Origin of the sequence: Kitasatospora sp. CB01950, assembly GCF_001905465.1 — a bacterium.
Classification (GTDB): domain Bacteria; phylum Actinomycetota; class Actinomycetes; order Streptomycetales; family Streptomycetaceae; genus Kitasatospora.
Map to the genome: position 1 here is coordinate 1 of NZ_LISX01000006.1, position 56848 is coordinate 56848.

Here is a 56848-nt window from a genome sequence, read left to right on the forward strand (position 1 = left end):
CCCCCCCCACCAGCCACCACCAACGCCTCCTCACCCGACCCACCTCGTCCCGCGCATTCTGACACCCCCCACTGCCACCCCGACCTGCCCTCCTCCAGCCTGGTGAGCCGCACCCGCATGCAGTTCAGCGCGAGGTCGGCAAGATGCGCGAAGGAACTTGTCGGTGCACGAGGAGTGGAGCCCGCTTACGCGCAGTACGCTCACGGTTACCGTCGATGGCGGGATTGGCCCGTGGCACCGGCAAGGCCCCGCTGGCTGCCCGGCCAGGACCAGCCGGCGCCGCTCGGATCGGCGTTCACCGTCCACGCACTTCGAGACGCACAGAGAGCCGCAATGGACCATCGCCGCCGCACCTTCATGACCTTCAGCGCGCTCGCACTGGCCGGGCTTTCAGCCCAGTGGGCCGCCCTCGAACCCGACCGGCTCACCGCGGCCATGCACGGCAGACACGTCGACGGGGAACTGGTCGACTGGATGGAGGACACCAGCGCCAAGCTCGTCGCCCTGCCCACCGAACAGCGGCAGCACACCGCGAAGTTGATGGACGCCCAACTGGAGACGGTCACCGACCTGCTGGAACAGGGCCGGTACTCCGAACCCGTCGGCCGGCGGCTCCACCTGCTGGCCGCGTCCCTGGCCGGCACCTGCGGCTGGCACCGCTTCGACCAGGGCCGACACTACGCGGCCGGCAAGCTCTGGAACGCGGCCCTCACCAACGCGCACGCCGCCCGCGACCGCGACCTCGGCGCCGGCGTCCTCTCCGACTTCGCCTACCAGTCGATCTGGCTCGCCCAGCCGGACGCCGCCGTCGAACCGCTCAGCCAGGCACTCGTCCACACCCGGCACCCCACCGCCCGCTCCCTGCTCCACCTCCGCCGCGCCCGCGCGCACGCCGCCCTCGGAGTCGCCGCCGACTGCCACCGTGACCTGGCCGCCGCCGAGACCGCCCTGCTGACCGACAGCCCGGACCCGGCCCCGGCCTGGTGTCAGTGGATGAGCACCGCGGACCTGGCCGTCGACTCCGGTCAGTGCATGCTCGACCTGGGCCGCACCGACGAGGCACACGCCCGGATCGACGAGGGCATGAGCCTGCTGCCCCGCTCCCGCGACAAGACCCGAGGGATCTTCCTGACCTACGAAGCCCGCAGCCTCCTGCATGCCCGCGAGGTCGAACAGGCCGTCACGGTCGCGAACCGGTCACTCGACCTCGCCACCCGGATCGGCGCCGAACGCTGCGTCACCCTGGTACGCGAGCTCGCGCCGGCGTTCAAGCCCTACCGCCGGGTCGACGGCGTCGCCGGTCTCATGGACCGCCTGAAGTCGGGCTGACCCGCGATCCGGTCGGTGCCTCCTGCCGTGGGGCGACGGGAATCTTGGGGTGACGATGGTGGTCGCCGCGGTCGACACCACCGAGGGCCTGCTGAGCAATTGGTCGCGGGGAATCGCCTCCCGTCCGGTGACGCCCGTGCCGTCCCAGATCGCGGCCGTCCACCACGGCTGGGCCTCGCACATGATCTTCTCCCCGTCCGGCGTGAAGAAGCTGGGGCTCGGCGGGCAGCCGTGACCTCGCGTCACCTCGCCGGCCAGGCGGAGCAGAACCGCGTCAGGCCAGTTCGAGGACGTCCGACAGGCCGGCGGCCGCGAACGCGGTGAGGAGCGCGTCGCGGCCCTCGGTGAAGTGGGCCCAACTGTCGAAGTGGACGGGGACGACGCGGCGGGCGCCGAGGATGCGGGTGGCTTCGGCGGCGCGGGTGCTGTCGAGGGTGAGGAGGTCGTTGTCGAACAGGCCGGTGCGGGCCGCGCCGGCGAAGAGGACGGCGGTGTCGACGGGGGCGAAGCGTTCGGCGATCCCGGAGACGACGTCGAGGGACGCGTTGTCGCCGGAGACGTAGACGACGGGCAGGCCGGGGGCGGTCAGGACGAAGCCGATGACCTCGCCGGTGACGGGCTCGCAGCCGTCGGGACCGTGCTGGGCGGGGACGGCGGTGATGGTGACCTGGTCGCCGGCGGGGCCGGTCAACTCGACGCTCTGCCAAGGGGCGAGGCCCTTCGCGGTGCCGCCCAGGCGTTCCGCGCCGCCGACCGTGGTGAGGGTGAGCGGGACGTCGGCGAGGAACGTGCGGCCGCTGCGGTCGAGGTTGTCGGGGTGCTCGTCGTGGGAGAGCAGGACGGCGTCGATCGGGCCGAGGGTGGCCGGGTCGGCGCTGCCGGGGTGGGTCTTGACCAGGGCGCCGCCGCGCGGGAGCGGGTACTCGCCGGGGGCGTCGAAGGTGGGGTCGGTGAGCAGGCGCAGGCCGGCGTACTCGATCAGCGCGGTGGGGCCTCCGAAAACCTGAACGGCAGGAACGGCAGGAACGGCAGCAGTCATGGCAGGACACCTCACGGAAGAGTGGAAGTTTTACCGTGAGATGAATCTAACGGGCCATCATGGAAAATCGCAAGCTTTCCCGTGAGAGAGAGGGGGCGGGGGAAGGGGATTGTCGACTCGGGGACAGGGGGACAGCGCGACAGATCTCCTCACGCGCAACGCCGCCCTTTAGCATGAGGACCATGAGTCAGCGCCCCACCACCCCCCACACCCCCGCCCCGGGCGCCGAGCAGCATCCGGCACTCGACTTCGCCAACTCGCTGCTCAGCCTGCCCACCGGCCCGCTCGACCTGCTCGGCACGCCGGAGGAGGCCACCGCCTGGCTGCTCGGCCACGACCTCGCCCCGGTCGGCGGCCGGCTGTACCGCCCCTGCACCGACCGCCTGCACCGACTGAGGGGCGCGGTAAGGGAGTTGATCGGGGCGAGGACGGCCGACGCGCCCGCCCCGCCCGAGGCCCTCGCGGCCGTCAACGCCGCCCTCACCGCCACCCCGTCCGCGCCCCTCCTGCACTGGGACGCCGAGCGCGGCCTGCACCGCGCGCTCCCCCACCCGGCGGACCGGATCGCCGACCGGGCGATGGCCCAACTCGCCGCCGACGCCGCCGAGTTGCTCACCGGCCCGGATGCCGGGCGGCTCGCGGCCTGCGGCGGCGCCCCGTGCACCCGGTTCTTCGTCCGCACCCACGCCGCCCGGCACTGGTGCTCGACCCGCTGCGGCGACCGGGTCCGCGCCGCCCGCGCCTACGCCAAGAAGCGTGCCGCGAACCCGAGTTGAAAAAACGGACCCCGCCCGTACTTGAAAAAACGGACCCCGCCCGGACCCAAAAAACAGACCCCGCCCGGCCACAGGGGCCGGACGGGGTCCGCAAGCACACCGGGCAGGCGTTACGCAGCCGGCCGCGGGAAGGTCGGGTACTCGACGCCGGAGACGTGCTGGACGACCCGGACGACCTGGCAGGAGTAGCCGAACTCGTTGTCGTACCACAGGTAGAGGATCGCGTTGTCACCCTCGACCTTGGTCGCGCCCGCGTCCACGATGGAGGCGTGGCGGGAGCCGATGAAGTCGCTGGAGACCGCGTCGGGCGAGTCGATGAAGTCGATCTGTCGCTTCAGCGGGGAGGTCAGCGACACCTCGCGCAGGTGGTCGAGGACGTCCTCGCGGGTCGTCTCGCGGGCCAGCTGCAGGTTGAGGATGGCGATCGAGACGTCCGGCACGGGGACGCGGATCGAGCTGCCGGTGATCTTCGCCTTGAGGTCGGGCAGGGCCTTCGCGACGGCGGAGGCGGCACCGGTCTCGGTGATGACCATGTTGAGCGGCGCGGAACGACCGCGACGGTCGGCCTTGTGGTAATTGTCCAGCAGGTTCTGGTCGTTGGTGAACGAGTGGACGGTCTCCACGTGGCCGCGCAGCACGCCGTACTCGTCCTCCATCGCCTTCAGCGGCGGGACGATCGCGTTGGTGGTGCAGGACGCGCAGGAGATGATCTGCTCGTCGGGCTTGATGGTGTCGTGGTTGACGCCGTGCACGATGTTCGGGACGTCGCCCTTGCCGGGGGCGGTCAGCACGACCTTGGCGATGCCGGGGCGCAGGTGCTTGGACAGGCCCTCGCGGTCGCGCCAGCGGCCGGTGTTGTCGATCAGGATCGCGTTGTCGATCCCGTGCGCGGTGTAGTCCACCTCGCTGGGGTCGTTCGAGTAGATCACCTGGATCGCGTTGCCGTTGGCAACGATCGTGTTGGTGTCCTCGTCGACGGTGATGGTGCCCTGGAACTGGCCGTGGATGGAGTCGCGCCGCAGCAGCGAGGCGCGCTTGACCAGGTCGTCGGGGCCGCCGCTGCGGACCACGATGGCGCGCAGGCGCAGGCCGCCGGTCTTCTCGACCAGCAGGCGGGCCAGCAGGCGGCCGATGCGGCCGAAGCCGTACAGGACCACGTCGCGGGGGGCCTGGCGCTCCAGCTTGTTGTCGCCGGTGGCGCCGGCGACCGCCTCGGCGGTGAAGTCGGCGACGCTCAGGCCGCGGTCGTCGGCGCGGTAGGCGGCGGCGAGCAGGCCCAGGTCGATCTGGGACGGGCCGAGGTCGAGGGCGGCGAGCGCCTGCAGGAACGGGAAGGTCTCGGTGATCGAGAGCTCCTCGCCGGCTATCTGGCGGGCGAAGCGGTGGGTCTTCAGGATGCTGACCACCGACTTGTTCACCAGGGAACGGCTGTGCAGCAGGACGGTCACGTCCCGCTCGCGGTGCAGCCTCCCGATGATCGGGATCATCGACTCCGCGAGCTCCTCGCGGTTCTTCCAGTCCGTGAACACGTCGTCGTTGACAGTCACAATTCAACTTTCGAGGGTAGGCCGAGCTAGGCGCCCCCATGCTAGCTTCGGCGGCACCCTCGGCGGCGGGGTGGTCCCCCCGCTGACCAGCGGTGGTATCCCGCCGGGAGGCCGCCGGGACGTGATCGCGGCCACACCGCCGGCACTCCTCGCCCGCTCCGGTGCAGCTCGGTACCGAATCTGACGCCGCATCAGCTCAATTTCGGCCTTCACGGCGCGTGACCAAGGTCACCCACGTCGAATTCGTCACCCCACGGGGTGATGTCTCGTCATTTTCGGCCACTTGGGGTTTGTGGATGGAGGAGAGTGGGAGCCCCGGCCGGGCGGCCGCCCGTGACCGGGGTGCAGGTCCGGCCGTCCGAGGCCGGGCCGCCGCGAGGAAGGGACGGCCGTCCATGCCACACCTGGCCTACCAGCGGGCCGCGCTGGTGTTCACCCTGTTCGACGCCAACGGCAACGGGGTGCTCGACGCCGAGGACTTCGCTCTGATGAGCGAGCGCGTCCTGGACGTCGCGGAGGACTCTGCGGAGGCCGACCGGCAGGCGCTGGCCGACAGCATCGACAACTACTGGGAGGTGATGGCCAAGACGCTGGACGTCAACGGTGACGGGTTGGTCACCCCCACCGAGTTCCGCGGCTTCGTCCTCAACCCGGAGCTGTTCGGCGCCACCGCCGCCGTGTTCGCCGACGCGTTGGCCAAGCTCGGCGATCCGGACGGCGACGGCCTGATCGAACGGCCGCGCTTCCTTGCCCTGATGACCGCCATCGGCTTCGAGAAGCCCAATATCGAGGCCCTGTTCGACGCCTTCGCCCCGGACGCCACCGATCGGATCACGGTCGGGGTATGGGCCCAGGGCATTCGCGACTACTACTCGCCCGAGAAGGTCGGCATCGCCGGCGACCGCCTGGTCGCGAACCCGGTCTGACCTCTCCACCCGTTGTGAAGGAGCCCGTTTTGACCGCACCGCTCATTGCCCTGGCCGTAGGCCGCGGCACCGGACCCGACCTCGCCCCCGTCTTCGAGCGGGTGCTCCGCCGGATCACCCGACTGCACGGTGTGGAGGCCGAGTTGGTGCGGTCACCTCGGCTCTACCACTCGTACGTCTCGCTGCGCGCCGAGTGCGCCGACACCGCCGAGATCGCCCGCCTGACCGCGCTGGACGCCGAGCACTACGAGCGGTTCTGCCGCGAACAGGCGGCGGCCGGCGTCCGGGCGGTGTTCCGCACCGCGATCAACGCCCAGTCGCTGTACTTGGTGCGCCGGCGGCTGGCCGCCGTCAAGGTCGAACCGCTGTCCGCGAACGGCGCCCGGCTGCTGCTGGTCCGCGACCAGGCGCAGGGCTTCTACACCGGCGAGAACCAGCACACCCCCGGCACGGTGGTGCGGACCATGGAGTTCAGCCGCGAGGTCACCGGGCAGGTGGTGCGCTACGCGCTCCGCCGGGCCCGCGACCTGTGGCCGGAGGGCCCCGCCCGGGTGCAGATGGCGTACAAGTTCCACCTGCTGGACGGCGCGCTGGACGACTGGCGCGCCGAGCTGTCCGCCGAACTCGGCATCGAGATCGCGCTGTTCCAGCCCGACACCGTCAACCGCAACCTGATCACCCACGGCCCCGAGGACCGCACCGTGCTGGTCGCGGGCAACGAGTGGGCCGACATCATGCACGTGGTGCTGCTCGACCGGTACGGCTCGGAGCGGCAGGAGAATCGTTGCACCGAGAACGTGCACCTCCATCCGGAGCTGCACGGGCTCACCGAGTACCAGACCGTGCACGGCTCCGCCGACGACCTGGCCGGCCTCGACACGGTCAACCCGGTCGCCACGATCCGGGCCGCCGCCCGGATCGCCGAACGCCACGCGAACTGCCCCGGCGCGGAGGCCGCCGTGGAGACGGCGCTGGCCGCCGCGCAGGCCCGCGGGGTGCGCACGCCCGACCTCGGCGGCACCACCGGCACCACCGAGACGGTGGACGCGGTGCTCAAGGAGCTCAGCGTCGCGTTAAAGCCCTTCGTACCCGCCGCCAGGTCGGGTGCGAGCCGCATCACCGCCGCCTCGGGCACCGACCGGGCGGGCGCCCGATGAGCCCCGACACCACCCCGACCACCACCCCGATCGCCTCGACAACCACCTCGATGACAGCAACGCCGACGATGAACCTCCCCACCGGCACGGCCCTGGTGGTCGTCGACCTTCAGAACGACTTCTGCGCGGGCCCGGTCGCCGCCGCCCGCTTCCCCGGAGACCCGGCCCGGCTGGCCCGCGTCGCCGCCCGTACCGCCACCGCCGTCGACCGGGCCCGCGCGCTCGGCGTCGAGGTGCTGTTCGTCCGCTTCCTCGGGGACGTCGCCCTCCAGGGGCCGGCCTGGCGGCGGCGCGACGCGGCGCTCGGCAAGCGCCCCAAGTGCCTGGAGGGCAGCTGGGGCGCCGAGTTCCACGCCGCCGTGCCGCGGCCCGGCGAGGCGGTGTTCACCAAGCAGGCCTGCTTCGACGCCTTCCTCGACCCGGCGTTCGAGCCGCACCTGCGCGCCCGCGGCATCCAGCACCTGGTGCTGACCGGCCTGTTCGCGGACGTGTGCGTGGACTCCACCGCCCGCACCGCCTTCCAGCGCGGCTTCCACCTCACGGTGCTCCGCGACTGCACGGCCGCACTGCACCTCACCGACCAGGACGTCCTGCGCTTCATGGCGCGGGTGTACGGCGCCCGGATCACCGACCTCGACGACGGGCAGCCCTTCACCCTGCCCGAGCTGCCGGAGCTGCCCGAGGACGCCACGATGCCGGGGTCGTCGGATTTTCCGGAGTCGGCCGACGCGAGCGCCGGGGCGGGCCAGTCGTGACGATGACCGCCACCGTCCTGGACGACCCGGGCGTCACCGCCGGCGTCGGCCGCACCGCCCTGCTGGTCGCGCACGCCCGCGCGTTGGAGGCCCGCCGGCCCGACGCACTGGCCGTCGACCGCTTCGCCGAGCACTTCGTCCGCGCCGACCAGGGCTGCGCCGACTGGCCGCTGCACCCGGACGAGGTCGCCCCGGGCGACCCGCTGTGGGGCCGGCTGGCGAGCTACTTCGCGCTGCGCACCCGGGTGTTGGACGCGCACCTGCTGACGGCCGTCCGGGCCGGGGTGCGCCAGGTGGTGCTGCTCGGCGCGGGGCTGGACTCGCGGGCGTACCGCCTGCCGTGGCCGCCCGGCACCACGGTGTGGGAACTGGACCGGCCGGAGGTGCTGGCGTTCAAGCAGCGGGTGCTGGACGATCTGACGGCCGTCCCGTCGGCCTGCCGTCGCACGGTGCCGGTGGATCTGCGCGAGCCGTGGCCGGAGGCGTTGACGGAGGCGGGGCTCGATCCGCGGCTGCCGGTCGCGTGGCTCGCGGAGGGCCTGTTCCTGTACCTGCCGGCGGAGGCCGAGCAGCAGGTGGTGGAGGCGTTGGACACGCTCAGCGCGCCGGGTTCGACGCTGGCGTACGAGGTCAAGCTCGGCCTGGAGGCGGCGACGGTGCGGGCCAGTCCGGTGTACTCGGCGGCCCGGAACCGGATCGGCGTGGACCTGCTGGCGCTGTTCGCGCCCGGGCGGCGTCCGGACACCGCGGCGCGCCTGGGCTCGCTCGGCTGGTCGGTGTCCGTCCGCACGCCGTTCGACCACGGGGCGGGCCTGCCGCGGGCGCCGCGCCCGGAGCCGGACGACGCGCTGGCCGCGAACCGCTGGGTCACCTGCGTCAAGGGCCGCTGAACGCCGGAAGGGCGGCCCGGCAGCGTCGACTGCCGGGCCGCCCTTCGCTGTTGGGCGGGGCTGTCAGTACGGCTTCACCAGCACGTGCGCCGCGCCGGGGATGCCGATCTTGAGGAGTTCGTCCTCCTCGGGCGTGGTGGGCGTGCCGGTCTCCTGCTTGAGCACGGCCCGGGACAGCGCCTGGACGAACATGGCGCGCGGGCGGCGGCGGTCCTCCCAGGCCTGGAGGGCGGCGGGCACCGTGTCGGCGGCGTCGAGTTCCTGGGCGAGCACCAGGGCGTCCTCGACGGCCATCGCGGCGCCCTGCGCCAGGTGCGGGGTGGAGGCGTGCGCGGCGTCGCCGGCCAGCACCACCCGGCCGACGTGCCAGGGCGCGTCGACGGTGACCTGGGAGATCCGCGAGTAGACCACGGCGGACGGGTCGGTGACGGCGGCGAGGGCCTCGGCGACCGGGCCGGTGAAGCCGGCCAGGCGCTCCTTGAGCTGCTCGTGGGCGCGCTCCGGGTCGGGACGGAAGTCCTCGTCCTCGGCGACGACGGAGCCCAGGTACATCAGCTCCTGGGTGATCGGGGTGAGCAGCGCCTTCGCGGCCACGTTGCCGGTGCTCATCACCACGCCCTGGACCTCGTCCTGCCGGGGCAGGGTGACGCGCCAGTTGGCGAAGCCGGTGTACTCGGGGCTGAAGCGGTCGCCGTACAGGCGGGTGCGCAGCGGGGAGCCGATGCCGTCGAAGCCGACGACCAGGTCGTAGCGGCCGGTGGTGCCGTCGGAGAGGGTGACGTCCACGCCCTCGCCGTCGTCGGTGAGGTCGGCGATGGTGGTGCCGAAGCGGACGGTCGCGCCGGCCTCGGTGGCGGCCCGGCCGAGGACCTGGGCGAGCGCGGGGCGCGGGATGCCGTTGTTGGCGGGGGCGTCGTCCATCCGCGGCTGCGGGATCTTCGCCAGCGGGTTGCCGGCGGTGTCGCAGATGGTCAGCACCTCCCACTCGTAGCCGACCGCCAGGCACGCGTCGAGGATGCCGAGTTCGCGCATCACGTGCAGGGCGTTGGAGGGCTGGATGATGCCGACGCCGAGGGCGTCGAACTGCTCGCGGAGCTCGGCGATCTCGACGGTGTGGCCGCGGCGGGCCAGTGCGACGGCGAGGCCGAGGCCGCCTATGCCGCCGCCGTGGACGAGGACGCGCAGGGGTGTTGCCATGGGTCTTCTCCGGTGGTTTCGGGGGGAGTTCGGAGGGGGTCAGCCGACCGGCAGCGCCATCAGGTGGTCGACCAGGGCGAGCAGCACGTCCCGGCCGAAGGTCCGGTCGCGGACGTCGCCGACCAGCATCGGCACGTGCGGGTCGAGGTCGAGCGCGGCCCGGATCTCGTCGTCGCTGCGGGTGTTGACGCCGTGGAAGCAGTTGATCGCGACGACGAACGGGATGGTCCGGCTCTCGAAGAAGTCGATCGACGCGAAGCTGCTCTCCAGTCGGCGGGTGTCGGCGATCACCACGCCGCCGAGCGCGCCGTTGACCAGGTCGTTCCACATGAACCAGAAGCGTTCCTGGCCGGGCGTGCCGAACAGGTACACCACCAGCTCGGGGCTGACGGTGATGCGGCCGAAGTCCAGGGCGACGGTGGTGGTGGTCTTCTGGTCGACGCCGGAGAGGTCGTCCACGCCGACGCTGGCGGTGGTGAGGTACTCCTCGGTGCGCAGCGGGGCGACTTCGCTGACGGCGCCGACCAGGGTGGTCTTGCCGACGCCGAAGCCGCCGGCGATCAGGATCTTGACCGCGGCGGCGCCCGCCTGGGTGGTCGTCATCTCAGAGCCTCCTCAGTCCCTCACGTACAGCGGCCAGCAGGCCGCGGTCGGCGCCGCCCGAGGCCCGGGCCACCGAGAGGGGGGCGCGGGCGGTCAGGAGGCCCTGTTCGACGAGGTCGCCGAGCAGGATCTTGGTCACGGACACCGGCAGGTCGAGGTCGGCGGCGACCTCGGCGACGGCGGCGGGGGTGCGGCACCGGCCGAGGATCATGCGGTGCTCGGGCTGCAGCCGGCCCGGCCGGGCCGGCGCGCCGTAGGCGTCGACCGGCTCGGACACGGTGGTCAGCAGGGTGATGAGGGTGAAGTCGTCACGTTCGGGCGCGGTGCGTCCGGCGGTGATGGTGTACGGGCGGACCATGCTGTCCGCGCCGTCGTCCGCCTCCTCGTCCTCCTCCCAGTACGGGCTCACCCGCGCTGCCCGCCCCGGGCGGCGAACGCGTCGAAGTCGCCGCGCTGCGGGGTGGAGAGCTTCTGGCCGACCTGCTGGACCAGGTTGTGCATGGCCAGCGACATGACCTCGGCGTCGACGTCCTGGGAGGCGACGACGGCGAGGTGGGTGCCCTGGCCGGCGGAGATGACGAACAGCCACAGGTCGGCGAGTTCGACGATGACCTGGTGCACGGGGCCGCCGGCGAACAGCTGGCCGACGCCGCGGGCCAGGCTCTGCTGGCCGGTGGCGACGGCGGCGAGGCGCTCGGCGTCGGAGCGGTCGATGGAGCGGGAGTGGCTGACCACGAGGCCGTCGTCGGAGAGCAGGACGGCGAGTCTCGTCCCGGCCACCTGGTCCACCAGGCCGTCCAGCAGCCAGTCGAGGTCCTGGTGGGTGCCGATTGTGCGCGTCATGACCGGTCTTCTCTCGTCGGGATGGTGTGGGTGTTCCAGGTGTCGCCGGGCTCGGGCCGTTCGCCGGACTGCGGCGTGGTGTCCGCGGTCGGCCGGTCGGCTCCGGCCCGCGCCTCTCTGGACCGCCGCTGGAACGCGCCGACCGCCGCTCCGGCCCGTCGGGGGGCCGGTCGGAACAGCGGGTTCTCGTCCCAGCGCGGCGGGGCGGGGGCGGCCGGCGCGGTGGCCGGGTCGATCCGCAGCTCGTCGACCAGGCTGGCCTGGCGGATGCGGCGCGGCAGCGGCGGTTCGGCGCCCGGCAGGGCCGGGGCGAGCGGCACGTACTGGGCGGGCACCGTCGGGGCGGGGGCCGGGTACGTCCCGGGGGCGGGGAACGGGGTGGCCTGCGCGGGCTCGAACGGGGCGGGCTCGAACGGGGCGGGCCGGCCGGGCCGGTTGTCGCCGGCCGTCGGCTCGTACGCCGCCGGCTCGGGCCGGTAGGGCGCGGGCAGCCCGGCGTTCGGCAGCCCGTACGGGGCGACCGCGCCGGTCGGGGCGCCGTAGGGCGATTCGCCGGTCGGGCTGCCGTACGGCGCGGCATGGTACTCGGCGGGCGGCAGCGCGGCGGGGAACGCCTGCGGCTCGTGGCCGGGCGTGCCGTGCTGCTCGACGGGCCGGCCGAACGGCTCGTGCTGCGGCAGCGGGTACGGGTCGGCGGCGCCGAACGGGTCCTGGACGGGCGGGTACGGCAGTTCCTCGGGGGCGGCGTGCAGTTCGAGCAGCGCGTTGTCCCGTTCGGGCGTCCCGGTGAGTCCGGTGACGCCGGCCAGCGCCTGGCCGCGGGAGCGGGTGGGCAGACCGCCGGTGGGCGGCGCGGCGACCAGGGTCGGGCGGGCCGTCGGGTCGGGGACGATCAGCTCGTCGGGGACGAGCACGACGACGCGGGTGCCGCCGAACGCGGACTGGCGGAACTCGATCCGCAGGCCGTTCTGGTCGGCGAGCCGGGCGACCACGTAGAAGCCGAGGCGGATGTCGTCGCCGCGGGCCAGCACGTCGGCCTTGGGCGGGCGGGTCATCAGCGCGTTGGCTTCGTCGATCTGGTCGTCGTCCATGCCGAGTCCGCGGTCCTCGACCTCGATGGCGACGCCGCGGCTGACCCGGCCGGCCCGGACCTCGACCGGGTTCGGCGGGCGGGAGAAGCTGAGGGCGTTCTCGATCAGCTCGGCGAGCACGTGGGCGACCGGGCCGACGGCGCGCTCGGAGAGCCAGGGGCTGCCGTCGAGGTCGATGACGACCCGTCGGTAGTCCTGGACCTCGCCCTGGGCGGCGCGCATCACGTCCAGCAGCGGGACGGGCTTGCGCCAGCGGCGGTGCGGGGCGCCGCCGGCCAGGATGACCAGGTTCTCCTCGTAGCGGCGCAGGCGCGCGGTGAGGTGGTCGAGGTCGAACAGGCCTTCCAGGATCTCCGGGTCCTCGTGCTTGCGCTCCAACTCGGAGAGCTTCTTCAGCTGCTGACCGATCAGCAGCTGGGTGCGGCGGGCGATGCGCTGGAGCAGCCGCTCGTAGGCGCGGTGCTGCTCGGCCTGCGCGACGGCGGCCTGCAGGGCGCTGGTGCGGGCCAGGTTGAAGGCCTCGCCGAGCTTGGCGAGTTCGTCCTCGGTGCGGGCCCACGGGTCGCGTGCGATGGCGCGGGCGTGCTCCTCGACGTCGATCTGTTCGCCGTTGCCGAGGCGTTCGACGACCTCGGGCAGCGAGTTCTCCAGCTCTTCGGCCTGCTTCTGCAGCCAGCTGATGCGGCGGCGCAGGGTGCGGGTCAGGCGCCAGGTGGAGATGGCGACGGCGATGACGGCGATCAGGCCGACGACGCTGGTGAGGACCAGGCGCAGGGCGAGGCTGATGATGCTGCTCTTGCCCTCCTCGACGACTGCGGCGGTGCGGAACTCCAGCAGGCCGACCAGCGGCGGGTTGACGGCGTCGATCGCCTGCCGCCAGGCGTCCTTGTCGGTGCCGAGCGCGATCCGGCCGCCGCGGTCGGGCGCGGTGGGCTTCAGCAGGTCCTGCTCGGCGCGGGTCTTGGCCTGCCAGGCCTGGCTGCCGGTGATCTGCTGCCACATGGCGGCCTGGTCGGCGGGCAGGCTGGGCACGACCTTGGTGCCGAACTGGAACTCCTGCTCGGCGATGGACTGCCGCAGCAGCTGGTAGTCGTCGACGTTCAGCGACCCGGTGGGCCAGCCGCGGGCCAGCAGGGCGTCGGTGCGGGAGATCATCTCCTTGCCCCAGAACAGGTCGACGAGGGGCTGCGAGATGGTGGTCATCCGGCCGTTGTCGACGTGGCTGAGGGCCGCGAACAGCCGCAGGTCCACCGCGATCAGGTCGGTGTAGTAGGTGTACACCGTGGCCTGCTGCTGGTCGCTTCCGCTGTCGACCAGGGCGCGCTGCGCGGGCAGCTGGTTGATCGCGGAGCGGGCCTCGCGGACGGCGTCGCGGACCTCGGCCGGTGCGCTGTCGGCGGCGACGCCGGACAGCTTCTGGAAGGTCTGGACGGCCTCGTCGGTCTTGGCGCGCTGGGTGCGCAGCGCCTCGTTGACGCCGGTGTGCGAGGCGAGGACCTCGGCGCTGAGGCGCCGTTCCTCCTGCAGGTTGTAGTACACGATGTTGGACGGCTGGCCCGCTTCCTGGGCGAGCAGGCCCTGAGCGGCCTGTCGCTGGAAGTCGAGCAGGAGCTGTCCGCTGGTGACCGCCCAGAGGGCGGCCAGCGCCACACCGGGAACGATGGCCAGGACGAGCAGGGTCGCCCGGAGCGAAAGCCGGCCCGTGATAATCCGCCGAGGGGCGCGCGTGCGCAGGGCATTCTCCTTGGAGACGACGCCAGTCGTTCAGAACTGGTCGAATCTGATGAGGACTCTGACGGAGGGATCTTAGTATCACCCCCATAACAGCCCAAAAGCCGCCATGGCGGCTCGGTGCCCGCACGGCACCACCGCGGTGTCCCAACACCCGTGCCGACCAGGCACGATGAGCCACCCGGAGATCAACTCCCCGTGGTTCGGCTGCTGTTCACTGCCGGTCGGCATCGACTCGCGCAAACTGCCCGTTCCCGCACCGGAACTGAGGCCCTGACCGGTGCCGGAACGGCCCGCGAACCATCCGTCAGGGCCGCCGGCCGAGCCTTTCGGAGTCTAGCGCTCCCCTCACCACGCTGTGCATTGCCCCTGTCACAACTTCACGGAAACCGGACATGAACGGTCTGAATCGTCCCGAACCGTCCGGGAATCGCCGGTATCGGTCGACGCCTTCACCCCTGTCGGGATCTTGACATCGGCTCACCTACTGACCAGTCAGCAGCCGCTCCCGCGCCGGGTCGCCGGTCCGAGCTCGGCGATCAGCCGGCGGTAGGCCTCGAACGCGGCCTTGCGGGTGTGGTCGTCGCGCAGCAGGCCGAAGCCGTGGAACAGGGTGTCGCCGCGACTGTCGGCGTCGCGCAGTGCGAACAGGGTGTACCCGTCGAGGTTCAGCGCCGCCGCCTGCCCGGCGACCGTCCGGACCACCGTCTCCAGCGTCCGGGCCTGGGCCTGCTCCGACCGTCCGGGCCCGGTCGGCCAGCCGTTCTCGCAGATCCGGATCGGCACCGGTCGGCTCCCGTTCCCTCCGGGCGCGGGTCCGGCTATTGGTCGCGCGCGCCCAGCGCCTCGACCGGATCCCTGCGCAGCGCCGGCCGACTGGTGAGCAGCACGGTGCCGACGCCCAGTACGGCGGCTCCGCCGAGCACTGCGGCCACCGGACCCGCGGGCAGCGACAGCGCGGCGGCGCCCGTGAGCGAGAGACTGACCGGGATCAGGACCGCAGCCGCGACCGCAGCACCGAGGACGAGCGCCACGGCGACCGTGATCCCGCCCTCCCATGCCATCATCCGCAGCACCTGACGGTCCGTCGCACCCACCAGCCGCAGCAGCGCGAACTCGCGCAGCCGCTCGGCGGTGCGCATCACCAGCGTGTTGACCACCGCGATGGCGGCGAACAGGCCGATCACCCCGAGCAGCAGCCGGCCGACCGCGGTGGCCGACTCCTGCTGCCGCCGGCGCTCCGCGTCGTAGGCGGCCCGGTCGATGGACCGCGCCATCGGATGGTCGGCGCGCAGGCGCCGAAGCCCCTCGCCCAGCTGCCCGGGGTCGACGCCGGGCTCGGAGCGGACCAGCACGGTCGGCGCGAGCGGGACCCGCGTGTGGGCGGCGGCGAACTCCGCGGGCAGCAGGGCGTCCGCGAACCGGACGTCACGGTCGTAGACGGCGGCGACCGTGGCCCTGCTGCTGGTGCCGTCCTGCCACTCGACCCGGACGGTGCCGCCGAGGTGCGTGTCGAGCTTCTCGAACGCGCGCCGTCCCAGGGCGATGGACTCGCCACGCAGCTCGCGCAACGAGCCCGCCGTCACCCCCGGGTCGACCAGCTGCTCCAGGTCCTGCGGGTCGACGATCCGGGCGTCCGCCCAGGCGCTGGGGCTTCCGGTGCGGCCATGCACCACCACCCCGCTGGGCACCATCGCGCCGACCGCCGCGACGCCCGGCAACTGCCGTACCGCGCCGACGAATTCCGGCGGCAGACCGATGCCGTCCGCCTGGACCACCTGGTCGGCCAGCAGCCGCCGGCCGTCCTCGGCCAGCTGGGCCTGCGCCTTGACCACCGGCACGAACAGCACCGTGCCGGTGAACGCCACCGCCAGCACCAGCGGGGTGACGGCGGCGGCGAAGCGCCGGTACTGGGACCGCAGCGCGGCGGAGGCGAGGAAGCCCGCGACCGGGAAGAGCCGGCCCACCGGCCCGCCGATCGCCGCACCGGCGAGCCGACCGATCAGCGGCCCGAGCAGCGCGACGCCGAGCAGCAGCGCCAGCACCATGCCCTCCGCCGTGCCCGCCCCGCCTCGGCTCCCCGCCGAGCCGGTCAGCACCGCACCGCACACGCCCAGCGTCGCCAGGCCGAGGGCGATCCGGACCGGACCCGGCCGGGACGGGGGCACGGCGGCGTCGCGCAGCGCCCGGGTGGGGTCGACCGCGGCGGCCCGGCGCGCGGCGGCCCGAACGGCCAGCTGCGCGGTCACGGCCACGACGCCGAGGACGATCAGCGGGGCGGTCGGGCCGACGTGCAGCGGCACGCCCGGGCCGACCACGCCGCGGTCGACCAGTTCCGTGCGCAGCACGGCGGCGAGGCCGATCCCCAGCGGGACGCCGACGACCGCCGCCGCGACGGTCAGCACCAGCGTCTCCGCGGCGATCATCCGCCGTACCTGTCCGGGGGTGGCGCCGACCGCCCGGAGCAGGGCCGTCTCGCGCAGCCGCTGCTGGACGGAGAGCGCGAGCGTCCCCGCCACCGGGAAGGCCGCGACCAGCAGCGACAGCACGCCCATCGTCCCGGCGAGCGAGGAGAGGCCGTCCGCCGGTCCGTGGAAGCCGAAGAACTCCACCTCGGCCCGGGCATCGCCGGTGTGGACCACGGCCCCGGAGGGTTCGCTGTCGTCGGCCCGCGACCCGCCCAGCAGGTCCTTGGCGCGGTCGGCCAGCGCCGGCAGGTCCGTGCCGTCCTCGACCTGGATGCCGATCACGTCCGCGCCGGTGGTGGTGCCGGCCAGCCCAACCAGCGCGCGGCCCGACTCCCCCTTCGGTGCGGTTTCACTCGGGGACGAACCGGACACCCTGCGGACGAACGGACATCCCGCAGGACGAAGGCGGTACGGCATGGAACTCCCCAGCGTGCTCGGCGTGTTCGCACATCCGGACGACGAATCCCTCTCCGCCGGCGGCCTGCTCGCCCGGCACGCCGAGTCCGGGGCCCGGACCGGCGTGGTGACGGCCACGTGGACGGAGGGGACCCATCGGATTCCCGAACTTGCGCGGGCGCTCGGCGAGTTGCGGGCGGGGAAGCCCCGGCTGCTTGGTTGGGCGGACGCCAAGGTCCCCGACTCCGCGCCGGGGCGGGCCCGGCTGCTGGACGCCCCGATGGAGGAGTCCGTGGCTCAACTGGTCGGGCACCTACGGGAGTTCCGACCCGAGTGGGTGGTCACCCACGACGCGTACGGCGGCCTGACGGGCCACCCCGACCATCGGCACACCCACCGCCTGACGGTACTCGCCGTCCACGCCGCGGCCCTGCCCGGCCTGTACCCCGAGCTCGGCGATCCCTGGCCGATCCGCCGCCTCCTCCTCGCCACCCACCCGCACAGCGCCGCAGCGGAGTTGGGCCATCTGCTGCTGCGTCCCGGCCGCACCGCGTACAGCGTCCCCGACGCCACGGTCGAGTCCCTGGACGTCACGCCGCGGCTCCCCCGCAAGCTCGCCGCCGTCTTCGCCCACCGCTCCGAGGTCGTCCGCGGCGCCCTCCCCGGCCGCCTCGCCGCGGCCCCGCCCGCCGTCCGCGAGCTGCTGATGGGGACGGAGTGGTACCAGCCTCACCCGTTGGCAATTGAGCGGCGGACGGCCCGAGGCGTCTGCTAGAGAATCGACATGACCCCTCTGCCCGCCCTCACCGTCCGCCGTGCGGACGCCGCCGACCGCCCCGCCGTGGAGCGGCTCTGGCTGATGTTCAGCCACGACCTGTCGGAGTTCCGCGGCCATCTGCCCAACCCGGACGGCTCCTTCCGCGACGGCTGGCTCCAGTTGGCCTTCTCCGATCCCGACTGGGCCCCCTACCTGCTGACTGCCGACGCCGACGCCCCCGTCGGCTTCGCCTTCGTCCGCGGCCTGACCGGCCCCGTCCGCGGGCTCAACAGTTTCTTCGTCGTCCGCGGCGCACGACGTTCCGGCCTCGGCCTGCATGCCGTCCGGCAGATCGTCGCCCTTCACCCGGGCCGCTGGCAGATCGCCTTCCAGGACGCCAACGCCCCCGCCGCCCGCTTCTGGCGCACCGCCGCTGCCCGCCTCGCCGGCACTGCCTGGACCGAGGAGCTCCGCCCGGTCCCCGGCCGCCCCGAACTCGCCCCGGACTCCTGGATCTCCTTCACCACCGCCTGACCGCGCGCGCAGCGAGCCCCGCGCAGTGAGCCCCGCACCGCCCGCGCAGCGACCCCCGCACCGCCCGCCCCGGCACCTCCGCACTTGACGTGGCATCGACCAGCAGAGAAGGTGATCGGCACCATCTGACATGTTGCGTGTGAAATTACACTGCCCGCCGCAGGCAAGGGAGGGCCGACCCGTGGAGTTGGAGTTGCGGCACTTGCGGGTGCTGTGCGCGATCGCCGACACCGGGAGTGTGGGACGGGCGGCGGTGGCCATCGGCGCGTCGCAGCCGGCCACCAGTACTCAGTTGCGGCGGATCGAGCGACACTTGGGCGCCGTCATGTTCGATCGAACGGCGACCGGTGTCGTGCCGACGACGTTCGGGGCGGAGGTCCTCGCCGCCGCCCGCGAGGTGCTGTCCCGGGTGGATCGACTGGGCCACACCGTCGCTGTCGGCGGCAACCGCCCGCACCGCGAGCTGCGGGTCGCGGTCGACTGTTCTGCCCTGCTGCCGGGCACGCTGGCCCGCGCCCGCCAGCTCCACCCGGAGCTGCGTTTCGCCCTCCCTTCCGCCCCGGACGAGCCGTTCGATCTGGCGCTGACCCTCGACCATCCCGAGTCCGGTCTGCGCCCGACGCCCACACTCGCCGCGCGCGCCCTCGCCACCGAGCCGGTCTTCGTCGCACTGCCGGCCACCCACCCGCTCCGCCACCACGCCGAACCCGCGCTCGCCGATCTGGCCGCCGAGACCTGGCTGCTGCCGACCGCCGACCGCACCGCCCTGCGGGCGGCCTGCGCGTCGGCGGGTTTCACCCCGGCCACCGCGCATCAACTCCCGTACGGCAGGAAGGAGGTGCTCGACCTGGTCGCGGCCGGCCTGGGTACGGCGCTCGTCCCGGCCAGCACGCCGCCCAACCCGGGAACGGTGATCAAGCCGCTGCTCGGCGCGCCGCTCTGGCTGCGGTACGTGATGCTGTGGCGCCGGGCCACTCTCGGTCCGGCGCTCGCGGACACCCTGTTCGGCGCCGCCACCGCCGCCTACCGCGAACTCGCCGCCGGGGCACCGCACTTGCACGCCTGGGCGGGCCGGACGTTCCGTCCGCCGCGGGCCTGACGGCATCCCCGGACGCCAAGAACTCCCCGCCGGTGTTATGCCGCCCCAGTGCAATGTCATATGACCTGTGACATTGTTCTGACCCTCGCTCCGGTGCCACGATTCATGCGCTCCACCGTGTTTCCCCCCTCCCCCAGCACTCCCCCACAGGAGAAGCAGTGCGCGTGCGCATATCCCTCCCCGCGCTGGCGGCCGGCCTGTTGGCCGGCTGTGCGACGGCAGCCACCCTGCTGCCCGCCCCCGCCTTCGCGGCCACCCCCGCACAGCCGAAGGCCGTGTCCGCCCAGCAGGCCGCGTCCGCCGCCGCCGACCGCAACGCTCCCGGCGGCGCCGTCCCCAAGCCGCTCGGCCCGATCGTCGCGGCCGCCCCGGAGTCCCACGCTCCGGTCTCCGCCCCGCTGCCGCCGGCCCTGCTCGGCCAGGTGGTGATGGGTCAGCCGGCCGGCACCACCGTCCAGACCACGCCCCGTCCGGCCGCGAAGCAGCAGGCCGGCCCGAAGGCGCTCGCCGGCTCGCTGGCCGCGCAGACCTGCACCCCGGCCGACTTCGGCAGCCGCTCCGGCGCGGACCTGGTGGCGTACGTCAAGGGTTCGACCACGGCCTGCATCGGCACGCTGTACAACGTGACGGGCACCGACGCCGGCGCGATCTTCAAGCAGGCGAACATGCTGACCGTCGCCGCCGCCTTCAAGTCCCTGGCGGCGACGTACGACGGCACCAACAACGCCAACATCCTGCAGCTGGTGCAGTTCCTGCGGGCCGGCTACTACGTCCAGTCGTACAACGCGGACGCGGTCGGCAGCTACGACTCGACGCTGACCGCCGCCACCAAGGCCGGCCTGGACACGTTCTTCGCCGGGCAGCACTGGACGGACGTCTCGGACGCCAACGGCATCGTGCTGTACGACGTCCTGGTGCTCACCGACAGCGCCAACATCCAGGCCAGTTACCTGAACACGTACAAGCAGGTGCTGAACGGCTACAACAACAGCTACAACGCGTACCCGAAGATGGTGAACGCGGTCAACGCGGTGCTGTTCGCCCCGCTGTGGCGCGCCAACTGGAACCCGGACTTCGTCAACGCGCTGAACGCCGACACCAGCCTGATCACCACGCTCGGCAACTTCACCCTGAACCACAAGGACCTGCTGGGCACCGGCAACTCCTTCCTGGACGTGAACGCGGGCAACGACCTGGCCCGGATGTCCGGCGACAGCCCCACCGTCGAGGCCGCGACCCGGCCGCTGATCAAGCAGATCCTCGACTCGACGCCGATCGCCGGCCCGGGCGGCCCGCTGTACGTGCACGCGGCGTTCCAGTCCAACGAGTTCAACCGCGCCCAGTGTGCGACGTTCGGTATCTGCGACCTGCCGAACAAGCTGATCGACGCGGTGCTGCCGAACGTCCTGGTCTGCGACAACAAGACGCTGCGCGCCCAGGCCCTGACGGTCGCCCAGCTGCAGCCGGTGTGCGAGAGCCTGCGCGGCGAGGACGCGTACTTCCACAACCTGGTCAAGGACAACGGCCCGATCCCGGGCCAGTACGGCTCCACCCTGGACCTGCCGGTGTTCGCCAGCGCGGCCGACTACCAGACCTACTCGTGGGCGATCTGGAACAACGCCACCGACAACGGCGGCGTCACCCTCATGGATCCCACCGACCCGGCCAACAAGCCGGTGGCGATCATGTACCAGAAGTCGTGGAACGACGACTTCCCGGGCAACGTGTGGAACCTCAACCACGAGTACACGCACTACCTCGACAACATCTACGACATGAAGGGCAACTTCAAGACCGAGACGTCCGTCCCGGACATCTGGTGGATCGAAGGCCTCGCCGAGTACGAGTCGTACGGCTACCGGGGTGTGACCGACACCCAGGCGATGACCGAGGCCGCCAAGCACACCTACAAGCTCAGCACGATCTTCCAGAACACGTACAACAACTCCGACTCCACCCGGGTCTACCCGTGGGGTTACCTCGCCGTGCGCTACATGATGGAGAAGCACCCGGCGGACGTCTACAACATGCTCGGCCACTTCCGCACCGGTGACTACCAGGGCGGGTACGCGGTCTACAACGGCCTCGGCACCTCCTACGACGCGGACTTCGACGCCTGGCTGAACCAGTGCGCCGCCGGCGCGTGCTTCGCCACCGGCCCGACCGCGCTCTTCGACCAGTCGGTGAACGGCGCGACGGTGAACCTCACGGACCGCTCCGTGGTCACCAACTCGCCCGCGAAGATCGTCTCCTGGCACTGGACCTTCGGTGACGGCAGCTCCTCCGACGAGCGCAACCCGTCGCACACCTACGCCGCGGCCGGCACCTACACCGTCGCCCTGACCGTCACCGACTCCACCGGCCGCTCCACCGCAACCCCGGCCGGCGTCACCATCACCACCGGCAGCGGCGGCGGCACCACCCTGCCGACCTGCACCGACCAGCGCGCCGACGCGATGGGCCAGAACTGCCAGCGCACCGGCCGCACCCGCACCGCCGGCAACGTCGACTACCTGTACGTCTACCTGCCCGCCGGCACCAGCACCCTGAAGATCACCACCACCGGCGGCACCGGCACCGCGTACCTGTACTACAACGACTCCACCTGGGCCTCCCCGAGCGCCTTCACCGCCTCCTCCACCACCCCCAACTCCACCGCCCAGTCCATCACCGTCACCAACCCCACGGCCGGCTACCGCTACCTGAGCCTCTACGCCGCCACCGACTTCACCAACGTGACCGTCGCCACCCAGTTCTGACCCCAGATCCCCCACCCAATGACGGGCAGTCGCGGCCCCCCCAGGCCACGACTGCCCGTCAACGGTTTCCGCACCCCGACCGCCGCCCGGCCGCAGCCCGCACCTCCCCGGACTCGACCGCACTCCCCCGCAACTCTTCGAGTCGCCTGTGCAGTTGGGCCCCCTCGGGCGCATGCTCGACAGCGAACAGCCGGGCGTCCTCCTCGCAGTCCCAGAGCGACTCGGTCACCTCCGCCCCCATCGCCCCGGGCCGAATCGCCGCCAACGCCCTGAGATACGAGGGCCGTTCGTACGAGTGCGGCGTGTGCTCCCAGAACCGGCGCAGCACGGGCACGGCCTCGCCGGCGGCCGGTCCGAACCGGGCCACGCCGTCCGCAAGGCGGTCCGGCCCGCACCACTCCCCCGCCGCCCACTGGCGCTCCAACTCCCCTACCAGCAGCGGGAGATCGCGCAGCTCGCCATGCCTCGCCAGGACGCTCGCACCGAACTGGGCCAGCCAGGGACGATCGCCGGAGGCCCACCTGCGGGCGTCCTCCACCGCGAGGGGCCCGAGACGGTCCACCGCGCGGAGCAGCTGCGGCAACGGCCGCTCACCCGGCTCGGCGGGCTCGCCGGTCCACAACTCCGGCACCAGCGGCAGGAGTTCCGGAAGCGGTGGGCGGCCGACCAGGGTGATCACGGCCGCCGTCCGTTCGGACCGGGAGCTGCCGCCGTCGGCCAGCACGGCGAGCAACCGGGCATTGCTCGGGGCGAGCGCCTCCACGTGCCGCACAGCCGCTCGTCGCGGTCTCGCAGGCCTCGACTCCCGCCAGCGCAACCAGGGTTCACTGTCCGGATACTCGGGCTCGGCCCCGCCGAGCCGGCGCAGCGCGTCCTCGGCGAGGTCGTCCCACCAGGGCACCGGCCAGCGATCCGCGACGGTGTCCAGCACGTCCTGCCACCACGGGCCGCGCCGCACAGCCCGCCGCAACACCTCCCGCGCCTCCACCGACCCGCTCAGCGCGAGGGCCGCCAGCGCCTCCCGGGCACGCTCGTACTCGTCCTCGCCCTCGGCCTGCTGCCGCAACAGGTCGATCGGCAAGCCCAACTCCCGTACGAGTTGGGCGTGGTAGTCATGTCGGGCATCGCACTGCCGGTCGTACCGGGTCTCCCTCCGCAGACACTCCAGCACGGCCGCGGCCCCCGCCTCCGGGTCCTCCCTCGCCCACAACCGGCCTGCCCCGCGCCCGCGTTCGACCAGCCCGAGCAGCGTGTCGGCGGGCGCGTATTCGGCGGATTCGCCATCCTGATCGCTCACAACCGCCTAGAATGCCCGCCCGCGCCACCCTCCGCGACCGGCTTTCCCTGCCCACAGCCCCAGCCGCTCGGACACCCCGGCTCCACACGCCCGCGCCAGGGCGCAGCCGCGCACCCTCCCAGACCGCCCAACTCCCGCCCTGCGCCCGGATGCCCGCCCGCGAGGCGCTCGGGCACGACCGCGAGGCAACCCGCCGCCCCGCGTCCGGGCGCAGCCCGACGTGTTGCCTCCGAACGCCCAACTTCCCCCATACGTACGGCTGTCCGCCCCTTCAGGGTGTTTCGGGCGCGACCGCGAGGCAATCCCCCGCCCGCGTCCGCACCGCACCAGCGCCCGGGCGCAGCCCGACACGCTTCCTCCAACCGCCCTACGTCCGACTGTCCGCCCGTCAGGGCGTCAGGTGCGGCCGCGGACCAGGGGGAGGAAGACCTCGTCGACGATTTCCACCAGGACCTGGTCGGGGACGGCCGGGATGCCGCGGAGGAGGTACTCGGTGCGGAGGAGTGCCATGGGGGTGGCGGCGACGCGGGGGTGGAGGGCGGCGGCGGGGGCCTCGCCTCGGGCGGTGGCGCGGGTGAGGACGGCGAGCCAGGCTTCGTCGAGGGGGTCGGGGCGGTCGGGGTCGCGGAGTTCGGCGAGGAGTTCGGGGGCGCCGCCGACTGCCGCGAGGAGGCCGCGGAGGATCTCGCCGTACGGGGAGGACCACGTGCGGTTGGCGCGGCGCAGCAGGTCGAGGGCGTCTTCGCGGAGGCTGCCGGTGTCGGGCGGCCGGGTTTCGGCGGCGGCGAGTCGGCGGTAGGCGGCGATGCCGAGGGCGGTGCGGTGGGGCCAACGCCGGTACAGGGCGTTCTTGTTGGTGCCGGCGCGGCGGGCAACCTCGTCCATGGTGAGTCCGGCGACGCCCTGTTCGAGGAGGAGTTCGCCGGCGGCGGTGAGGATCGCGTCCTCGAGTTCGGCGCCGCGCCGTCTGGTCGCTGCCACCTGCCCACCTCCCGCTGATCGTCTGCCGGTCCGCCGGTCCGCCGGTCGGCCCGTCTCCGTGCGAATGGTACGTCCCGGCCGAAAGAAGGTACCGGCCGTACCCCATCAGAGTTAAGGTACGACCAGTACCCTAATTCGCGAGGAGAGGACGGCTTCGCCGTGCGCGTTTTCGGCATCACCTACGACACCGGTTTCCGCAGCACCGCCCGCGTCACCACCCGGGAACCCTTCGACCCCGAGACGGTCCGCCGCGAGATGCTGGTGATCCGTCAGGAACTGCACTGCGACGCGGTGCGCATCACCGGCGCCGAGCCGGACCGGCTGGAGGTCGCCGCCCGGTTCGCCGCCGACGCCGGCCTGGAGGTCTGGTTCTCGCCGTTCACCAACGGGCTCACCCAGCCGCAGCTGTTCGACCTGCTGGTCGACTGCGCCGGCCGCGCCGAGAAGCTGCGGGCCGCCGGCGCCGAGGTGGTGCTGCTCACCGGCTCCGAGATCTCGCTGTTCACGGACGGCTTCCTGCCCGGCGACGACTTTCTCGCCCGCGCCGCCGTCCTCGCCGACCAGGACCGTTTCCGCGCCCTGCTGCCCGAACTGCACCGCACCCTGAACGCCTTCCTGGCCCGCGTCCTGGCTGCGGTCAGGCCGCTCTTCGGCGGGCGGATCGGCTACGCCTCGCTGCCGTTCGAGGGCATCGACTGGACCGCGTTCGACGTGGTCGCCACCGACGCGGGCTACCGCGACGCCACCAACGCCGAGCAGCTCGCCCCGGGCCTGCGCGCCCTCACCGGCCTGGGCCGGCCCGCCGCCGTCACCGAGTTCGGCTGCGGGAGCTTCACCGGCGCCGCCGCACTCGGCGCCCGCGGCGACCGCGCCGTGGTCTTCGACGAGCACGGCCACGCCCTCCGACTCGCCGAGCTGCTCGTCCGCGACGAGCAGGAGCAGGCCGCCTACCTGCTCGACCTGCTCGCGATCTTCGAGGACTCCGGCCTGGACGCCGCGTTCGTGCAGACCTTCGCCCACTATCACCTGCCCGGCTCCGACGACCCGGACCGGGACTTCGACCGCGCGTCCTTCGGCATCGTCCGCCCGCTCCCGCCCGGCCGCCCCTCCGCCACTCACCCCGGCCTGCCGTGGGAGCCCAAGGCCGCCTTCCACGCCCTCGCCGCCCACGGCCGCGACCGCGAAACCGCCCACGCCCAAGCCCGCGCCCAAGCCCGCGCCCAAGCCCGCGCCAACGCCAACGCCAACGAGAAGGGCCGCGACCGCCACTGAGTCCTCGGCCGCCTGTCGGCGCCGCGCGGGACGCTCGCGCCAGGAAATCCCGTACGGCCGGCATGTGGTGGGGCACCACCGTCGAGGCCCCCGATCCCGCCGCCCTCGCCAGGTTCTACGTCGCCCTGCTCGACTGGCATCTGGGCCACGAGGAACCCGGCACCGCCGTCGTCGCCGCGTCCCCGCAGGGCCCGTTCCTGGTGTTCCAGCAGGCCGACGGCTACCGTCGCCCGGTCTGGCCCCCGGTCGAGGGGCGGCAGCGCCCGATGATGCACCTCGACTTTCAGGTCGGCGATCTCGACGCCGCCGTCGCCGAGGCCCTCGCCCTCGGTGCGACGCTCGCCGAGCACCAGCCGCAGCCCCACGTCCGGGTCCTGTTCGACCCGGCCGGCCACCCGTTCTGCCTCTGCCACGACCCCGCCTGACGGCCCGCCGCACGTTCGCCGGGCCCGCGATGGCGGAAAAGGTGGGGCATCCGTCATTGCTGCCATCGCGGGCCGCTGCGAGGCTGGTCGCATGGCCGATCACAGCGTGCTCATCGTGCTCTTCGACGGCGTGCAGAGCCTGGACGTCACCGGCCCGCTGGAGGTGCTCGCGGCCTCGGCCCGCTACCGGATCCGCACCGCCTCGCCGGGCGGGCTCCCGGTGCGGACCGGCAGCGGGCTGGGCCTGCTGCCGGACGAGGACCTCGCGGACGCCGGACCGCCGCACACCCTGATCGTCCCCGGCGGCCCGGGCACCCGGCAGCCCGATCCCGAACTCGTCGCTCGGATCGGCGAGTTGGCGAAGGGCGCCGAACGCGTGACATCGGTCTGCACCGGCGCGTTCCTGCTCGCCGAGGCGGGGCTGCTGGCCGGGCGGCGGGCCACCACGCACTGGTCGATGTGCGAGGCGCTGGCCCACCGGTACCCGGACGTCACCGTCGACCCCGACCCGATCCACGTCCGCGACGGGCGGGTGATCACCTCCGCCGGGGTGACGGCGGGCATCGACCTGGCGCTCGCCCTGGTCGAGGAGGACCACGGCCGGGAGCTCGCCCTCGGCATCGCCCGGCACCTGGTGATGTTCCTGCGCCGCCCGGGCGGCCAGGCCCAGTTCTCCACCCAGCTGTCCGCCCAGCTCGCCGTCCGCAGACCGCTGCGCGACGTACAGCGCTGGATCACCGAGCACCCGGACGCCGACCTGTCCGTCGAGGCGCTGGCCCGCCGGGCCTCGCTGTCGCCGCGCCAGTTCACCCGGGCGTTCGCCGCCGAGACCGGCACCACCCCCGGCCGCTACGTGGACGGCGTGCGGCTGGAGGCGGCCCGCCGCCGGCTGGAGGACGGCGACGAGGGCATCGAGCAGGTCGCCCGCCGCAGCGGCTACGGCACCCCGGAGGCGATGCGTCGCGCCTTCGCCCGCACGCTGGCCGTCAGCCCGATCGACTACCGACGACGTTTCCGCAGCAGGCCCTGACCTCAGCGAGCCCCGACCTCAGCAAACCCCGACCGATCGTGACGAACCGCCGGAGAGGCACCCCGATGAAGATCGCCATCCTGCTCTACGACCGTTTCACCTCGCTGGACGCCGTCGGCCCGTACGAGATCCTGGGCCGGATGCCGGGCGCCGAGGTGGTGTTCACCGCCGCCCGGCGCGGGCCGGTCCGGGCCGACATGGGCAGCCTCGCGCTCACCGCCGACGCCGCCCTCGACGAGGTCGACTCCGCCGATCTGCTGCTCGTCCCGGGCGGCCCGGGCTCGGTGGCGCAGCAGGAGAACCCCGAGGTGCTCGACTGGCTGCGCGCGATCGACGCCACCACCACCTGGACCACCTCGGTCTGCACCGGTTCGGTGCTGCTGGCGGCGGCGGGGCTGCTCACCGGTCGCCGCGCCACCACCCACTGGTTCGTGCCGCAGGCGCTGGCCTCGTTCGGGGCCGAGCCGGTGGACGAGCGGGTGGTGTTCGACGGCAAGTACGCGACTGCGGCGGGCGTCTCGTCCGGCATCGACCTGGGCCTGCACCTGGTCGGCCGGATCTGCGACCCCGAGACCGCCCAGGGCATCCAGCTGCTGACCGAGTACGACCCGCAGCCGCCCTACACCGCAGGGTCCCCGAAGACCGCGCCGCCCGCGGTGGTCGAGGCCGTCCGCGCCGGGTTCACCGCCCGGCGCTGACACCCGCGTCACCCCCCGGCGGGGCCCCGCCCGGGCTGCCGGACGACGAAGAACTCGCTGACGAAGCCCACCAGCCGGCCGTCGGCGGCGTACCCGACCCAGGTCGGGTAGTGGCCGTCGCCCCAGCCGGTGGTGAAGGCCACCATGCTGTGGCCGCTGGCGGGGTCGGTGACGGTGGCCGGGCGGTGGCGGGCGTCGTGGACGGCGTCGATGACCGGGTCGGCGTCACGTTCGACCAGCTCGCCGATCGGGCCGACGGCGGAGGCGTCCAGGAAGCAGCCGGTGCCCGCGTCCACGCCGTAGCCGAAGAAGTCGCCCGCGCCGAGCCGGCCGTGGTCCTGGCCTTCGCTCAGCGCCGGTTGCCAGCGCACCGCGGGCCGGTCGGCGATCCGCAGCATCGCGGCGGCGATCCGGGTGTCGGAGGAGCCGGGGCCGTACGCGTTGCCCACCTCGGCCACGGCGAGCACCACCGGGTAGCGGCCCGGGGGTGCCGCGGCGAGGAACGGCTCGTTCTCGTCGGCGAGTCCGGCCACCGGGTCGCACGCCACCAACCGCCCGGTGGGAAGCGCCAGTTCCGCTTCGGGCAGCGCGAACACGGTGGCCGTGCGCCCGTCCCCGCAGTCGTGCCGGCTGCCCGGCGTGAACAGCCGCGCGACATCGGGGGCCGCAAGGGGCATCGGAGGGCTCGCTCTCTTCGCTGTCGTCACTCACTGGCCTTGCGGCGACGGGCAGTTCGGACGTGCACCAGCCGCGCGCGGCCCTCCACGGTAGCCGCCCGCCCCCACCCGGCTCGACCCGACCCCGGAACGCCCGGCTCGGCCCGACCCCGGAACGCCCAACCGTACCGGGCCCGGAGGCGCGTGGTCGCGGCCCCCTGCGGTGGGAGATCATTCTGACCATGACCCCCGCCCTGGTGTTCGGTATCGCCGTGCTGCTCTCGCTGCTGACCCGCCGGCGGTGGAACGGCGGCACCGCGCCGGCTGCGGTGCCGCCGCCGGTGGTCGCCACCCCCGCCGGGTTCGACCCGGCCCGGTACGGGCTGACGCCGAGCGCGGAGCTGGACCCGGGACGTGCGGGGCCGCCGCTGCCGCTGCTGCGGCGCAAGGAACTGGAGGCGCTCGCCGACTCCTGCCTGGCCGGCGGCTGGCGGGCCGCCGCCGCGTACGTGACGGCGGCCGGGGACGACTGGGACGAACGCTGGTCGCGGCTGGACTTCCTGACCCAGGTGGCCGCCGCGCGCGACGCCTGGCTCACCGCCTGGCAGGAGTCCGGCGCCGAGGCGTGCGCCGCCGCCACCGTGCACGCCCGGCTGCTGGCGCAGCGGGCCTGGGAGGTCCGCGACGGCGCCGACCCGCAGGTGGCCCCGGCCGAGCGGGCGGCCGCCTTCAAGGCGCTGCTGGCCGAAGCGAACACGGCCGCCCGCCGGGCCGCCGAACTGGACCCTCGCGACCCCGGGCCGTGGGTGGTGCTGCTCACCACGGCCCGCGGCGTCCCGCTCACCCGCCGGCAGTTCCGGCCGCTGTGGGAGGAGTTGACGGCCCGCGCGCCGCACCACGTGGCCGGCCACTGGCAGGCGATGCGGTACTGGTGCGCCAGGTGGCACGGCAGCGACGCGCTGATGCTGCGCTTCGCCGAACGGGCGGTCCGCACCGCGCCGCCGGGCTCCGTGCTGCCCGGGCTGTACCTCCAGGCGCTGGCCGAACTCGAGCAGCGGCACGGCCCGCTCGGCCTGCCCGACGCACGCCGGCTGCGCGAACTACTGCCTGCGGTGGCGTCCGCGCTGGCCGCCGTCCCGCCGCCGAACGACCAACTCCCGCTGCTGCGGCACCTGCTGGCGCACTTCGCGCTGGTCTCCCGGCAGCCCGACCTGGCCCTGGAGCAGTTCCGCGAGCTCGGCCCCTGGTGCGGCGCCCACCCGTGGACCGCCACCCCGCACCCCGTGCGCGCCTTCGACCACGCCCGCGCCGTCGCCGCGACATACGCCTCCGCCTGACCGCCCGCCGCCCACCGCTCTCCGTCCCACCGGGCTCGGTCCCATCGCGCTCCGTCCGCCGGCCCGCCGCGCGCCGGACCGGCGCGTTCCGCGACCCGGGCGGCGCACTTCTGCCTGCCCAGCGCGGGACGAACCGATCGGCGCGCGGTGGCTGATCCGCGCCCCCATGTCGCGCCGGGGCGACGAGTGCCGTGACCGCCCCCGGGTTCGGTCGTTATCCCCGGACATGAATGCCGACCCCTGGGCCCCGACGGGCGTCCGCGACGAAACGATTCAGCACGCGCCCATCTACGCCGGGCTGGTGACCATCTGGCACCGGTCGGGTCGTACCGTGCCAGGCCTCGGCGACCGGGAGTGGGCCCGCCTGACCGCCCCGCCCCGCTTCGCCGACCGCACTGCCCCCTCACCCTCACCCTCACCCTCATCCCGGACCGAGACCGTTCCCCCGAAGGAGACCCGGTGACTCGTCAGACCACGCCCGGCATGTGGCGCCGGCACGCGGACGACCCGGACTGCGTCCTGCTGCTGGACGTCATCGTGTCCCCGTGCCCGGGGCTGGAGGTCGCGGTGCCGGCACGGCTGCGGTACCACCGGGCCGACCCGTACGCGGTGCATCTGGACTGCCACGTCGACCTGGACGAGCCGATCACCTGGCTGTTCGGCCGCGAGCTGCTCGCCCAGGGGCTGGAGGGCTCGGCCGGGATCGGCGACGTGACGGTCCGCCGCTCCGCCACCGACCCGGAGCTGCTGGCCATCGCCCTCACCACGCCCGGCCACACCGCCGTCCTGCACACCCCGCGCGCGCCCGTCCGCGACTTCCTGCGGCTGACCCACCGGGTGGTGCCGCCGGGCACCGAGCACCGGCACCTGGACACCGGTGCGCTGCTGCGCCACCTGCTGGACGACCGCCCGGCCCGCCGCGACCTGCCGCACCCGGAGTGAGGAGCGCGTCCCGTCCCGGCCGCGCCGCACCGATTTCCGCTCCCGCGCGTTGAACAGGGGGCGTTACCGGTACTCACCGCCGATGCCGCCCGTCGAACCGGGGGCCGGCCTCTCGGCGGTCTGCCCGAGGAGTTGTCGATGCCGCACGTCCGTGGACCGAATGTCGCGCTGCGCGCCTGCATGTCGGAGGCCGGATGGAACGGCCCCGCCCTGGCGGCGGCCCTGCAGAAGGTGGCCCGGGAGAGCGGGTTCAGCGTCGGCTACGACCGGACCACCGTCGCGCACTGGCTGTCGGGCACCCAGCCTCGGCACCCGGGCCCGCAGCTGCTGGAGGAGGCGTTCGCCCGGCGTCTGGGCCGTCCGGTCTCGCGCACCGAACTCGGCCTGCCACCCACCGAGACCGCCACCGGTGAGGAGGCCGACCCGGAGCCGACGGACGCGCTGGCGGCGCTGCGCCGGCTGCACGCCCGACCGCATTCCGGCGACTCCCCGGACGAAACGTTTCAGCCTCCGCTGTTCCGCATCCGCCTGCTGCCCGCCCCCCGCACCTCCCCACCCACCTCCCCCCCGGCCTCCCCGGCCTCCCCGGCCGCCTCGGCCGCACCGGCGCCCACCGTCCCGCCCACCCGGTTCGCGCCGGTGCTGCGCCGCTCCGGGCCCGAGCGGGTGGGGGCGCGGCAGGTCGAGGCGGTGCGGGAGATGACGGCGTTCGGGTCGCGACACTACGACGGGTACGGCGGCGCGATCGCCCGCAGCCCGCTGCTCGGCTACCTGCGCGACCACGTGCTGCCCTGGCTGACCTCCCTCTCCGGCGACCTCCGGCACCGCGAACTCCTCGTCGCCGCCTCCCAGTTGGTGCGCCTGGTGGGCCGCACCTACACCGACGACAACCGACACGGCGAGGCGCAGCGGCACTACCGGTTCGCGTACCGGCTGGCGGCGGAGGCGCAGGACGGGCAGGCGCAGGCGATGGCGCTGCGCGACCAGAGCACCCAGGCGGGGGCGCTGGGGCACCAGGCGTACGCGTCCCGGCTGGCGGACGCGGCCACCGCGCACCTGCCGTCGGACGCGGCGCCGGGGGTGCGGGCGTTCGTGCTGGCGCAGCAGGCGGTGGCGGCGGCCCGGCTGCGGCAGTCCGACGAGGCGCTGCGGCACCTGGAGGCGGCCCAGCAGTGGGCGTCCCGGTCGGCGACGGAGGGCGGCCCGCACCGGTACCCCGAGCCGGCGCTGCTGTACCAGGCCGCGCAGGTCCACCGCTCGTTGCGGGCCACCGAGTTGTCGCTGTCCTATCTGCGGGCCTCGCTGCGGGCCCGGCCGGCGGGCGAGCACCGCACGATCGGGGTGTCGCTGCTCCAGTTGGCCCACCTGGAGCTGGACGCCGGGAACATCCACCAGGCGCGGCGGGCGTACACGAGTTTCCGCGAGCGGCAGGACGCTCTGCGCTCGCCGGCGACCTCGCTGCAACTGTCCCGGCTGGAGGGCCGGTTCGCCCGCCTGGGCGGATAGCGGCGGGCAGCTTCGAGACCGGCTGGGCCGGCCGCGGTGGGGCCGGCGGGGTGAGCGGCCGGGCGGTTCGCCCGGTGGGGCGGGCCCGTCGAGCGGTCAATGGTGCCATGAACGATCCCTCGCTCTACCCGCTCCTGGCGTCGCCACCCCTCTCCCGGGCCGCGCCGCCACCCCCTCCGCCACCCCCTCCGGGCAGCTCGCCGCCGGACGGCCGCGGCACGCCGGTGGGGACGGCCGTCGAGGCCGGACCGCCCGTCCGGTACTCCGCCGACACCCGTCCGACGCCCCGCTGAGGCCGGGCCGGCTCCGGTCGGGCGTGCTGCCCGGGGCCGGGGCCGGCCCGCTGCGCCATGCCCCGAGGAAGCAGAAAGGGTTCTCCCATTTCTTCCTCGGGGGTTGGTCAGGAAGCCCGTCCGCCCAACGCGGGGACCCGGAGGCGGGCGGTGGTGGGGACGGGGACCCGGCCGGCGGGCGCGACGGTCGCGAGCGGGCCGATGGGGCGGACCCGGTAGCGGTTCAGGTGTCGGCGTTCCGCGTCGCGAAGGGGCCGGCTGCGGCCGGTCCCGGCGTCGGTCGGCACGGTGACCGTCCGGGCCTCGAAGACCAGCTCGCCGTCGCGGCGCGCCTCGCAGGCGGTGCTGATGGACGCCTTGCCGAGACGTTCCACCCAGATCTGAACGGGGAGCGAAGCGGGACAGTGGTAGAGCGGCGTGCGGTAGTCGATCTCATGACGGGCGATCATGAAACCGTCCTCGAACAGTTCCTGACCCTCGCTCTCGTCGTACAGCAGGCAGTAGACGGCCTCCTGCACGTACTGCAGCACCTTCAGGTTGTTGATGTGCCCGAAGGCGTCCATGTCGCCCCAGCGGGTCCGGCACAGGTAGGTGTACAACGGTCAGCCGTCCGTTCGGTGTTCGGTTCCGAAGCCGAGAGTGCGGCGCAGGTAGCCGTAGGCGTACGGGGAGCGGCGCAGCGCGGCGTCGTCGCCCTGCTCGTAGACCTCGCTCGCGGTGTCCAGGACGGCGAGGCCGAGGATCTTCTCCGTCCGTCGGCAGAGGTGTTCGAGTTCGGTGAGTCGCTGGTTTGCGGGCAGGCCCGCGAGGGCGGCGCACTCCTTCTCCACCTGATCGACCCCGCCACGGTAGTCAGTCATCGGTTCCTCATTTCCTGTCGGACTTGATGTGTGTAGGGCCTCATCCGCCGAGGGGAAGGACAGGCGGATCCGTTGACGCCGAAGGTCCTTCCGGTGATCAAACTCGGTCCCCCCGCAGCCGGACATGGTGGGGCTCCCTGTGTTTGGTTGAAGATCGCTGCGTTCCCGGCCTCTTTCAACACAGCCCTCCACCCGACCCTGTTTCAGCGGTGGCCAACCTGATGAACCGTACGTACACCAACCCAGAGGACGCGGCCGACACCCGGTGTCGACCCGGAACGCACGACCATAGGGTGATCACATCAACGGATGGAATGCACACATCCGAACCCCTGACCTTTCGGTCTCCGGGGCCGCCGACCCGGCCGCCGACCCGGCCGCGGAGCCGACCTCAGGCCCCTCAGGCCCCTCAGCCCCGCGGTGCCGGCGTCCACTCGTGCGCCAGCAGACCGAGCAGCGCCGCGTCGATGAACGTGCCCATCACCCACGCCGCGGACCGCAGCGTCCCCTCGACCACGAACCCGTTCCGCTCGGCGGCCCGGATCATCGCGTGGTTGTCCACCAGCGTGTCCACCTGCAGGCGCTGCAGCCCCCGCACCAGGAACCCGTACCGACACAGCGCCCCGACCACGTCCACGCCGTACCCCTTCCCCCGCGCCGCCGGCAGCAGCCCCAGCCCCAGGTGCGCCGACCGGTTGTGCGTGTCGATGCCCCACACGCTGGCCACGCCGATCAGGCTGCCGTGCTCCAGTTCCACCACCGAGAACTGCACGTTCTTCGGATCGTCCTCCTGCGCCTGCCGCGCCTTGCTCCCCACCGCCACCGGCCGCCAGGCTCTGCCCTCGGCCCGCGACGACCCCTCCACGTCGTTCGACAGCTCACGCTGGATCACCGGCAGATCGTCATCGCTCTGGGCCCTCAGCCCGACCTTCTCGCCACGAAGCATCCAAGCTTCCTATCCGATCAACCTCCTTGTCCGCAAGCACATTTGACGTCCAATCAATGCTCAGGTCTTCGGCGAGGACCTCCACCTCGTTCGGGCCGACGACGGTCAACCAGTGCAGCGCGCAGCGGTTGTTGTGGTGGTCCAGCAGATGGCGGGCCTCGGCGGGCCACGGGCCCCACCGGGGCAGCTCCCGCACGACCACCTCGTCCACGAGCGCGAGTTCCGGGTCGAAGAGTTCGGCCCGGATGTGGACGATCCCCACCAGCCGCAAGGTCACCGTCGCGCTCGCCGACTCGATCCGGATCACCGCTTCGCCCGGTACCAGGTCGGTCCGCAGCACGATCGAGCTCAACCAGCGGAACTCGCCGCGAAATCGTTCAAGAATCACGGCGGGCTAGCCGACCAGGGTGAGGGCGAGGACGGCTTCGGGGAGGGCGACGACGATCAGGCCGTCGGGGGTGATGGCGAGGGAGTGGATGGGGGCGCCGAGCCGGATGTCGGCGCCGCGGTGGCGTTCGCCCCAGCGGCGGAGGCGGAGCAGGCCGTCGGACCAGGCGGCGGCGAGGAGCAGGCCGGCGGGGGTGGCGCCGAGGGCGGTGGCGGTGACGGGGTGGGGGCGCCGGTCGACGGGGGCGGGCAGCGGGGGGCGGCCGGGCATCCAGGTCCAGACCCGGCCGTCCTCGCCGCCGCTGACGACGAGGGTGCCGCCGTCCGCGTCGGTGACGCCGAGCGCGGTGACGGGGCCGTCGTGCAGGGGCGTCCCGGGGCGGTGGGTGATGCCGGTGGAGAGGGTGGCGTGGCTGGTGAGGCCGTCGGGGTGGCCGAGGACCAGGGCGTCGTGGTGGCCGGCGACGGCGGTGCAGGGGCCGAGGGTGTCGAGGGTGCCGGGGGGTGCGCCGACCGCGCCGTCCAGGGTGATCGGGGCGAGCGTGCCGGAGGCGTCGAGCAGCAGGGCCCCGCCGAACGGGGTGCAGGTCAGGGCGCGCGGGTGGGCCGAGGTCAACGGGGCCGATACGGGGGCGAGTTCACCGGATTCGGGGTCGGCGAGGTGCAGCGCCGAGCCGTCGGACAGCAGCAGTGACCCGGCGCGCGGTCCGATGCCGAGCGCGACCATGCACGGGCCGGCGGAGGGCCGGTTCCACACGGTGCGCCAGCGGGCGGCGGCGAGGGAGGCGCAGTGCGCGGCGGACTCGTCGTCGCGGCCGGTGAGCCAGGCGTGCAGGACCGCGGCCCGGTCGGCGGGGCGGGCGAGGGCGTCGCGGTCGGGTGCGGCGAGCCGCCAGGCCTCGGCGAGGGCGGTGGCGGGTGCGCCGGCGTCCTCGGCGCGCTGGAACGCGGCGGTGACGGTGGCGGGTTCGGCGTGCAGCAGCAGGTCCAGCTCGTCCAGCATCGGCGAGGCGGGGTCGGCGGCGGAGGCGTGCCGCAGCAGCAGGGCGAGGCGTTCGGGGTCGCTGCCGGCGAGGTCGGGTCCGCCGTCGTCGCGGACGGGGATGCCGCCGGCGACCTGCCACATCATGCTGCCGTGGTCGACGGGCGGCCGGTCGGCGGCGACCCGGTGGGCGACCTCGTCGGGGCGCAGCCGCCAGCGGTCGGCCATGGGCGGCGGCGGGAGCAGGTCGGCGGCGGACTTGACGGTCTGTTCGCCGCCCGCGCCGGGCAGGGTGGCCCACAGGTCGGTGCTGATCGGCCCGTCGGTGATGGACAGCGCGGTGAGCGCGCCGCGTTCGGCGTCGGGGAGGGCGGCCCACCAGGTGTCGGCGAGGGCGATGGCGCGTTCGGCGGGCGTCCGGGCCGGGTCGAGGGCGGCGTCGGGGGTGCGGGCGGCGAGTTGGGCGAGGCCGGGGCTGGGGTGGGTGGCGGCGGGGTCGACCGGGTGGCCGGTCAGGCGGCCGCACCAGGCGGCGTACTGGGCGGGGTCGGTCCACTGCGGCTGGTCGAGGTCGAGGACGGCGCCGCCGGGCGCGGCGGCGGTGAGCAGGTCGGCGGCGGAGCCGTGGGCGGCTTCGACGACCAGCAGCAGCCAGGGGATCGACAGCAGCGGGGCGAGCAGGTCGGCGGCCACCCGTTCGGGCATGCCGGGCAGGCCGGGGCCGCCGGCCCGGTCGAGGTCGGTGACGACGACGGTGCGCGGGGTGCCGTCCTGGAGGGCTTCGAGCAGGTCGGCGGGGTGGCCGGCGGTGAGGCCGAGCAGGTCGGCGAGCCGGGCGGTGGCGGAGCGGACGGTGAGGCCCTCGACGTCCAACAGGGCGTGGACGCGGCGTCCGGGCCGGGGGTGGTCGGGCGAGCAGGCGGCGGCCAGCCAGGTCAGCAGGTGGGTGCGGCCGCTGCCGGAGGAGCCGGCGACGCGGCACAGGCGCGGCCCGCGGGTGTCCTCCAGCCAGGCGAGCAGGGCGCGCCCGGCGGGCCGGCGGCCGGCCCCGAGCGGGGGCAGGCCGGGCGGCGGCGCGTCGGCCGGGACGGGGTCGGTGAGCGGGCGGCGGTGGCGCGGGTGCGGCCGGTAGGCGGCGTCGGGGCCGGGCGGCCAACTGCCCTGCACCGCGTGGACGGGGGACCGTCCGGCCGGATCGAAGCCCTCGTCGAGGACGTACCGCCAGACGTGCTGTCCGTGGTCCTGCTCGCCGCCGTTGATCGCTGCGCCGTTCACTGTTCGCGCTTGTCCTTCGTGTCCGTCCCCGTGCGCCGGCCCCCTCCACGGCGGGTGGCGCGTCCGGCCCAGTTGCGACCGCCGGCGCCCCGTCCCCCGTCCATCTCCGGCGGCGGTCAGCCTACTGGAGGTGCGGGTACGTCCGGTCCGGGGCCGGAACCCGGCGGGTGGTCGGGAGCGTGGTGACGGGGAGCGGGGACGGTACGGAGCGGAGGAGCGGCATGATCGTCTGGGTGAACGGCGCGTTCGGCAGCGGGAAGACGACGCTGGTCGAGGAGGTGCGCGGGCGGCTGCCCGAGGCGCTGGTGTTCGATCCGGAGGAGGTCGGGTTCCTGCTGCGGCAGGTGGTGCCGGAGCCGTCCGGGGACTTCCAGGACCTGCCGTTGTGGCGGCGTCAAGTGGTGTCGCTGGCAACGGGGTTGGTGGCCGAGTACGGGCGTCCGGTGCTGGTGCCGATGACGCTGGTGCGGCCGGCGTACCTGGCGGAGGTGTTCGGCGGGCTGGCGGCGGCGGGCGTCCCGGCGCGGCACTTCTTCCTACGGGTGCCCGAGGAGGTACTGACGGCCCGGATCGACGGGCGGAGCTTCACCCCGGACGATCCGGCGCGGGACGAGAAGGTGCGGGCCTGGTGCCGGTCGCGGATCGCCGAGTGCCGGGCGGCGGAGGCCGAGATGCCGCCGGAGACCGTGTTCCTGGACGGCGGGTGCACGCCCGCGCTGCTCGCCGACCTGCTGCTGGCCCATCTCGCACTGTGAGCCGGCTCACACTGCCAGCCGCCGTGTCACTTTCCCGGCCCGGAACTCCTCTCACCTCCGACACGACCGCCAGAGAGGACACCCAGGATGACCGGGGAGCAGACCGCCGCCGAGCACGACGCCGCGCGGGAGACCGTGCGGGAGACCGCCACGCGGGAGTACGCAGACCACCGGGAGCTGCTGTTCTCGCTGGTCTACAACCTGCTGGGCAGCGTCGCCGACACCGAGGACGTGCTGCAGGACACCTGGCTGGCCTGGGCGGCGCGGCGCGCGGATGCGGCGGCGGGGCCGGTGGAGCATCCGAAGGCGTACCTGGTGCGGGTGGCGGTGAACCGGGCGCTGGCACAGCAGGCGGCGGTGAGCCGGCGGCGCGAGACGTACGTGGGGCCGTGGCTGCCGGAGCCGCTGGTGGGTCCGTTGGCGGAGCCGGCGGCGGGCGGGGACGGGCCGGCGCAGGTGGAGCGCGCCGAGTCGGTGTCGCTGGCGCTGCTGGTGGTGCTGGAGACGCTGTCGCCGTTGGAGCGCAGCGCGTTCGTGCTGCACGAGGTGTTCGGGTACAGCGGCGCGGAGATCGCCGGAATTCTGGGCCGGAGCCCGGCGGCGGTGCGGCAGTTGACGAAGCGGGCGCGGGAGCACGTGCGGGCGAGGCGGCCCCGGTACGAGCCGGAGCCGGCGGTGCGGCGGCAGGTGACGGAGCGTTTCCTGGCGGCGGCGCTCGGCGGTGATCTGGCGGCGCTGCTGGAGCTGCTGTCACCGGACGTGACGCTGTGGGGCGACGGCGGCGGGAAGGCGCCCGGGGGGCTGCGTCCGCTCACCGGCCGGAGCAAGGTGGCGCGGCTGCTGGCGGGTCTGGCGCCGAAGACCGGTCGCGGGCTGGACGTCGAGTGGCGGAGCGTCAACGGCGCGCCGGCGGTGGTGCTTTCGGCGTTCGGCCGGGCGTTCGCGGTGCTGGTGCTGGACCTGGTGCCGGACGGCGACCGGATCTCCGGCATCTACGCGGTGTCGAACCCGGACAAGCTCGGGGGTCTGGCGTGAACGGGTGGGCTTCCTGGGCGACGGTGCCGGCCGGCCGGCGCGGCAGCTGGGCGGTGCTGGCGCTGTGGGCGCTGCTGCTGGTCCCTGCGCTGCTGCTGGCGGGGCGGTTGGGCGAGGTGGAGCAGAACGACAACGCGGCGTGGCTGCCGGGTGGGGCGGAGTCCACCGCCGTGGTGGAGCGGGCCGCCGCGCTCGGGGCGGCGGACACCGTCCCGGCGATCGTCCTGTACGACCGTCCGACCGGCATCACGTCGGCCGATCTGACGAAAGCCCGGGCCGATGCGACGGCGTTCGGCTCCGTCGAGGCGGTGGTCGGCGCCGTGCGGGGGCCGGTGGCGTCGCCGGACGGGAAGGCGCTGCAGACCGTCGTCCAGCTCCGCAAGGGCAAGGACGGCTGGGAGGGCCTCGGCCACAGCGTGGACGCGTTGACCGCGATCGGCGCGGCGCACGCGGACGGCGGGGCGCACTCGGACGGCCTCGGGTTCCACGTCACCGGGCCCGCCGGGTACGCGTCCGACTCGATCAAGGCATTCGGCGCGGGCGGCAGCCTGACCACGATCACCGCGGTCGTGGTGGTGCTGATCCTGCTGCTCACCTACCGCAGTCCGTGGCTGCCGCTGCTGTCGCTGGTCACCGTCGGCGGGGCGCTGGCGGTCGCGGAGGCGGCGGTGTTCCTGCTGGCCCGGTACGCGGGGCTGGTCGTCAACAAGCAGACCGGGTTCATCCTGGTGGTGCTGGTGTTCGGCGCGGCCACCGACTACGCGCTGCTGCTGATCGCCCGCTACCGGGAGGAGTTGGCGACCCGTCAGGACCCGCACGAGGCGATGGCGCGGGCGCTGCGCCGCTGCGCCCCGGCGATCACCGCCTCGGCGGCGACCGTCGCGGCCGGGCTGCTGCTGCTGACCCTGGCCGAGCTCAACTCCACCCGCGGCATGGGCCCGGCCTGCGCGATCGGCGTCCTGGTGGGCTGGCTGGCGATGCTCACGCTGATGCCCGCCCTGCTGGTGGTCTGCGGCCGCCGCGCGTTCTGGCCGCGCCGCCCCGAGTACGGCGTGGCCGCGCCGGACGGCGGCCGGATCTGGACCCGCCTCGGCGACGCGATCGCCCGTCGCCCGCGCACCCTCTGGATCGGCACCGCGCTCGCCCTCGGCGCGCTCGCCCTCGGCTGCTTCGCGCTGCGCGCGGACGGCCTCGCCGACACCGAGCAGTTCACCGGGCACCCGCAGACGGCTGTCGGCAAGCAGATCCAGGCCGCGCACTTCCCGGCCGGCGCGGGCGACCCGCTGTACGTGGTGGCCCGGGCCGACGCCGCCGGGCCCGTCCGCACGGCCCTCGCCTCCGTCCCGGGCGTACTCGCCCTCGGCGAACCGCTCCTGACGAATGGTCAGATCCTCTTCACGGCCGAGCTCTCCGCCGATCCGAGCAGCCGGGACGCGATGCGCACCGTCTCGCTCGCCCGCACCGCCGTGCACGCCGTGCCGGGCGCGGACGCGCTGGTCGGCGGGACCACCGCGATCGCCCTCGACACCCGCGACGCGGCCTCCCGCGACGACGCGGTGATCATCCCGGTGGTGCTGCTGACGGTGCTGCTGATCCTCGCCGTGCTGCTCCGCTCGGCGGTCACCCCGCTGCTGCTGATCGGCACCGTGGTGCTGTCCTTCGGCGCGGCGCTCGGGGTCTCCGCCCTGGTCTTCCGCCACCTGTTCCACTTCGCCGGGACGGACGCCTCGTTCCCGCTGCTGGTGTTCGTCTTCCTGGTCGCGCTCGGCGTCGACTACAACATCTTCCTGGTCACTCGCGTCCGCGAGGACGCCCGCACCCTGGGCACCCGCCGCGCGGCCCGGACCGCGCTCACCGCCACCGGTGGCGTCATCACCTCCGCCGGCCTGGTCCTGGCCGGCACCTTCGCCGCGATGGCCTCGCTCCCGCTCGTCTTCGCCGCCGAGCTCGGCTTCACCGTCGCCTTCGGCGTCCTCCTCGACACCCTGCTGGTCCGCTCGGTCCTCGTCACGGCCCTCGCCCTCGACACCGGCCCCCGCCTCTGGTGGCCGGCCCGCTCCACCGAACCGCCCACCTCGGCCCGGTCGGAAACTTCACCACTACGAGTGACCTGACGGTCCGTCAAAACAGCCCCGCCGGGCGCACCTGAGTGTGGTGCGGCCGGCGGGGCCGTTGGCTTCGGGCAGTGCTACAGCGGTCAGACCAGGTGGTCGAAGGCGCCTGCCTTCGCGCCCTGAACCATGGCCCGGATCTCGTCGCGGGTGTAGACGAGCGGCGTCTGCTCCGGCCGCTTGGAGTCACGGACGGCGATGAACGCGCCGACCACCCCGAACTCGACGCAGTTGTCGTGGCCCCCGCTGAACGGGGACTTCTCCCAAACGACAGCCGAGAAATCGAGTTCGGCGGGGACGGGCTTGGTGGTGCTCACTTTCACAGCTCCTTGATGATCTTGCTGATCTGGCTGCGGGTCTCGGGTGGGCCGAGGGCACGGGCCCGCAGGTGGTCGAAGACCTCGGTGTAGCGCTCCACATCCTCGGATCCCTCGAAGTACACCGAGTTGGGGCCATTCTCCACCCACACGACGTCCGGATTTGCATCCGGAAATCCCATGAGCACGAACGATCCGTACAGTCCGGGATGGAATCCGGTGGAGAACGGCAGCAATTGAAGAGTGAGGCCCGGACGCGGCGAGACCTCCAGCAAGTGCTTTAACTGCCCTTTCAGAACAGTTTGGTTGCTGCCGATCCGCCGTATCGCGGCCTCGTCGATCACCGCCCACAGCTTCGGGGCGTCCGCCCGGCCCAGCACCTTCGCCTGCCGCTCCATCCGCACCGTCACCAGCGCGTCGACCTGTTTGGCCGTCAGATCCACCCGCATCTCGGTGATCACCCGCCGCGCGTAGTCCTCGGTCTGCAACAGCCCCGGCATCAACTGCGGTTCGTACGACCGCAGGCTGGTCGCACTCGACTCCAGCGTCAGATAACCGCCGTACGGGGTCGCGTTGATGACCACCGAGTACTTCTTCCACCACTGCTGGCGCTGCGCCTGGTCCGCCCGGACCAGGTCGAGGATGTCGGCCCGCTCCGCCGGGTCGGTGACCTGGTAGCAGTCCAGCAGCGCCTTCACGAGCAGCGGGGTGGTGCCCCGGTCGCCGGTCTCGATCCGGCTCAGCGAACTCTGGTTGACCTCCACCACCTCGGCCACCTGGGTCAGCGTCAGCTCCCGGCTGTCCCTCAACTCCTTCAGTCTGGACGCGAGCTGACGTCGATACACAGACTTCGGGGCCGGGTTCCGCTTCGCCATGGGCGTCAGTCAACACCGCGCCTCTACCACGCAGCAACCTGATCGGGGGAAATCCGCTTGGGCATATTGCCCGAGCAAGGACCTGGGCGGCATGCTGACTCGCGGTAGCACGACGTGACCGCCCGGTCGCGTCTCGTGGCACCGTTCTCTGCCCGCCTTGCGCGAGCCCCACCCCTGCGGCCGGCGGCTTGCTCTGCCGCCCGGGAGCCACCATGCCCGAAGTCCTTGCCCCCGCACCACCCGAGACAGCCGCCCGCGGGTTCTACCTCTCACCGCGACCCGACGGTTTCGTCCTGCACATGTACGCCAGTGCCGAACACCTGGTCGCCATGCGGGCGTTCGTCTTCAAGGCCGTCACCTCCGCCGGGGCCCCCGAGGACGTCGCCGACGCCGCCCGGCTGGTGGCGAGCGAGCTCGTCGGCAACGCGGTACGCCTGTGCGGCCCCCACGCGCCGGTCGTCGTCCTGCTGACCACCACCCGACACCAGGTCGTCGTCCAGGTCCACGACCCCGAACCCACCACCCTCCCCACCCGCTCCACCGAACCCCCCAACAACCCCCGCGCCGCCACCGGCCGCGGCCTCTGGATCCTCGACGCCCTGGCCCCCGGCTGGACAGTCACCCCCACCCCCCTCGGCAAACACATCACCTGCACCCTCCCCACCACCTGACCCCGGACCCGCCGCAGCGCGCTCCCGCCGAACAAGGCCCCAACGCCGCCCGCAGGGCACTCCCCCAGCCCGCCGCAGGCGGCCTCCCTCCCCCGATCCGCCCTCCGTGGCCGCCCGCAGGGCGCTCCCGGCCAACTTCCCTGTACAAGACGCCGAAGCCGCCCGCAGCGCGCTCCCCACCTCGCCCACGCGCACGCCCCCGACCCCACCCCACGAAGCCACCCGCGACACCCTCCCCAGGCCCGCCGCAGGCGGCCCCCCGGCCCCCGCCCCTCTCAACGCCGCCCGCCGGGCACTCCCCCGCCGCAGGCGGCGTCCTTCCCGCAATCCGCCCCCTGTGCACCGCCCGCAGGGCGCTGTCGCCCAGCCGCCGCCCAGTACCCGAACGCCGCCCGCAGGGCAGTCTCACCAGGCCCACCGCAGTGGCGCCGCGTTGCGCAGGTGGGCGACCAGCTGGCGTCGCAGGTCGCGGTCTTCGTCCGTCTCCGTCGCCAGGTCGAGCTGCACGATGTCGACGCCCGCAGTGCGGAGCAGGTGGATGCGGGCGGCGACGCTCGCGGGCGAGCCGGTGTACGCGTTGGCGAGGTTGCGGCGGACGTAGGCGGCGATCTGGTCGGGGCCGGTGATGCCCCGCTCGCGGTCGCGGTCGAGGGCCACGGCGTCCAGGTGCCGGTCGGCGTCGGGCCCGGTGGCCAGCCGTATCGCGTCCCGTCGCAGCCGGCGAAGTTTCACCTGCGCGTCCGTGTCCGTCCCGGCGAGCACGACCGTGACGTGCCGCCAGATGCGCAGGCTGCGCCCGTGGCGGGCGGCGGCGGCGCGGGCTTCGGCGATCCGCAGCCGGGTGTCGGGGAGCGGGCGCGGGGGCACGGCGTACACCTGTGCATACCTCGCGGCGAGTTCGACGCCCTGCGCCGAGGCCCCCCCGAAGGAGATCAACTCGCTGTCGGGCGCGGGCCGCAGGCCGGATCTGGCGGCGCGCAGGGTGTAGTACTCGCCGTGGTGGTCGAGGTCGGTCCCGGTGGCGAGGTACCGGGTGAGGACCGCGAGGTACTCCTCGGCCCGCCGGTAGCGTTCCGCCTTGGCGAGGGTGTCGCCGTCCCGGGCGACGTCCGCGTCGCTGGAGCCGATGATCACGTGTGCGCTGATCCGCCCGCCGGAGAGCCGGTCCAGGGTGGCGAGCGAACGGGCCGCCACGGACGGCGAGTTGGTGCCGATGCGGTGCGCGGCGGCGATCCGCAGCCGGCTGGTGGCGGCGAGCGCCCAGCCGGCCACCAGCCACGGGTCGGGCCAGGAGGAGGACTGGACGACGAGTGCGCTGTCGAGCCCGTCCTCCTCCAACTCCCGCGCGGAATCGGCGATATGGACGGGATCGGCGGTGCGTTCGCGCGGGTCGGGTGCCCAGCGCAGGGCCTGCCGTTCGGCGGGGTTGTCGCCGAGGACGGGGGCGGCGCGGACGCCGCCACGCAGTTCGAGTTCCATCAGGGGTCTCCTGGTCACGGTGGCGGGCGGGCCGCCGAACTGCGGCCCGCCACAAGACAGTTGCTCACCGGGCGGCGGGCCCGAGCCGGGCGAGGGTGTCGAGCAGCCGGGTGCGGCTGGCGAACACCTCGGGCGGCAGTGAGACGTACAGCTGGATGGCGGTGACGCCGGGCTGCTGGTAGCGCAGGATCTGTTCGCGGCACTCCTCGGGCGAGCCGCTGACGAACAGCGCGTTGACGACCTCGTCGGGCAGGGCGCGCTGCGCGCCCTCGTGGTCGCCGTCGGCCCACCGCTTGTGGGTCTCGGCGAGCAACTCGCCGTTGCCGAGCCACTCGTGGAACTTGCGGTAGGGCTCGCGGTTGAGGATCCAGGCGAGGAACGGCCGGCTGGCGCGGTGCGCGTACGCGGCGTCCTCGGTGGGGCAGACGAACACCTTGACGACGAGTTCCTTGCCGGGCGGCTGCGGCCCGACGGTGTCGAGCACCTTCGGCAGGTCGTGGGCGGCGAGCAGGTTGGTGATGGCGCCGTCGCCTTCGGTGAACCCGAGCCGCAGCATGCCGGGCCGCAGCGCGCCGAGGATGACCTTGACCGGTTCGGCGGGCGGGTGCGGCAGGCGGTAGCCGGTGATGGAGAAGGTGTCGAAGTCGCCCGCCACGTGCTCTCCGCGCAGCGCGGCGGTGAGGAAGCGCAGCACGTCGCGGGTGCGCTTGAACGGCTCGTCGAACGGGATGCCGTTGATGTCGGTGACGTGCGCGGGAACGGATGCTCCGATGCCCAACAGCACGCGTCCGGGGGCGAGTTGGGCGAGCGTCGCGGCGGTCTGGGCGAGTACGGCGGGCCCCCGGGTGTGGACGGGGACGATGCCGGTGGCGATCCGCAGGTGCGGCGACCAGGCGGCGGTGGCGGCGAGCGGGGTGAAGGCGTCGGTGCCGCCGCCCTCCGCGCTCCACACGTCGCCGTAGCCGAGTTCCGGCAGCCGCTCGACCAGGAAGCGGTGGCGGTCGATGGTGAGACCCGGCAGCGGCAGGGTGATGCCCCAGGCGGGCGGTGACTGCTGAAGCGCCATGGGAAAGAGCCTTTCTGCTCACGCATCTGACGGTGCGTCAGGCACGTCAGGTGCGTCAGTTGCCGACGCGGACGGTGGTGAGGTCGAGGAACCAGGACTGCGGCTGGACGAGTCCGTGGACGGTGGGCGCGAGGGCGCGCGGGTTGCGGTCGTTGACCACGAACAGCCACGGCGCGTCCTCGGTGACCTGTCGCAGCGCGGTGCGGTAGTCGGCCTGCCGGGCGCCCTGCTCGGGTTCCGCGGCAGCGGCGGAGATCAGGCCGTCGACCGCCGGGTTGGCGTAATGCCCGGTCCAGAAGGGGCTGTTGGAGCCGACGAACAGCGGCAGCAGGGCCTCGGACTGGAACAGCGTGGTGGACTGGGCGATGGCGTCGGAGTCGAGCGCGACCTTCCCCTTGGCCTCGGCGCCGATCAGGGTGGTCCAGTCGGTGGTGCGGATCTCCACCTTGATGCCGACGGCGGCGAGGTCGCGTTGCAGCGCCTCGGTGATCGGGACGGGCAGCAGGTTGCCGGAGCCGCCGGTGGGCACCGTCACGGAGGTGCTGAACCCGTTCGGGTAGCCGGCGTCGGCGAGCAACTTCTTTGCCTTGGCGGGGTCGTGGGAGTAGCGGTCGCCGGCCGGGTCGTAGGCGGCGGTGGCGCGCGGCGCGGCCTGGTAGGCCGGGTCGGCGGTGCCGTGCAGCAGCTGGTCCGCGACGGCCTGCCGGTCGATGGCGTAGTTGGCGGCCTGTCGGACCCGCACGTCCGCCCACGGGCCCTTCGTGGTGTCGAGTATCCAGTACCAGAGGTGGTCGTAGCTGTTGGTGAGGATCTGCGCGCCGGAGGCCTTCAGGCTGTCCAGGTCGTCGGGGTTCGGGTATTCGATCCAGTTGACGCCGCCGGAGCGCAGCGCGGCGGTGCGGGCCGCGGCGTCGGGCAGCGCCTTGACGATCAGGCGGTCGAGTTTGGGCGCGCCGCGCCAGTAGGCGCGGTTGGCGGCGAGTTCGACCTGCTGGCCCTCGGTCTGCGAGACGAAACCGAACGGGCCGGTGCCGACCGGGTGTTGGGCGAAGTTGGCGGTCCCGCTCGTGCGGACCGCGGTGGGGCTGGCGATCAGCACGTGCGCGAGGTCTTCGGGGAAGTGCCCGTTGGGCGCGGTGGTGACGAGTTCGATGTGGGCGTCGTCGGTCTTGCGGTAGGACGCGATGTCGCCCGCGTACTCCTTGGCGGCCGCGCCGAGCGCATCGGTGTACTCGGGGCTGGACTTGTCCAGGTAGCGGTGCAGGTTGAACAGCACCGCGTCGGCGTCGAACGGCGTGCCGTCCTGGAAGGTGACGCCCTTGCGGAGGGTGAAGGTCCAGGTCAGCCGGTCCGGCGCGACCTGCCAGGACTCGGCGAGCGCGCCCGTCACCTGCGGCGGCCGGTCGGTGTGCTCCAGCAGGTCGTAGCGGGTGAGCCCTTCGTAGATCTGGAAGCTCAGCAGGCGCTTTCCCTCGAACCCGGCGCCGCCGATCACGGTGTCCAGGTTCGGCAGCTTCCCGGTCGCCCCGATCACCAGCGTGCCGCCGCCGGTTCCGTCTCCCCCGCCGGCGGTCGCGGTGGTGCAGCCGGCGGTCGTCAGCAGGACGACGGCGGCCAGCGCGGCGGCTCTGGTACGGGTGCGGACGTGCTTGCTCATGACGGTCCTTCGCTCGGTTCGGTGGTACGGACGTACGGGTCCTGCGGGTCCTGCTGGTCCTGCGGGTCGCCCGATCCGCTCGGGTCGCGCAGTGCGACGTGCGGGCCGGAGGCTGCCAACAGGGCTTGGGTGTACGGGTGTTGCGGCTCGTCCCAGATCACCCGGGTGTCCCCCTGCTCGACCACTCGGCCGGCCCGGAGCACCAGGGTGCGGTGGGCGAAGCGGGCGACGGCGGCCAGGTCGTGCGAGACGAACAGGTAGCCGGTGCCGGTGCGTTCGCGCAGTTCGGTGAGCAGGTCGAGCAGTCGCCGCTGGGTGTCGGGGTCGAGCGCGGAGGTCGGCTCGTCGCACACCACCAGGGCCGGGCCGGTCGCCAACGCCCGTGCCACTGCGACGCGTTGCAGCTGTCCGCCGGAGAGTTCGCGCGGCAGCCGGCGGGCCAGTTCCGGTGCGAGTCCCACCTGACGGAACAACTCGCCGATCCGCTCGGCCCGTTGACGCCTGGGCACGCCGTGCGCCCGCAGCGCGAACCCGACCGCTTCGCCGGCCCGCAGCGCCGGGTTCAGCGAGCCGCGCGGATGCTGCGGCACGAACTGCAGCCGGCCCCGCACCGCGCGGTCCGCCCGGGCCCGCAGCCGCGCCGGGTCGCGTCCCTCGAACGCGACCGCCCCGCCGTCCGGCCGCAGCAGCCCCAGTGCGAGCCGCGCCACCGTCGACTTCCCCGACCCCGACTCCCCCACCAGCGCGACGGCCTCCCCCGCCCGCACCTCCAGGCTCACCCCGCGCACGGCCGGGCGGCCGGACCAGCTCTTGGAGACCTCGTCGAGTCTCAGCAGGGCAGTGGGGGCGGTCATCGGCGGGCTCCCGCGAGGGTGGTGGGGACGAGGAGGGTCTCGGCGGGGCCGGTGGCGGTCAGCCGGCCGTGGTCGAGCACGGCGAGGGTGCCGCCGATCCGGGCGGCGGCGGACAGGTCGTGGGTGACCAGCAGCAGGGCGAGGCCCTGCTCGGTGCGCAGCGTGGTGAACAGGTCGAGGATGTGGGCGCGGAGCAGGGCGTCCAGGGCGGTGGTGGGCTCGTCGGCGATCAGCAGCTCGGGCCCGCACGCCACCGCGAGGGCGATCGCGGCGCGCTGCCGCAGCCCGCCGGAGAGTTCGTGCGGGTACGCGGCGGCGGCGCGTTCCGGGTCGGGCAGCCCGGCGGCGGCGAGCACCGGCAGCGCGGCCGCGCGGGCGTCCCTGCGGCGGTCGGCGAGGCCGTGGCGGCGCAGCACCTCGGCGAGTTGGGGGCCGATCCGGCGCAGCGGGTCGAGCGTCGCGGACGGGTCCTGCGGGACGTAGCCGATCCGCCGTCCCCTGATCCGTGACAGCTCCCGCTCGGGCAGGCCCAGCAGCTCCCGGCCGTCGAGCCGCACCGATCCCCGTACGACCGCTCCCCGTCCGGGCAGTCCGAGCACCGTCCGCGCCAGCGTGGTCTTCCCGCTCCCGGACTCGCCGAGCAGCACCAGCGCCTCCCCCGCCCCGAGCGTGAGGCTCACGCCGTCCACGGCCCGGACGCCGCCGGGGTGGTCGACCGTCAACTCCTCGATGGCCAGCACGTTCACGCCTCCGCCTCCGCCGGGTCCGGGTGCGCGGAAGGGTGCGAAGCCGCCTGCGCGCGCGAAGCCGTCTGCGCGCGCGAGCCTCCCCGCGCCGCCCGCGGTGTCGCGCCCGCCTGCGTTTCGCGCCCGCCGAGGGTGTTGTAGAGCACCGAGACCGCGAGGATCACCAGCGCGGGCATCGCCGCGAGCCAGGGGTGGGTGAAGATCGCCGGGCGGAGTTCGTCGAGCATCGCGCCCCACTCGGGGGTGGGCGGGGCGACGCCGAGGCCGAGGAAGGAGAGGCCGGCGGCGTAGACGATCGCGAGGCCGACCAGCGAGGTGGCGTAGGTCAGGACCACGGGCGCGATCACCGGCAGGACCTGGCGCAGCACGAGCGCCGGCCGGGTCGCCCCGCTGACTCGCGCCGCCTCCAGGTACTCCGCCGTCCGAATGCGTCGCGTCTCCGTGAACGCGACCCGGGCGACGGCGGGCGTGAGCACCACCGACAGGGCCAGCACGGTCGATCCGAGGCCCGGCGTGAGCAGCGACGCGATCGCGATCGCGAGCAGCACGCCGGGGAACGCGTACAGCACGTCGAGCGTGCGCAGCAGCGCCTGTTCGGTGGCCCGGCCGCCGAGCCCGGCCGCGATGCCGAGCAGCGCGCCGACCAGGGCGGCCACGGCGACGGGCAGCAGGCCGGCGGTGAGGGACGGGCGGGCCGCCCACAGGAGCCGGCTGAGCAGGTCGCGTCCCTGGCTGTCGGTGCCGAGCGGGTGGCCCGGGCTGCCGGGGTCGAGCAGCCGGTCGGCGAGGTGTCCGGCGTCGGGGTCGGCGGGGGCGAGCAGGGGTGCGGCGACGGCCAGCGCGACGGGCAGCAGTGCGCCGACGATCGTCAGGGTGCGTCGATTTGTCGTCATGTCAGCCCCGCACCCGGGGGTCGATCGCGGCGTGCGCGGCGTCCACCAGCAGGTTGATGCCGACGAACGCGGTGCCGACGATCAGCACGCCGCCCTGGATCATCGGCAGGTCCCGGGCGGTGAGCGCGTCGTAGAGCAGGCGGCCGAGGCCGGGCCAGGCGAACAGGGTCTCCACGAAGACCACTCCCTCCAGCAGGTAGGCCAGTTGCAGGCCGCCGATGGTCAGCAGTGCGGGCGAGGCGTTGTGCGCGCAGTGCCGCAGCACGGCGGCCCGGCCCAGGCCGCGGGCGCGCAGGCCGTCGGCAAGGTCGCCGTCGAGGACGGCGGACAGTGCGGCGCGGTGGACGCGCGCGGTGAGGCCGAGCGGGACGAGGGCGGCGGCGGTCGCGGGCAGCAGCAGGTGGCGCAGCAGGTCGCCGGGCCCGCCGCCGCCGAACACGTCGTGGGTGCCGCCGGCCGGGAGGAGTCGCCAGTGGACGGCGAACACGGCGATCAGCAGCAGCGCCACCGAGTACTGGGGTGCGGAGACGGCGAGCGTGGACGCGCCGCTGCACAGCCGTCCCCACAGGCCGCGCGGGCGCAGTGCGCCGAGGGTGCCGAGCAGGACGCCGCCGGCCAGCACGAGCGCGAACGCGGCGGCGGTGAGCGTGAGGGTCTCGCCGAGGGCGGGCAACAGCTGGGCGGTGACGGGGCGTTGGGTGGCCGTCGAGGTGCCTAGGTCGCCGGTGAGGGCGTGGCCGAGCCAGTCCAGGTAGCGGACGGGCAGCGGCCGGTCGAGGCCGATCCGTTCCGCCAGGGCCTGCCGGGCCTCGGCGGGTGCGCCGGGGCCGAGGAACGCGGTGACGGGGTCGCCGGGGACGAGCGCGACGGTGGCGAACACGACGGCGCTCACCCCCAGCAGGGTGGGTACCGCGAGCAGCAGGCGGCGCAGCAGGAAGCCGGTCACGGGGTTGCGGCGGTGACGGTGGCGGGGAGCATGGGCGGCGGGGTCCTCCGGTTCGGCGACGGGGGCGGCAGCGCAGCGGCGGCCGGCGCGGCCCGTCGGGTTGTTCAGGCCCAGGGCCTGTCGTCGAACCCGCGCCGCAGCTCCGCGGCGTGCCCGCGGCGAGTCGTGGGGCAGTCGGGGGTTCGAAGACAGGCCCCAGGTTTGCGGACGGTGCGCGCGGGCAGCCAGCCAGGCGTTCATGCTGGTACCGGTGGTCATAGGAGCGGGGGTGCGGGGTACAGCCGTGCGGGGTACAGCCGTGCGGGGTACAGCGGTGCGGGCGAGTCCCGGGCGGCGGACCGTCCTTGACCGGCCCTCAGTGGCGTCCATACGATTTCCGCCATGGCTTATCGGTGGACCGACTTCACCCTCTGGGGGATCGGCGGCTCGTGGCACCGCAGGTGCTTCGACGAGACGTGTCGCCCCGGCACGGTGCGCCGCCCCCAGGCCTGACCGGCCCCGGCGGCCGCCCGTCCACCGTCGGGATCCGCGAAGCCCTCCGGGCCGCCGCCGATCCCCACGTCCCGGCCCGCCGCCTCCGAGGGGACCAGTCCGCCATGCACCACCCGTACCCCGTCACGCCCTCCCGCCGGGAGGTCCCGTGCCCGCGCTGACGCCCACCCGCCGTGGCCCCCGGCCACTGGAAGCCCTGCACACCGAGATCGACAACCCGCTCGACCTGCTGGCGGGCCATCAACTCCTCGCCGACACCGCACCGGCCTGCATCTGCGGCCACCCGCAGTGCCCGACCGCCGGCACCCACCGACCCACCGCGACCCGGATCTTCCTGGTCGAACGCCACCCGGTGGTCAGCGCCGGTCTGCGCAGCGTCCTCGCGCCCGACCCGGACCTCGCGGTGGTCGGCTCCGCGACCGACGTCGCGCACGCCGTCCCCGCCGTTCGCCGGGCCCGGCCCGACCTCGTCCTGCTCGGACGGGGCCCCGACCTGGACGCCGACCTCGCCGCCGTCGCCGCCCTGCGCCGGCCCGACGCCGCACCCGGCGCCCGCGTCCTGCTGCTGCGCCGCGCCGCCACCACCACCGAGGCCAGCCGCATCCTGATGGCCGGCGGCAGCGGCTGCTTCCCGCTCGACCTCCCGCCGGAACGCATCCTCGACGCCGTCCACCTCGCCGCCGCCGGCGCGACCCTCTTCCTCCCCGCCCCCACCCCCCTGCGCCCGCACCCCGTCCCCGCCGAACGCCCGCTCGACCAGACCGGTCTCACCGACCGCGAACGCCAGGTCCTCACCCAACTCGCCCTCGGCCACAGCAACGCCGAGATCGCCCGCCGCCTCACCCTCGCCGAAGCCACCGTCAAGAAGCACCTCACCCACGCCATGCGCAAGACCGGCCAACCCGACCGCCTCCGCGCCGCGCTCTACGCCGTCCGGCACGGGCTGACGGGCTGAGCGGGGCGGCCGCCGCCGGCCGCCCGGGCCCGGCGGATGCCCCGCCGGCCACCCGCTGTCCGGCCCGGCCGCGATCCGGCCCGTCTGCGCTCATCCCCGGATGCGCGACATCGACGAACTGATCACCGTGGACGACCCCGCCCGGCGCGAACTCCGGGCCGCCCTCGCGGCCGCACCCTCGGTCCGGGTACTGCCCCCTGACGAGCAGGAGGGCCGGCGCGGCCTGCTCCAGCTCCAGGTCACCGCGCGCTCCACGCTCGGCGCGCTGACCCTGCACACCGGCGGTCTGCTGCTCGACAGCGGCTGGCTCCGGATACACGGCAGCGGCCTCGGCCGGGTCAACCGCTTCCCGGCCGTCCCCGATCCCGCCTGACACCCGGGGACCGGCCTGGTCCTCGCCCACGACGTCCTCGGCGGCGTCTTCGCCCTGAACGTCCACGACCCGGCCGCCGAGGGCCGCCCCGGCAAGCCCGGCCACGTCACGTACTTCGCCCCGGACTCGCTGGAGTGGGAGGCCCTCGGCATCGGCCACTCCAGCTGGATCGCCTGGCTGCTGTCCGGGGAGCCGGCGACCTTCTACGACAGCCTGCGGTGGCCGGGCCGGCGCGAGGAGACGGCGGCTCTCGCACCCGACCAGGGCATCTCGGTCCACCCCTTCCTGTGGTCCGAGCAGGCCCACCAGGACCTCGCCGCCACCAGCCGCAAGCCCGTCCCGATGCGCGAACTCCTCGGCCTCGCCGCCGACTTCGCCCAACAGGCCGGCCTCCCCAACCCCGGCTTCCTGGGCGCCGCACAGCGGCCTCCCCTCGGCCGGTCGCGCCCGCTGCGCCTGCGCCGTCCGGCTCCCACCGTGCCGGGTCTCCCGACTCCCCTGCTACTGCGCCCGGGTGGCTGCCGGGCGGACGGCTCGGGCCGCGCACACGGTGGCGGTGGCGAGGGTGACGGCCGCGCACAGGGCGGCCGTGGCCGTCAGCTGGGGCCAGGCGACGGTGAGCGGCGGACCGGTCAACAGGTGTGACAGGGCGACGTGTTGGGTGAGCGCCGTCAGGACGGCGGCCGCCCCGGCGAGCAACGTGCCGGCCAGCACGGCGATCGCCGCCTCCGCCGCCACGACCGTCACGATCTGCCGTCGTACCGCGCCCGCGAGCCCCAGCAGTGCGAACTCCCGTCGGCGCCCCGCGACGGCCATCGCCAGCGTCCCGGCGACCGAGATCAGCGCGTAGGCGAGTGCGATGCCGAGCACCACCACGGCCGCGTTGTCGGCCTGTTGAGCGGCCTTCGCCCGCTCCCGCGCCAACACCGCCTCCCGGGTGGTCAGTTGTGCACCCGTCCCGGCCAACGCATCCCGCACCGCATCGAGTTGCCCGTTGCTCAGCCGCCCCGACGCCCCGTCCAGGTACAACGTGGTGGGCTGCGCCGCCCCGACGACCGACGCCGACAGATACGCGTCGTCACCGCCGAGGCCCCGCGCCACCACCGCCGCGACCACCACCGGTGCCCGGACTCCCGTCGGCAGCAGGGCGACCAGCCGATCCCCCACCGCCAACCCGTCCGATTCGGCGGCGTGTTCGTCGATGACCAGGAAGTCCGCCGGCAGCGCGTCCACCGACCCCGCCCGCACCACCGGCGTGAACGTCCGCCCGAACGCCGCCGCCGGCACCGCCTGCACCCGCAGCGAGTCGAGCTGTTCCCCCTCCGCCGTCCCGATCTTCACGTTCATCGAAGTCACCGGCGTGACACGGACGTTCGGCAGACCGGCCAGCCTCTCGGCCACCCCGCCGACCGGTGCCTGCACCAGGTCCGTCGCATGCACCTCCTGGCGCTGGCGGGCCAGCAGCGCGGCGTCCGCGGAGTGCTGCACGGTCAGCAGGGTGCCGACCAGGCCGACCGCGACGACGACCGGGGCCACGGTCGCGGCGGTGCGCCGCCGTTCGGTGAGCACGTTCTCGCGGACCAGCATCGGACCGGCCTTCGCGGAGCGCCGCAGCGGCCACGTCAACGCCCGCACCAGCGGCGGCAGCAGCACCGGGGCGAGCAGCGCGAACGCGCCGACGTACAGCACCGGCACGGCCTGGTACTTGCGGACGTTCGCCGCCAAGTACGGCTCCCCGCTTGCGATCACCGCTCCCGCGACGACCGCGCCGACCAGCAGCAGGCCGCCCAGCAGCAGCCGCACCGGCACCCGCCCGCGGCGCTCCACCGCGCTCTCCCGCAGCGCCTCCGCCGGACGGATCACCGACACCCGCACCAGCGTCGCCGCCGAACCCGCCAGCGCGGCGACCACCCCCAGCACGAACGCCACCAGCAGCGGCAGCGGGTGCAGCGGCACCTCGAACCAGGACGGGGCGACGTCGTGCCGCACCATCCAGCTCCGCAACGGCCCGACCGCGACCGGCGCGAGCGCGCAGCCGAGCAGCGCGGCGGCCGTGCCGATCAGTGCGGCCTCGCCGAGGACCAGCCGCCGCACCTGCCGGGGCGCGGCGCCGACCAGGCGCAGCAGGGCGAGTTCGCGGCGGCGCTGTTCGGTGGCGAACGCGAAGGTCGCGACGACGACGAACACGGCGACGCAGGCGGCGAGTCCGGTGGTGCTGCCGGCCATCGCCTGGGCGTTGGCCAGGGCCTGTGCGCCGCCGGTGTCGTCGGGGTCGATCCTGGTCCGGTCCTGGCCGGTCAGCACGACGGCACGGCCGGCGACCAGCGCGTTCAGCCGCTCCGCCGGGAGTTCGGAGACCAGCGTATTGACCCCGGGCGACAGGCGCTGCGCCTCGGCGTCGGTGAAGAACGCGGCCCGCTCGAACCAGCGTCCCTCCACCACGCCGACCACCTGGTAGCGCCCCGCCTGCCGTCCGATCAGCTGCGGGTCCGCCCCCGTCAGCACCGTCTCCCCGGGAGCTTGCGGCGCGCGCCCGGCGCGCAGCCGGTAGCCGGCGAACGCGGCCGAGGACCAGGGGTGGCCGGTGACCTCGCCGTCGTCGAGGTGCAGCGGGAAGCTGCGGTCGGCGACGGCGCCCGCCGCGAGCAACTGCCCGACCAGCTCGCCGTCCAGCACCGCCGGCGCCTTCATCGGGTGCCCCGCGAACCCGACCGGCGCGACCACCGCCCCGGCCTCGCGGAACCGCTGCGGGCCGGGGTGCGGGGTGCCGAAGGTGGCGGTCAGCACGAGCGCCATGGTGCCGATCATCGTCGTGCCGAGCGCGAGCGCGACGAACGCGCCGAGGAAGCTCGTCCACCGCTGCCGCAGCGTGGCCGCCGCCAGCCTCAACATGCCTGCTCTCCGGTCTCGTTCGGCTCCAGCGCGGCCATCCGCAGCGCCACCGCCTCGGCCGTCGGCTCGGGCAGCTCGCCGACCACCCGACCGTCCGCGAGGAACAGCACCCGGTGGGCGTACGCGGCCGCGACGGGGTCGTGCGTCACCATCACCACCGTCCGGCCGTGGCGTTCCACCACCTCCCGCAGCAGGGCCAGCACGGCGCGGGCCGAGCGCGAGTCCAGGGCGCCGGTCGGCTCGTCCGCGAAGATCACCTTCGGTCCGGCGGCCAACGCCCGTGCGATCGCCACCCGTTGCTGCTGGCCGCCGGACAGCTCGGCGGGCCGGTGATGGCCACGCTCTCCCAGACCGACCTCCGCCAACCTCCGGTCGATCTCCGCCGGATCGATCGGCCGCCCGGCCAACCGCAGCGGCAGCTCGATGTTCTGACGGGCCGTCAGCACCGGCACCAGATTGAACGACTGGAACACGAACCCGAGGTGCTCCCGCCGAAGTTCGGTCAGCGCCCGCTCCGACATCCGGTGCACGGGCGCGCCGTCCAGCAGCACCTCCCCCGCGTCCACCGGCTCCAGCCCGGCCGCACACAGCAGCAGCGTCGACTTCCCCGAACCGGACGGCCCCATCACCGCCGTGAAACTCCCCGCCGCGAACGCCGCATCGACCCCGTCGAGCGCTCGCACCTCCCCCGCGCCGCGCCGGTACGCCCGCCGCACCCCCGCCAGCCGCACCACGTGCCGCCCCGCCACACCGTCACTGTTCACCGCCCAGACGCTAGGCCCCCACCCACCCGCCGCACCTCCGGACATCCCCTGATCCGAACCCTGAGCTACCCCTGACCCGCCCGCCGGTCAAGGCCCAGGAAGAACGTCCGGACGTCCTCGGCAAACGCCTCGGGGACCTCCATCGCGGCGAAGTGGCCGCCGCGTTCGAACTCCGACCAGTGCCTGATGTCGTAGCGCCGTTCGGCCAGCGGCCGCACCGACCGGGTGATGTCGTGGGCGAACACCGCGACGCCGACCGGCACCGGGCAGGGCACCGCGCCGCGCGGGGTGTCGTGGTGCAGGCGGGCGGAGGAGGCGGCGGTGGCGGTCAGCCAGTACAGCGCGACGTCGGTGAGCATCCGGTCGTCGTCGATCGGCGCGCGCGGGTCGGTCCAGTGTGCGAAACGCTCGGCGATCCAGGCCAGTTGGCCGACCGGGGAGTCGGTCAGCGGGTAGCCGACGGTCTGCGGGGCGAGGGCCTGGAGCGCCTGGCAGGGCGGGCGGTTCGCCATCAGCTGCCGGACCTGGTCGAGCCGGGCCTCGTCCGCCTCCGACAGGTCGATCCCGGCGTCCGGATCCGGCGGCGTCGGAAGGTAGTTGACGTGCACGCCGACCACCCGTTCCGGGGCGGCGGCGCCGAGCGCCAGCGAGATGCCCGCACCGAAGTCGCCGCCCTGCGCGCCGTACCGCTCGTAGCCGAGGCGGCGCATCAGCTCGGCCCAGGCCCGCGCGATCCGCCCGGTGTCCCAACCGCGTTCGTGCGTCGGGCCGGAGAAGCCGTAGCCGGGGATGGACGGGATCACCAGGTGGAAGTCGCGCGACAGCGGCTCGACGACGTCGAGGAACTCCAGGAACGAGCCGGGCCAGCCGTGGGTGAGGACCAGCGCGAGCGCGTCCGGCTTCGGGGACCGGACGTGGACGAAGTGGACGTTCTGGCCGTCGATCTCGGTGGTGAAGTGCGGGAGCCGGTTGAGCGCGGCCTCGTGGCGACGCCAGTCGTACCCGGTCCGCCAGTGGTCGGCGAGCTCCTTCAGCCGGGCCAGCGGGAAGCCGTAGTCCCAGCCGGCGTCGGCGACTTCGTTGGGCCAGCGGGTGCGGGCGAGACGGTCGGCGAGGTCGTCGAGGTCGGCCTGCGGGATGTCGATGCGGAACGGCTCGATCACGGTCTTCACTCCAGTGGGTT

Annotated in this window: 52 protein-coding genes and 1 pseudogene; 24 read left to right on the forward strand and 29 right to left on the reverse strand. The window is 73.8% G+C overall.

The window, feature by feature from the left end; translation table 11 throughout:
• The first annotated feature begins 333 nt into the window (after positions 1–333).
• Both AMK19_RS16875 and AMK19_RS16880 read left to right on the forward strand, forming a co-directional pair.
• Positions 334–1329: a hypothetical protein gene (locus AMK19_RS16875; RefSeq protein WP_073812523.1), complete on the forward strand. Its 996-nt coding sequence runs from the start codon at positions 334–336 to the stop codon at positions 1327–1329.
• Between the two features lie 49 nt (positions 1330–1378).
• Entirely contained in the window at positions 1379–1564 is a 186-nt protein-coding gene (locus AMK19_RS16880) for a hypothetical protein (protein ID WP_073812526.1), read from the forward strand.
• 39 nt (positions 1565–1603) lie between these two features.
• Here AMK19_RS16880 and AMK19_RS16885 read toward each other — a convergent pair whose 3' ends face one another.
• Positions 1604–2368: an MBL fold metallo-hydrolase gene (locus AMK19_RS16885; protein WP_073812528.1), complete on the reverse strand. Its 765-nt coding sequence runs from the start codon at positions 2366–2368 to the stop codon at positions 1604–1606.
• 173 nt (positions 2369–2541) lie between these two features.
• Here AMK19_RS16885 and AMK19_RS16890 point away from each other — a divergent pair, with 173 nt between their 5' ends.
• Positions 2542–3144: a CGNR zinc finger domain-containing protein gene (locus AMK19_RS16890; protein WP_073812531.1), complete on the forward strand. Its 603-nt coding sequence runs from the start codon at positions 2542–2544 to the stop codon at positions 3142–3144.
• Between the two features lie 110 nt (positions 3145–3254).
• On the opposite strand, the gene AMK19_RS16895 is transcribed toward AMK19_RS16890, so the two are convergent.
• Positions 3255–4691, reverse strand: coding sequence for a glyceraldehyde-3-phosphate dehydrogenase (locus AMK19_RS16895; RefSeq protein ID WP_073812533.1), 1437 nt, complete (start codon positions 4689–4691; stop codon positions 3255–3257).
• A gap of 395 nt (positions 4692–5086) precedes the next feature.
• Between AMK19_RS16895 and AMK19_RS16900 the strand changes: the two genes are divergently transcribed.
• From AMK19_RS16900 to AMK19_RS16915, 4 genes are read left to right on the forward strand one after another with little or no spacing between them, the layout of a single operon-like run.
• On the forward strand, positions 5087–5617 hold the full coding sequence (locus AMK19_RS16900) for an EF-hand domain-containing protein (protein ID WP_073812536.1): 531 nt from the start codon (positions 5087–5089) through the stop codon (positions 5615–5617).
• A gap of 29 nt (positions 5618–5646) precedes the next feature.
• A complete protein-coding gene (locus tag AMK19_RS16905; protein WP_073812538.1) occupies positions 5647–6774 on the forward strand; it encodes an isocitrate/isopropylmalate family dehydrogenase in 1128 nt (375 codons plus the stop codon).
• Positions 6771–7529, forward strand: a complete 759-nt coding sequence (locus tag AMK19_RS16910) for a cysteine hydrolase family protein (RefSeq protein ID WP_443135017.1) — start codon at positions 6771–6773, stop codon at positions 7527–7529. Before AMK19_RS16905 ends, AMK19_RS16910 begins: the two co-directional genes overlap by 4 nt.
• 2 nt (positions 7530–7531) lie before the next feature.
• Complete coding sequence (locus AMK19_RS16915) at positions 7532–8419, forward strand: SAM-dependent methyltransferase (protein ID WP_073813031.1); 888 nt, start codon at positions 7532–7534, stop codon at positions 8417–8419.
• A 63-nt stretch (positions 8420–8482) separates the two neighbouring features.
• On the opposite strand, the gene AMK19_RS16920 is transcribed toward AMK19_RS16915, so the two are convergent.
• The 7 genes from AMK19_RS16920 to AMK19_RS16950 all read right to left on the reverse strand — a co-directional run bounded on the left by AMK19_RS16920 (position 8483) and on the right by AMK19_RS16950 (position 16724).
• The gene (locus AMK19_RS16920) at positions 8483–9616 is read right to left on the reverse strand and encodes an FAD-dependent monooxygenase (RefSeq protein WP_073812540.1); all 1134 of its coding nucleotides are present in this window, start codon (positions 9614–9616) and stop codon (positions 8483–8485) included.
• Between the two features lie 39 nt (positions 9617–9655).
• Positions 9656–10219: a GTP-binding protein gene (locus AMK19_RS16925; RefSeq protein ID WP_073812542.1), complete on the reverse strand. Its 564-nt coding sequence runs from the start codon at positions 10217–10219 to the stop codon at positions 9656–9658.
• A 1-nt stretch (position 10220) separates the two neighbouring features.
• Positions 10221–10577, reverse strand: a complete 357-nt coding sequence (locus tag AMK19_RS16930) for a DUF742 domain-containing protein (protein ID WP_143200268.1) — start codon at positions 10575–10577, stop codon at positions 10221–10223.
• 47 nt (positions 10578–10624) lie between these two features.
• The gene (locus AMK19_RS16935) at positions 10625–11062 is read right to left on the reverse strand and encodes a roadblock/LC7 domain-containing protein (RefSeq protein ID WP_073812548.1); all 438 of its coding nucleotides are present in this window, start codon (positions 11060–11062) and stop codon (positions 10625–10627) included.
• The gene (locus AMK19_RS38085; RefSeq protein ID WP_073812550.1) at positions 11059–13803 is read right to left on the reverse strand and encodes a sensor histidine kinase; all 2745 of its coding nucleotides are present in this window, start codon (positions 13801–13803) and stop codon (positions 11059–11061) included. Before AMK19_RS38085 ends, AMK19_RS16935 begins: the two co-directional genes overlap by 4 nt.
• A gap of 576 nt (positions 13804–14379) precedes the next feature.
• The gene (locus AMK19_RS16945; protein ID WP_198953352.1) at positions 14380–14670 is read right to left on the reverse strand and encodes a hypothetical protein; all 291 of its coding nucleotides are present in this window, start codon (positions 14668–14670) and stop codon (positions 14380–14382) included.
• A 35-nt stretch (positions 14671–14705) separates the two neighbouring features.
• Entirely contained in the window at positions 14706–16724 is a 2019-nt protein-coding gene (locus AMK19_RS16950; RefSeq protein WP_158071914.1) for an FtsX-like permease family protein, read from the reverse strand.
• A 43-nt stretch (positions 16725–16767) separates the two neighbouring features.
• Between AMK19_RS16950 and AMK19_RS16955 the strand changes: the two genes are divergently transcribed.
• From AMK19_RS16955 to AMK19_RS16970, 4 genes are all read left to right on the forward strand, one after another.
• Entirely contained in the window at positions 16768–17523 is a 756-nt protein-coding gene (locus AMK19_RS16955; RefSeq protein WP_073812553.1) for a PIG-L deacetylase family protein, read from the forward strand.
• Between the two features lie 18 nt (positions 17524–17541).
• A complete protein-coding gene (locus AMK19_RS16960; RefSeq protein ID WP_198953365.1) occupies positions 17542–18039 on the forward strand; it encodes a GNAT family N-acetyltransferase in 498 nt (165 codons plus the stop codon).
• Between the two features lie 181 nt (positions 18040–18220).
• Complete coding sequence (locus tag AMK19_RS16965) at positions 18221–19138, forward strand: LysR family transcriptional regulator (RefSeq protein ID WP_073812556.1); 918 nt, start codon at positions 18221–18223, stop codon at positions 19136–19138.
• Between the two features lie 164 nt (positions 19139–19302).
• Positions 19303–21897, forward strand: coding sequence for a collagenase (locus AMK19_RS16970; RefSeq protein ID WP_241844445.1), 2595 nt, complete (start codon positions 19303–19305; stop codon positions 21895–21897).
• 58 nt (positions 21898–21955) lie between these two features.
• On the opposite strand, the gene AMK19_RS16975 is transcribed toward AMK19_RS16970, so the two are convergent.
• Together AMK19_RS16975 and AMK19_RS16980 are read right to left on the reverse strand one after the other, a co-directional pair.
• Entirely contained in the window at positions 21956–23194 is a 1239-nt protein-coding gene (locus AMK19_RS16975) for a hypothetical protein (protein ID WP_073812560.1), read from the reverse strand.
• Positions 23195–23590: 396 nt separating this feature from the next.
• The gene (locus AMK19_RS16980; RefSeq protein ID WP_073812561.1) at positions 23591–24175 is read right to left on the reverse strand and encodes a TetR/AcrR family transcriptional regulator; all 585 of its coding nucleotides are present in this window, start codon (positions 24173–24175) and stop codon (positions 23591–23593) included.
• A 159-nt stretch (positions 24176–24334) separates the two neighbouring features.
• Here AMK19_RS16980 and AMK19_RS16985 point away from each other — a divergent pair, with 159 nt between their 5' ends.
• The 4 genes from AMK19_RS16985 to AMK19_RS17000 all read left to right on the forward strand — a co-directional run bounded on the left by AMK19_RS16985 (position 24335) and on the right by AMK19_RS17000 (position 27600).
• Complete coding sequence (locus tag AMK19_RS16985) at positions 24335–25447, forward strand: hypothetical protein (protein WP_073812563.1); 1113 nt, start codon at positions 24335–24337, stop codon at positions 25445–25447.
• A gap of 62 nt (positions 25448–25509) precedes the next feature.
• A complete protein-coding gene (locus AMK19_RS16990; RefSeq protein ID WP_073812564.1) occupies positions 25510–25872 on the forward strand; it encodes a VOC family protein in 363 nt (120 codons plus the stop codon).
• A 91-nt stretch (positions 25873–25963) separates the two neighbouring features.
• Positions 25964–26902 carry a GlxA family transcriptional regulator gene (locus AMK19_RS16995; protein ID WP_073812566.1) on the forward strand — a complete coding sequence of 313 codons (939 nt, stop codon included), beginning with the start codon at positions 25964–25966 and terminating at the stop codon, positions 26900–26902.
• A 65-nt stretch (positions 26903–26967) separates the two neighbouring features.
• Positions 26968–27600, forward strand: a complete 633-nt coding sequence (locus AMK19_RS17000; RefSeq protein ID WP_073812567.1) for a DJ-1/PfpI family protein — start codon at positions 26968–26970, stop codon at positions 27598–27600.
• Between the two features lie 8 nt (positions 27601–27608).
• On the opposite strand, the gene AMK19_RS17005 is transcribed toward AMK19_RS17000, so the two are convergent.
• Positions 27609–28277, reverse strand: coding sequence for a DUF4241 domain-containing protein (locus tag AMK19_RS17005; protein WP_073812569.1), 669 nt, complete (start codon positions 28275–28277; stop codon positions 27609–27611).
• 221 nt (positions 28278–28498) lie between these two features.
• On the opposite strand from AMK19_RS17005, the gene AMK19_RS17010 reads away from it, so the two are divergent.
• The 3 genes from AMK19_RS17010 to AMK19_RS36005 all read left to right on the forward strand — a co-directional run bounded on the left by AMK19_RS17010 (position 28499) and on the right by AMK19_RS36005 (position 32041).
• Complete coding sequence (locus AMK19_RS17010; protein ID WP_073812571.1) at positions 28499–29593, forward strand: hypothetical protein; 1095 nt, start codon at positions 28499–28501, stop codon at positions 29591–29593.
• 459 nt (positions 29594–30052) lie between these two features.
• The gene (locus tag AMK19_RS17015) at positions 30053–30535 is read left to right on the forward strand and encodes an SsgA family sporulation/cell division regulator (RefSeq protein ID WP_143200242.1); all 483 of its coding nucleotides are present in this window, start codon (positions 30053–30055) and stop codon (positions 30533–30535) included.
• A gap of 138 nt (positions 30536–30673) precedes the next feature.
• Positions 30674–32041, forward strand: a complete 1368-nt coding sequence (locus AMK19_RS36005; protein ID WP_158071915.1) for a hypothetical protein — start codon at positions 30674–30676, stop codon at positions 32039–32041.
• A gap of 400 nt (positions 32042–32441) precedes the next feature.
• On the opposite strand, the gene AMK19_RS17030 is transcribed toward AMK19_RS36005, so the two are convergent.
• The 5 genes from AMK19_RS17030 to AMK19_RS36010 all read right to left on the reverse strand — a co-directional run bounded on the left by AMK19_RS17030 (position 32442) and on the right by AMK19_RS36010 (position 36784).
• Positions 32442–32933, reverse strand: a complete 492-nt coding sequence (locus AMK19_RS17030; protein ID WP_073812577.1) for an acyl-CoA thioesterase — start codon at positions 32931–32933, stop codon at positions 32442–32444.
• A 3-nt stretch (positions 32934–32936) separates the two neighbouring features.
• Complete coding sequence (locus tag AMK19_RS17035) at positions 32937–33194, reverse strand: hypothetical protein (protein ID WP_073812579.1); 258 nt, start codon at positions 33192–33194, stop codon at positions 32937–32939.
• A 409-nt stretch (positions 33195–33603) separates the two neighbouring features.
• Positions 33604–34140, reverse strand: a complete 537-nt coding sequence (locus AMK19_RS17040) for a GNAT family N-acetyltransferase (protein WP_073812581.1) — start codon at positions 34138–34140, stop codon at positions 33604–33606.
• Positions 34097–34528, reverse strand: coding sequence for a hypothetical protein (locus AMK19_RS17045; RefSeq protein WP_143200244.1), 432 nt, complete (start codon positions 34526–34528; stop codon positions 34097–34099). The genes AMK19_RS17040 and AMK19_RS17045 overlap by 44 nt, the downstream gene beginning before the upstream one ends.
• A 6-nt stretch (positions 34529–34534) precedes the next feature.
• Positions 34535–36784, reverse strand: coding sequence for a hypothetical protein (locus AMK19_RS36010; protein ID WP_158071916.1), 2250 nt, complete (start codon positions 36782–36784; stop codon positions 34535–34537).
• Positions 36785–37005: 221 nt separating this feature from the next.
• Here AMK19_RS36010 and AMK19_RS17055 point away from each other — a divergent pair, with 221 nt between their 5' ends.
• From AMK19_RS17055 to AMK19_RS17065, 3 genes are all read left to right on the forward strand, one after another.
• Complete coding sequence (locus AMK19_RS17055) at positions 37006–37539, forward strand: AAA family ATPase (protein ID WP_073812584.1); 534 nt, start codon at positions 37006–37008, stop codon at positions 37537–37539.
• An 87-nt stretch (positions 37540–37626) separates the two neighbouring features.
• Positions 37627–38574 carry an RNA polymerase sigma factor SigJ gene (gene sigJ / locus AMK19_RS17060; RefSeq protein ID WP_073812586.1) on the forward strand — a complete coding sequence of 316 codons (948 nt, stop codon included), beginning with the start codon at positions 37627–37629 and terminating at the stop codon, positions 38572–38574.
• The gene (locus tag AMK19_RS17065) at positions 38571–40688 is read left to right on the forward strand and encodes an MMPL family transporter (RefSeq protein ID WP_073812588.1); all 2118 of its coding nucleotides are present in this window, start codon (positions 38571–38573) and stop codon (positions 40686–40688) included. Before sigJ ends, AMK19_RS17065 begins: the two co-directional genes overlap by 4 nt.
• Before the next feature lie 83 nt (positions 40689–40771).
• Here AMK19_RS17065 and AMK19_RS17070 read toward each other — a convergent pair whose 3' ends face one another.
• Positions 40772–41002 carry a DUF397 domain-containing protein gene (locus AMK19_RS17070; protein ID WP_338015793.1) on the reverse strand — a complete coding sequence of 77 codons (231 nt, stop codon included), beginning with the start codon at positions 41000–41002 and terminating at the stop codon, positions 40772–40774.
• A 2-nt stretch (positions 41003–41004) separates the two neighbouring features.
• Positions 41005–41877: a helix-turn-helix domain-containing protein gene (locus tag AMK19_RS17075; RefSeq protein ID WP_073812591.1), complete on the reverse strand. Its 873-nt coding sequence runs from the start codon at positions 41875–41877 to the stop codon at positions 41005–41007.
• Between the two features lie 212 nt (positions 41878–42089).
• On the opposite strand from AMK19_RS17075, the gene AMK19_RS38090 reads away from it, so the two are divergent.
• A complete protein-coding gene (locus tag AMK19_RS38090; RefSeq protein WP_073812593.1) occupies positions 42090–42548 on the forward strand; it encodes an ATP-binding protein in 459 nt (152 codons plus the stop codon).
• A 405-nt stretch (positions 42549–42953) separates the two neighbouring features.
• Here AMK19_RS38090 and AMK19_RS17085 read toward each other — a convergent pair whose 3' ends face one another.
• The 7 genes from AMK19_RS17085 to AMK19_RS17115 form a co-directional block, all read right to left on the reverse strand.
• A complete protein-coding gene (locus AMK19_RS17085; RefSeq protein ID WP_073812595.1) occupies positions 42954–44027 on the reverse strand; it encodes an LLM class flavin-dependent oxidoreductase in 1074 nt (357 codons plus the stop codon).
• A 64-nt stretch (positions 44028–44091) separates the two neighbouring features.
• Positions 44092–45093, reverse strand: a complete 1002-nt coding sequence (locus tag AMK19_RS17090) for an LLM class F420-dependent oxidoreductase (RefSeq protein ID WP_073812596.1) — start codon at positions 45091–45093, stop codon at positions 44092–44094.
• A 55-nt stretch (positions 45094–45148) separates the two neighbouring features.
• Complete coding sequence (locus AMK19_RS17095) at positions 45149–46750, reverse strand: ABC transporter substrate-binding protein (protein WP_073812598.1); 1602 nt, start codon at positions 46748–46750, stop codon at positions 45149–45151.
• Positions 46747–47604, reverse strand: coding sequence for an ABC transporter ATP-binding protein (locus AMK19_RS37265; protein ID WP_073812600.1), 858 nt, complete (start codon positions 47602–47604; stop codon positions 46747–46749). Before AMK19_RS37265 ends, AMK19_RS17095 begins: the two co-directional genes overlap by 4 nt.
• A complete protein-coding gene (locus AMK19_RS37270) occupies positions 47601–48350 on the reverse strand; it encodes an ATP-binding cassette domain-containing protein (protein ID WP_073812602.1) in 750 nt (249 codons plus the stop codon). The genes AMK19_RS37265 and AMK19_RS37270 overlap by 4 nt, the downstream gene beginning before the upstream one ends.
• On the reverse strand, positions 48347–49243 hold the full coding sequence (locus AMK19_RS17110) for an ABC transporter permease (RefSeq protein WP_073812603.1): 897 nt from the start codon (positions 49241–49243) through the stop codon (positions 48347–48349). Before AMK19_RS17110 ends, AMK19_RS37270 begins: the two co-directional genes overlap by 4 nt.
• 1 nt (position 49244) lies before the next feature.
• The gene (locus tag AMK19_RS17115) at positions 49245–50189 is read right to left on the reverse strand and encodes an ABC transporter permease (RefSeq protein WP_073812605.1); all 945 of its coding nucleotides are present in this window, start codon (positions 50187–50189) and stop codon (positions 49245–49247) included.
• 640 nt (positions 50190–50829) lie between these two features.
• Here AMK19_RS17115 and AMK19_RS17125 point away from each other — a divergent pair.
• Both AMK19_RS17125 and AMK19_RS37275 read left to right on the forward strand, forming a co-directional pair.
• Positions 50830–51636 carry a LuxR C-terminal-related transcriptional regulator gene (locus AMK19_RS17125; RefSeq protein ID WP_083646933.1) on the forward strand — a complete coding sequence of 269 codons (807 nt, stop codon included), beginning with the start codon at positions 50830–50832 and terminating at the stop codon, positions 51634–51636.
• Between the two features lie 100 nt (positions 51637–51736).
• A pseudogene (locus tag AMK19_RS37275) lies at positions 51737–52348 on the forward strand (DUF2625 family protein); the annotation flags it as partial.
• 162 nt (positions 52349–52510) lie between these two features.
• Here AMK19_RS37275 and AMK19_RS37280 read toward each other — a convergent pair.
• From AMK19_RS37280 to AMK19_RS17150, 3 genes are all read right to left on the reverse strand, one after another.
• Entirely contained in the window at positions 52511–54901 is a 2391-nt protein-coding gene (locus AMK19_RS37280) for an FtsX-like permease family protein (protein ID WP_073812612.1), read from the reverse strand.
• Positions 54895–55665: an ABC transporter ATP-binding protein gene (locus tag AMK19_RS17145; protein ID WP_073812613.1), complete on the reverse strand. Its 771-nt coding sequence runs from the start codon at positions 55663–55665 to the stop codon at positions 54895–54897. The genes AMK19_RS37280 and AMK19_RS17145 overlap by 7 nt, the downstream gene beginning before the upstream one ends.
• A gap of 65 nt (positions 55666–55730) precedes the next feature.
• Positions 55731–56828: an epoxide hydrolase family protein gene (locus AMK19_RS17150; RefSeq protein WP_073813037.1), complete on the reverse strand. Its 1098-nt coding sequence runs from the start codon at positions 56826–56828 to the stop codon at positions 55731–55733.
• Between the last annotated feature and the right edge of the window lie 20 nt (positions 56829–56848).

Bases quoted from the DNA above. Each gene is read 5' to 3' on its own strand.
- AMK19_RS16875 (WP_073812523.1), top strand. From the start codon at position 334: ATGGACCATCGCCGCCGCACCTTCATGACCTTCAGCGCGCTCGCACTG.
- AMK19_RS16885 (WP_073812528.1), bottom strand. From the start codon at position 2,368: ATGACTGCTGCCGTTCCTGCCGTTCCTGCCGTTCAGGTTTTCGGAGGC.
- AMK19_RS16890 (WP_073812531.1), top strand. From the start codon at position 2,542: ATGAGGACCATGAGTCAGCGCCCCACCACCCCCCACACCCCCGCCCCG.
- AMK19_RS16900 (WP_073812536.1), top strand. From the start codon at position 5,087: ATGCCACACCTGGCCTACCAGCGGGCCGCGCTGGTGTTCACCCTGTTC.
- AMK19_RS16910 (WP_443135017.1), top strand. From the start codon at position 6,771: ATGAGCCCCGACACCACCCCGACCACCACCCCGATCGCCTCGACAACC.
- AMK19_RS16915 (WP_073813031.1), top strand. From the start codon at position 7,532: ATGACCGCCACCGTCCTGGACGACCCGGGCGTCACCGCCGGCGTCGGC.
- AMK19_RS16920 (WP_073812540.1), bottom strand. From the start codon at position 9,616: ATGGCAACACCCCTGCGCGTCCTCGTCCACGGCGGCGGCATAGGCGGC.
- AMK19_RS16925 (WP_073812542.1), bottom strand. From the start codon at position 10,219: ATGACGACCACCCAGGCGGGCGCCGCCGCGGTCAAGATCCTGATCGCC.
- AMK19_RS16930 (WP_143200268.1), bottom strand. From the start codon at position 10,577: ATGGTCCGCCCGTACACCATCACCGCCGGACGCACCGCGCCCGAACGT.
- AMK19_RS16935 (WP_073812548.1), bottom strand. From the start codon at position 11,062: ATGACGCGCACAATCGGCACCCACCAGGACCTCGACTGGCTGCTGGAC.
- AMK19_RS16955 (WP_073812553.1), top strand. From the start codon at position 16,768: ATGGAACTCCCCAGCGTGCTCGGCGTGTTCGCACATCCGGACGACGAA.
- AMK19_RS16990 (WP_073812564.1), top strand. From the start codon at position 25,510: ATGTGGTGGGGCACCACCGTCGAGGCCCCCGATCCCGCCGCCCTCGCC.
- AMK19_RS16995 (WP_073812566.1), top strand. From the start codon at position 25,964: ATGGCCGATCACAGCGTGCTCATCGTGCTCTTCGACGGCGTGCAGAGC.
- AMK19_RS17000 (WP_073812567.1), top strand. From the start codon at position 26,968: ATGAAGATCGCCATCCTGCTCTACGACCGTTTCACCTCGCTGGACGCC.
- AMK19_RS17005 (WP_073812569.1), bottom strand. From the start codon at position 28,277: ATGCCCCTTGCGGCCCCCGATGTCGCGCGGCTGTTCACGCCGGGCAGC.
- AMK19_RS17010 (WP_073812571.1), top strand. From the start codon at position 28,499: ATGACCCCCGCCCTGGTGTTCGGTATCGCCGTGCTGCTCTCGCTGCTG.
- AMK19_RS36005 (WP_158071915.1), top strand. From the start codon at position 30,674: ATGCCGCACGTCCGTGGACCGAATGTCGCGCTGCGCGCCTGCATGTCG.
- AMK19_RS17035 (WP_073812579.1), bottom strand. From the start codon at position 33,194: ATGACTGACTACCGTGGCGGGGTCGATCAGGTGGAGAAGGAGTGCGCC.
- AMK19_RS17040 (WP_073812581.1), bottom strand. From the start codon at position 34,140: ATGCTTCGTGGCGAGAAGGTCGGGCTGAGGGCCCAGAGCGATGACGAT.
- AMK19_RS17055 (WP_073812584.1), top strand. From the start codon at position 37,006: ATGATCGTCTGGGTGAACGGCGCGTTCGGCAGCGGGAAGACGACGCTG.
- sigJ (WP_073812586.1), top strand. From the start codon at position 37,627: ATGACCGGGGAGCAGACCGCCGCCGAGCACGACGCCGCGCGGGAGACC.
- AMK19_RS17075 (WP_073812591.1), bottom strand. From the start codon at position 41,877: ATGGCGAAGCGGAACCCGGCCCCGAAGTCTGTGTATCGACGTCAGCTC.
- AMK19_RS38090 (WP_073812593.1), top strand. From the start codon at position 42,090: ATGCCCGAAGTCCTTGCCCCCGCACCACCCGAGACAGCCGCCCGCGGG.
- AMK19_RS17085 (WP_073812595.1), bottom strand. From the start codon at position 44,027: ATGGAACTCGAACTGCGTGGCGGCGTCCGCGCCGCCCCCGTCCTCGGC.
- AMK19_RS17090 (WP_073812596.1), bottom strand. From the start codon at position 45,093: ATGGCGCTTCAGCAGTCACCGCCCGCCTGGGGCATCACCCTGCCGCTG.
- AMK19_RS17095 (WP_073812598.1), bottom strand. From the start codon at position 46,750: ATGAGCAAGCACGTCCGCACCCGTACCAGAGCCGCCGCGCTGGCCGCC.
- AMK19_RS37265 (WP_073812600.1), bottom strand. From the start codon at position 47,604: ATGACCGCCCCCACTGCCCTGCTGAGACTCGACGAGGTCTCCAAGAGC.
- AMK19_RS17110 (WP_073812603.1), bottom strand. From the start codon at position 49,243: ATGACGACAAATCGACGCACCCTGACGATCGTCGGCGCACTGCTGCCC.
- AMK19_RS37280 (WP_073812612.1), bottom strand. From the start codon at position 54,901: ATGTTGAGGCTGGCGGCGGCCACGCTGCGGCAGCGGTGGACGAGCTTC.